At 74.2% G+C, this 57,671-nt stretch carries 49 protein-coding genes (1 of these 49 running past the window's edge); 25 read left to right on the top strand and 24 right to left on the bottom strand.

What is annotated here, in order from left to right:
- Positions 1 to 1,317, bottom strand: the 5' portion of a protein-coding gene (locus HS045_RS28210) for a cytochrome ubiquinol oxidase subunit I (protein WP_196454559.1). Its footprint begins 129 nt before the window's first position; 1,317 of the gene's 1,446 nt are visible here — the first part of the coding sequence; its start codon is at positions 1,315 to 1,317; its stop codon lies off the left edge, out of view.
- A 319-nt stretch (positions 1,318 to 1,636) separates the two neighbouring features.
- Here HS045_RS28210 and HS045_RS28205 point away from each other — a divergent pair, with 319 nt between their 5' ends.
- The 5 genes from HS045_RS28205 (at position 1,637) to HS045_RS28185 (ending at position 6,454) form a co-directional block, all read left to right on the top strand.
- Positions 1,637 to 2,149 carry a hypothetical protein gene (locus tag HS045_RS28205; RefSeq protein WP_196454558.1) on the top strand — a complete coding sequence of 171 codons (513 nt, stop codon included), beginning with the start codon at positions 1,637 to 1,639 and terminating at the stop codon, positions 2,147 to 2,149.
- Positions 2,150 to 2,353: 204 nt separating this feature from the next.
- The gene (locus HS045_RS28200; RefSeq protein ID WP_196454557.1) at positions 2,354 to 3,166 is read left to right on the top strand and encodes a hypothetical protein; all 813 of its coding nucleotides are present in this window, start codon (positions 2,354 to 2,356) and stop codon (positions 3,164 to 3,166) included.
- A gap of 387 nt (positions 3,167 to 3,553) precedes the next feature.
- On the top strand, positions 3,554 to 4,642 hold the full coding sequence (locus tag HS045_RS28195; protein ID WP_196454556.1) for an acyl-CoA desaturase: 1,089 nt from the start codon (positions 3,554 to 3,556) through the stop codon (positions 4,640 to 4,642).
- 122 nt (positions 4,643 to 4,764) lie between these two features.
- A complete protein-coding gene (locus HS045_RS28190; protein ID WP_196454555.1) occupies positions 4,765 to 5,508 on the top strand; it encodes a carbon monoxide dehydrogenase subunit G in 744 nt (247 codons plus the stop codon).
- A gap of 43 nt (positions 5,509 to 5,551) precedes the next feature.
- The gene (locus HS045_RS28185) at positions 5,552 to 6,454 is read left to right on the top strand and encodes a hypothetical protein (protein ID WP_196454554.1); all 903 of its coding nucleotides are present in this window, start codon (positions 5,552 to 5,554) and stop codon (positions 6,452 to 6,454) included.
- An 86-nt stretch (positions 6,455 to 6,540) separates the two neighbouring features.
- Here the strand turns inward: HS045_RS28185 and HS045_RS28180 are convergent, their stop codons facing one another.
- Entirely contained in the window at positions 6,541 to 7,302 is a 762-nt protein-coding gene (locus HS045_RS28180; RefSeq protein WP_196454553.1) for a TetR/AcrR family transcriptional regulator, read from the bottom strand.
- A gap of 156 nt (positions 7,303 to 7,458) precedes the next feature.
- Positions 7,459 to 8,088 carry a thymidine kinase gene (locus tag HS045_RS28175; RefSeq protein ID WP_196454552.1) on the bottom strand — a complete coding sequence of 210 codons (630 nt, stop codon included), beginning with the start codon at positions 8,086 to 8,088 and terminating at the stop codon, positions 7,459 to 7,461.
- A 152-nt stretch (positions 8,089 to 8,240) separates the two neighbouring features.
- Between HS045_RS28175 and HS045_RS28170 the strand changes: the two genes are divergently transcribed.
- Positions 8,241 to 8,690, top strand: a complete 450-nt coding sequence (locus tag HS045_RS28170) for a hypothetical protein (protein WP_196454551.1) — start codon at positions 8,241 to 8,243, stop codon at positions 8,688 to 8,690.
- A 115-nt stretch (positions 8,691 to 8,805) separates the two neighbouring features.
- Here the strand turns inward: HS045_RS28170 and HS045_RS28165 are convergent, their stop codons facing one another.
- Complete coding sequence (locus tag HS045_RS28165) at positions 8,806 to 9,471, bottom strand: AIM24 family protein (protein WP_196454550.1); 666 nt, start codon at positions 9,469 to 9,471, stop codon at positions 8,806 to 8,808.
- Between the two features lie 224 nt (positions 9,472 to 9,695).
- Here HS045_RS28165 and HS045_RS28160 point away from each other — a divergent pair, with 224 nt between their 5' ends.
- A complete protein-coding gene (locus HS045_RS28160) occupies positions 9,696 to 11,771 on the top strand; it encodes a hydantoinase/oxoprolinase family protein (RefSeq protein WP_196454549.1) in 2,076 nt (691 codons plus the stop codon).
- A complete protein-coding gene (locus HS045_RS28155) occupies positions 11,768 to 13,603 on the top strand; it encodes a hydantoinase B/oxoprolinase family protein (RefSeq protein ID WP_196454548.1) in 1,836 nt (611 codons plus the stop codon). The genes HS045_RS28160 and HS045_RS28155 overlap by 4 nt, the downstream gene beginning before the upstream one ends.
- Before the next feature lie 122 nt (positions 13,604 to 13,725).
- Here the strand turns inward: HS045_RS28155 and HS045_RS28150 are convergent, their stop codons facing one another.
- From HS045_RS28150 to HS045_RS28125, 6 genes are all read right to left on the bottom strand, one after another.
- A complete protein-coding gene (locus HS045_RS28150; RefSeq protein ID WP_196454547.1) occupies positions 13,726 to 13,992 on the bottom strand; it encodes a helix-turn-helix transcriptional regulator in 267 nt (88 codons plus the stop codon).
- Positions 13,992 to 14,489 (bottom strand): DUF2975 domain-containing protein, encoded by a 498-nt coding sequence (locus HS045_RS28145; RefSeq protein ID WP_196454546.1) that lies wholly within the window; start codon positions 14,487 to 14,489, stop codon positions 13,992 to 13,994. Before HS045_RS28145 ends, HS045_RS28150 begins: the two co-directional genes overlap by 1 nt.
- A gap of 127 nt (positions 14,490 to 14,616) precedes the next feature.
- Positions 14,617 to 15,573, bottom strand: a complete 957-nt coding sequence (locus HS045_RS28140) for a hypothetical protein (protein ID WP_196454545.1) — start codon at positions 15,571 to 15,573, stop codon at positions 14,617 to 14,619.
- On the bottom strand, positions 15,570 to 16,424 hold the full coding sequence (locus HS045_RS28135) for an ABC transporter ATP-binding protein (RefSeq protein WP_196454544.1): 855 nt from the start codon (positions 16,422 to 16,424) through the stop codon (positions 15,570 to 15,572). Before HS045_RS28135 ends, HS045_RS28140 begins: the two co-directional genes overlap by 4 nt.
- On the bottom strand, positions 16,421 to 16,828 hold the full coding sequence (locus tag HS045_RS28130; RefSeq protein ID WP_196454543.1) for a GntR family transcriptional regulator: 408 nt from the start codon (positions 16,826 to 16,828) through the stop codon (positions 16,421 to 16,423). Before HS045_RS28130 ends, HS045_RS28135 begins: the two co-directional genes overlap by 4 nt.
- A gap of 166 nt (positions 16,829 to 16,994) precedes the next feature.
- Entirely contained in the window at positions 16,995 to 17,840 is an 846-nt protein-coding gene (locus HS045_RS28125; RefSeq protein WP_196454542.1) for a helix-turn-helix domain-containing protein, read from the bottom strand.
- 102 nt (positions 17,841 to 17,942) lie between these two features.
- Here HS045_RS28125 and HS045_RS28120 point away from each other — a divergent pair, with 102 nt between their 5' ends.
- Entirely contained in the window at positions 17,943 to 18,656 is a 714-nt protein-coding gene (locus HS045_RS28120; RefSeq protein ID WP_196454541.1) for an SDR family oxidoreductase, read from the top strand.
- A gap of 154 nt (positions 18,657 to 18,810) precedes the next feature.
- On the opposite strand, the gene HS045_RS28115 is transcribed toward HS045_RS28120, so the two are convergent.
- Positions 18,811 to 19,185 (bottom strand): hypothetical protein, encoded by a 375-nt coding sequence (locus HS045_RS28115; protein WP_230885012.1) that lies wholly within the window; start codon positions 19,183 to 19,185, stop codon positions 18,811 to 18,813.
- A gap of 49 nt (positions 19,186 to 19,234) precedes the next feature.
- Between HS045_RS28115 and HS045_RS28110 the strand changes: the two genes are divergently transcribed.
- A complete protein-coding gene (locus tag HS045_RS28110; RefSeq protein WP_196454539.1) occupies positions 19,235 to 19,984 on the top strand; it encodes a DeoR/GlpR family DNA-binding transcription regulator in 750 nt (249 codons plus the stop codon).
- Positions 19,985 to 20,026: 42 nt separating this feature from the next.
- Here HS045_RS28110 and HS045_RS28105 read toward each other — a convergent pair whose 3' ends face one another.
- The 3 genes from HS045_RS28105 to HS045_RS28095 form a co-directional block, all read right to left on the bottom strand.
- Entirely contained in the window at positions 20,027 to 20,602 is a 576-nt protein-coding gene (locus tag HS045_RS28105) for a uridine kinase (RefSeq protein ID WP_230885011.1), read from the bottom strand.
- Positions 20,603 to 20,666: 64 nt separating this feature from the next.
- A complete protein-coding gene (locus HS045_RS28100; protein ID WP_196454537.1) occupies positions 20,667 to 21,161 on the bottom strand; it encodes a hypothetical protein in 495 nt (164 codons plus the stop codon).
- 118 nt (positions 21,162 to 21,279) lie between these two features.
- Positions 21,280 to 21,990, bottom strand: coding sequence for a hypothetical protein (locus tag HS045_RS28095; RefSeq protein WP_196454536.1), 711 nt, complete (start codon positions 21,988 to 21,990; stop codon positions 21,280 to 21,282).
- Positions 21,991 to 22,729: 739 nt separating this feature from the next.
- On the opposite strand from HS045_RS28095, the gene HS045_RS28090 reads away from it, so the two are divergent.
- A complete protein-coding gene (locus HS045_RS28090) occupies positions 22,730 to 23,887 on the top strand; it encodes a CaiB/BaiF CoA-transferase family protein (RefSeq protein WP_196454535.1) in 1,158 nt (385 codons plus the stop codon).
- A gap of 109 nt (positions 23,888 to 23,996) precedes the next feature.
- Positions 23,997 to 25,490, top strand: a complete 1,494-nt coding sequence (locus HS045_RS28085) for a carboxyl transferase domain-containing protein (protein WP_196454534.1) — start codon at positions 23,997 to 23,999, stop codon at positions 25,488 to 25,490.
- Between the two features lie 113 nt (positions 25,491 to 25,603).
- Here the strand turns inward: HS045_RS28085 and HS045_RS28080 are convergent, their stop codons facing one another.
- Positions 25,604 to 26,035, bottom strand: coding sequence for a hypothetical protein (locus HS045_RS28080; RefSeq protein ID WP_196454533.1), 432 nt, complete (start codon positions 26,033 to 26,035; stop codon positions 25,604 to 25,606).
- A complete protein-coding gene (locus tag HS045_RS28075) occupies positions 26,032 to 26,496 on the bottom strand; it encodes a hypothetical protein (protein ID WP_307827764.1) in 465 nt (154 codons plus the stop codon). The genes HS045_RS28080 and HS045_RS28075 overlap by 4 nt, the downstream gene beginning before the upstream one ends.
- A gap of 509 nt (positions 26,497 to 27,005) precedes the next feature.
- Here HS045_RS28075 and HS045_RS28070 point away from each other — a divergent pair.
- Entirely contained in the window at positions 27,006 to 28,319 is a 1,314-nt protein-coding gene (locus HS045_RS28070) for a transposase (protein WP_230885010.1), read from the top strand.
- 41 nt (positions 28,320 to 28,360) lie between these two features.
- On the opposite strand, the gene HS045_RS28065 is transcribed toward HS045_RS28070, so the two are convergent.
- Positions 28,361 to 29,212, bottom strand: coding sequence for a carbon-nitrogen hydrolase family protein (locus HS045_RS28065; RefSeq protein ID WP_196454532.1), 852 nt, complete (start codon positions 29,210 to 29,212; stop codon positions 28,361 to 28,363).
- Between the two features lie 10 nt (positions 29,213 to 29,222).
- Positions 29,223 to 30,206 (bottom strand): DUF418 domain-containing protein, encoded by a 984-nt coding sequence (locus HS045_RS28060; RefSeq protein WP_307827762.1) that lies wholly within the window; start codon positions 30,204 to 30,206, stop codon positions 29,223 to 29,225.
- A gap of 96 nt (positions 30,207 to 30,302) precedes the next feature.
- Between HS045_RS28060 and HS045_RS28055 the strand changes: the two genes are divergently transcribed.
- Both HS045_RS28055 and HS045_RS28050 read left to right on the top strand, forming a co-directional pair.
- The gene (locus HS045_RS28055; protein ID WP_196454531.1) at positions 30,303 to 30,674 is read left to right on the top strand and encodes a type II toxin-antitoxin system RelE/ParE family toxin; all 372 of its coding nucleotides are present in this window, start codon (positions 30,303 to 30,305) and stop codon (positions 30,672 to 30,674) included.
- A complete protein-coding gene (locus HS045_RS28050; RefSeq protein ID WP_196454530.1) occupies positions 30,671 to 31,003 on the top strand; it encodes a helix-turn-helix transcriptional regulator in 333 nt (110 codons plus the stop codon). The genes HS045_RS28055 and HS045_RS28050 overlap by 4 nt, the downstream gene beginning before the upstream one ends.
- 113 nt (positions 31,004 to 31,116) lie before the next feature.
- Here the strand turns inward: HS045_RS28050 and lepB are convergent, their stop codons facing one another.
- A complete protein-coding gene (gene lepB / locus HS045_RS28045; protein WP_196454529.1) occupies positions 31,117 to 31,719 on the bottom strand; it encodes a signal peptidase I in 603 nt (200 codons plus the stop codon).
- A gap of 51 nt (positions 31,720 to 31,770) precedes the next feature.
- Positions 31,771 to 32,772 (bottom strand): LacI family DNA-binding transcriptional regulator, encoded by a 1,002-nt coding sequence (locus HS045_RS28040; RefSeq protein ID WP_196454528.1) that lies wholly within the window; start codon positions 32,770 to 32,772, stop codon positions 31,771 to 31,773.
- A 345-nt stretch (positions 32,773 to 33,117) separates the two neighbouring features.
- Here HS045_RS28040 and HS045_RS28035 point away from each other — a divergent pair, with 345 nt between their 5' ends.
- Positions 33,118 to 34,494: a GH1 family beta-glucosidase gene (locus tag HS045_RS28035; protein WP_196454527.1), complete on the top strand. Its 1,377-nt coding sequence runs from the start codon at positions 33,118 to 33,120 to the stop codon at positions 34,492 to 34,494.
- 77 nt (positions 34,495 to 34,571) lie between these two features.
- Here the strand turns inward: HS045_RS28035 and HS045_RS28030 are convergent, their stop codons facing one another.
- A complete protein-coding gene (locus tag HS045_RS28030) occupies positions 34,572 to 35,405 on the bottom strand; it encodes an SWIM zinc finger family protein (protein ID WP_196454526.1) in 834 nt (277 codons plus the stop codon).
- The gene (locus tag HS045_RS28025; RefSeq protein ID WP_196454525.1) at positions 35,402 to 38,581 is read right to left on the bottom strand and encodes a DEAD/DEAH box helicase; all 3,180 of its coding nucleotides are present in this window, start codon (positions 38,579 to 38,581) and stop codon (positions 35,402 to 35,404) included. Before HS045_RS28025 ends, HS045_RS28030 begins: the two co-directional genes overlap by 4 nt.
- A gap of 251 nt (positions 38,582 to 38,832) precedes the next feature.
- Here HS045_RS28025 and HS045_RS28020 point away from each other — a divergent pair, with 251 nt between their 5' ends.
- The 4 genes from HS045_RS28020 (at position 38,833) to HS045_RS28005 (ending at position 41,421) form a co-directional block, all read left to right on the top strand.
- Positions 38,833 to 39,996 (top strand): pyridoxal phosphate-dependent aminotransferase, encoded by a 1,164-nt coding sequence (locus HS045_RS28020; RefSeq protein WP_196454524.1) that lies wholly within the window; start codon positions 38,833 to 38,835, stop codon positions 39,994 to 39,996.
- Between the two features lie 219 nt (positions 39,997 to 40,215).
- Positions 40,216 to 40,419, top strand: a complete 204-nt coding sequence (locus HS045_RS28015; protein ID WP_230885009.1) for a CopG family transcriptional regulator — start codon at positions 40,216 to 40,218, stop codon at positions 40,417 to 40,419.
- Positions 40,416 to 40,793 (top strand): type II toxin-antitoxin system death-on-curing family toxin, encoded by a 378-nt coding sequence (locus HS045_RS28010; RefSeq protein WP_196454523.1) that lies wholly within the window; start codon positions 40,416 to 40,418, stop codon positions 40,791 to 40,793. The genes HS045_RS28015 and HS045_RS28010 overlap by 4 nt, the downstream gene beginning before the upstream one ends.
- 373 nt (positions 40,794 to 41,166) lie before the next feature.
- The gene (locus tag HS045_RS28005) at positions 41,167 to 41,421 is read left to right on the top strand and encodes a WGxxGxxG family protein (protein ID WP_196454522.1); all 255 of its coding nucleotides are present in this window, start codon (positions 41,167 to 41,169) and stop codon (positions 41,419 to 41,421) included.
- A 165-nt stretch (positions 41,422 to 41,586) separates the two neighbouring features.
- Here the strand turns inward: HS045_RS28005 and HS045_RS28000 are convergent, their stop codons facing one another.
- Positions 41,587 to 43,146, bottom strand: a complete 1,560-nt coding sequence (locus tag HS045_RS28000) for an MDR family MFS transporter (protein ID WP_196454521.1) — start codon at positions 43,144 to 43,146, stop codon at positions 41,587 to 41,589.
- A gap of 82 nt (positions 43,147 to 43,228) precedes the next feature.
- On the opposite strand from HS045_RS28000, the gene HS045_RS27995 reads away from it, so the two are divergent.
- Entirely contained in the window at positions 43,229 to 43,789 is a 561-nt protein-coding gene (locus HS045_RS27995) for a TetR family transcriptional regulator (RefSeq protein WP_196454520.1), read from the top strand.
- Positions 43,790 to 43,836: 47 nt separating this feature from the next.
- On the opposite strand, the gene HS045_RS27990 is transcribed toward HS045_RS27995, so the two are convergent.
- The gene (locus HS045_RS27990; RefSeq protein ID WP_196454519.1) at positions 43,837 to 44,739 is read right to left on the bottom strand and encodes a cation diffusion facilitator family transporter; all 903 of its coding nucleotides are present in this window, start codon (positions 44,737 to 44,739) and stop codon (positions 43,837 to 43,839) included.
- 246 nt (positions 44,740 to 44,985) lie between these two features.
- Here HS045_RS27990 and HS045_RS27985 point away from each other — a divergent pair, with 246 nt between their 5' ends.
- From HS045_RS27985 to HS045_RS27970, 4 genes are all read left to right on the top strand, one after another.
- Positions 44,986 to 46,899, top strand: a complete 1,914-nt coding sequence (locus tag HS045_RS27985) for a fatty acyl-AMP ligase (RefSeq protein WP_196454518.1) — start codon at positions 44,986 to 44,988, stop codon at positions 46,897 to 46,899.
- Complete coding sequence (locus HS045_RS27980) at positions 46,896 to 47,171, top strand: acyl carrier protein (RefSeq protein WP_196454517.1); 276 nt, start codon at positions 46,896 to 46,898, stop codon at positions 47,169 to 47,171. The genes HS045_RS27985 and HS045_RS27980 overlap by 4 nt, the downstream gene beginning before the upstream one ends.
- Positions 47,171 to 49,681 carry an MMPL family transporter gene (locus HS045_RS27975; RefSeq protein WP_196454516.1) on the top strand — a complete coding sequence of 837 codons (2,511 nt, stop codon included), beginning with the start codon at positions 47,171 to 47,173 and terminating at the stop codon, positions 49,679 to 49,681. The genes HS045_RS27980 and HS045_RS27975 overlap by 1 nt, the downstream gene beginning before the upstream one ends.
- Before the next feature lie 154 nt (positions 49,682 to 49,835).
- On the top strand, positions 49,836 to 57,671 hold a 7,836-nt coding region (locus HS045_RS27970; RefSeq protein ID WP_196454515.1), incomplete at its 3' end, for a non-ribosomal peptide synthetase.

Below are 57,671 nucleotides of genomic sequence, written 5' to 3'. Positions count from 1 at the left end.
CGCGGCGAGCAGGCCGTACAGGAGGGTGAAGACCGCCAGGGAGACGGCCACCTCGGTCAGGCCGACACCGGGGGAGACGCTCGCCGCGGTGAGCAGCTCGCCCTGGACGGTCCAGGGCTGGCGGCCGATCTCGCTCAGCAGCCAGCCGGCGGTCATCGCCAGGAACGGCAGCGGGAGCGCCAGCACGAAGGCCCGGGCGAGCCAGGACGGCAGCTCGCGCTCCGGCCCCGGGACGCGGCGGCGCCGGCGGGTGAGCCAGAGGCCCAGGACGGACAGGGCGACCACGGTCAGCCCGAAGACGATCATCACGCGGAAGGACAGGTAGACCACGGGGACGTTCGGCCGGTAGTCGCCGGGGCCGAACCGCCGGGCGAACTCCTCCTGCAGGTCCTCGGTGCCCCGGACGACGGCCTGCGGGTCGTTCGCGGCCAGCAGGCTGAGCAGCGCCGGCACCTCCAGGCCGGGCACGGGGGAGAAGGCCGCCCCGGCGGTGTCGCGCTCCAGCCCTTCGGCGGCGGCCAGCTTCATGGGCTGCTGCTCGTGCAGGAGCTTGCCGGAGGCGTCACCGGTCCCGGCGACGACCGCGCCCGCGAGCGCCGTCATGACCAGCGCGGCCCGCACCGGGGTCCGCCACATCGCGGTCGCGCCCCCGGCGCCGCGCCGCATCGGGACGGTGCGGTCCGGGTCGGCCCTGCGCTCGGCGAGGATCCGGTGGCCGCAGACCGCCAGCACGAACCCGCCCGCCACCACGAACGCCCCGGCCACCACGTGCGGGACCTGCGCCAGCGCGGTGGAGTTGGTGAGCACGGCCCACAGATCCGTCATCCGCGCCCTGCCGCCTGCCACCTCGTACCCCACCGGGTGCTTCATCCAGGCGTTGGCGGCCAGGATGAAGTAGGCCGACAGGTTGGAGCCGATGACCGCGGCCCAGATCGCGGCCAGGTGCACCCGCTTGGGCAGCCGGTCCCAGCCGAAGATCCACAGCCCGAGGAAGGTCGACTCCAGGAAGAAGGCGAGCAGCGCCTCCAGCGCGAGCGGGGCACCGAAGACGTCGCCGACGAAGACCGAGTACGCGCTCCAGTTCATCCCGAACTGGAACTCCTGCACGATGCCGGTGACCACGCCCATCGCGAAGTTGATCAGGAAGAGCTTCCCGAAGAACTTCGTCAGCCGCAGGTAGTGCTCCTGGCCGGTGCGGTGCCAGGCGGTCTGCAGGCCGGCGACGAAGACGCCCAGCCCGATCGTCAGCGGTACGAACAGAAAGTGGTAGACGGTGGTGATCCCGAACTGCCACCGCGCCAGGTCCAGTGCTTCCATGCCTCTCCCCCTGCGGGACTTCAGCTCTACAGGCTGTAGTTCTACATTTAGTAGTACTACAGCCTGTAGAGCAACGGGAGGGGGAGGCGCCGCGAGCCGCTGCGATCCTCGTCACACGGCCCGGCGGGGCCGCCCTTCCCCGCCGGGCCGGATGGTCGTTCCCGGGGCGCGGGGGGCCGCGGTCGTGCCCGCCGCAAGCGCCCGTAAGAGGGGTGTAAGCGGCGGTACGGGGGTCTGCAAGCGCCCGGCCGTACCAATGACCCGAGAGCCCAGGGGGGACCGGTACGGAGCCGGGCCGAGAGGGTGACAGGGAGAGATCATGATGAAGCGACTGACCACCGGCCTGCTGGCCACCGCCGCCGCCACCGCCGCCTTCGCGCTCGCCGTCCCGGCCGCCGCGCAGGCCGCCACCCCCGCCGCCGCGCCCGTCGCCGCGTCGGGCTACGACTACGAGGACTTCTGGGGCTCCTACTACTCCGGCAACCACAAGGCCAAGGCCAACGGGTGGATCGGCGTCGACTGGAACCACCACCAGACCTCCAACGAGGTGCACCTGCGCGGCAAGGTCTACGACCTCGACCACCGCACCTACCGCCAGGGCGGCAAGTGCGCCCTCATCAGGGTCCAGGCGCACCGGTTCGACGACCACCACGGCCACTGGGCCGAGAAGGAGACCTACCGGCACTGCGGTGCGGGCGGCTACAAGAGGTTCCACTTCGCCGCCGACGACGTCGACGCCGTCCGCGTGCAGGTCTGCCAGGTCGGCCCGCGCAGCTCCTACGCGACCCGCTGCGGTGACTGGGAGTATCTGTACACCGCCGAGTCCGAGTGATCGTATCTGCCGGGAAAGCGCCCGCCCTCCGTGTGGAGGCGGGCGTTTTTCCTGTTCAGCCGGTTCGGTGTAAATATCAACCCGGATGGCTATAAGTAGGGACACGGGAGGGCTGCAACTACATTCCGTTACCAGCGACCTCCGTCCTCGGGGAGCCGGAGACGTCATCCGGCGCCAGGGACGGGGGCCGAAGGGGAGATGATGATGAAGCGACTGACCACCGGTCTACTGGCCGTGGCCGCCACCGCCGGAACGCTCGCGTTCACCGTGCCGACCGCCGTCCAGGCGTCCGCGCCGGCCGCGGCACCCGCCGCGTCCGCGGCGGACCGCGCCGACTCGTGGGGTCCGTACTACTCCAGCAACCGCAGGGCGTACGCCCGGGGCACGGTCGACTACGAGGGCGGCGGCGCCTACCTCGTGTCGGGCGGCGGCATCCGGGTGAGGGGCTATCTGTACGACCGCGACTACCGCACCGGCGGCCAGGGCGGCATGTGCGCCTACGCGCAGATCCAGGGATACCGCTCCAGCGGCTACGGCTACGGCGGCTCCACCGGCTGGGAGCGCGGCCGGACCTACCGGCACTGCGGCACGAACAACTACCGCACGATGGACTACTCCAGTGAGTACGCCACCCAGGCCCGGATCCGGATCTGCCAGGTCCGCCAGTACGGCGGCCGGCCGACCTACTGCGGCGCGTGGCGCTACTTCCGTGACTCGGACTACGGCGGTTACGGCGGCTACGACCGTTCCGGCGACCAGCCCGGCTACGACCGGTCCGATGACAGGCCCGCCTCCTCCGGCTACCTGCCCGGCGTCTCCGGGCAGACGCCGGGTTACCTGCCGAGCAGCCTCAGCCAGCCGAACAGCATCGAGCTGGAGGACGACGCCGAGCAGAACCTCGACCGGTCCTCGGACCGCGACCACGGCTACGCGCCGGAGCACGCCCTCGACCGGGTGCCCGGCCAGGCCCAGGGCTACACGCCCGGCCTGAACGCCGTCGAGCGGCCCGCCAACTGATCGCGGTTCCCGGACAAGGACGGCCCGTTCCCGCTGGGGGCGGGCCGTTCCGCGTCCGCGGCTCCCCCGTGCCCGGCGGGCCGCCCGCCGGTTCCCGCCGCCGGTTCCCGCCCGTCCCCGGTGCCCGCCGCCGGCGCCTCCCCCTCCCCGGCGGCGCCGGCCGGCATCCGGGGCGGGTGCGTGGATCTTGGCTAGGGCCTTCCCATGGTGGATCATCGCTGTGGTGATCCACCGTCGCGCCCACAGCGGAGCCGGGAGGACGGGGCCGTAGGGGAGGTGGGGCCAGCCCGACCATCATTCGGGGTGCGGGCAGGGGTTCATGATCCGGGCTGCCCGGAAATCCTGGGGAGTGGACCCGTCCAGCATGCGCAGAGCCGAAGGAGAGCCATGACCGATGTCACGACCGCCGATGCCGGAGACCGGACCAGGGGAAGCGACTACGCCGCACTGTCGCGCAGGATCGCCCAGGAGGGCCTGCTGGAGCGGCGCCCCGGTCACTACGCCGTACGGCTCGGCCTGGTCGCCGCCCTCTTCGCCGGGGGCTGGACCGCCTTCTTCCTGATCGGCGACTCCTGGTACCAGATCCCGGTCGCGCTCCTCCTCGCCGTGGTCTTCGCCCAGGTCGCCCTCCTCGCCCACGACCTGGCCCACCGGCAGGTCTTCCGCTCCCGGCGCTCCAGCGAGATCGCCGGACTGGTGGTGGGCAACCTCGTGATCGGCATGAGCTACGGCTGGTGGATGGACAAGCACACCCGCCACCACGCCAACCCCAACCACGAGGACCACGACCCCGACGTCTCCCCCGAGATCCTGATCTGGTCGGAGCGGCAGGCGCGGGCCAGCCGGGGGATCGCCCGGTTCATCGGCCGCTGGGAGGCGTTCCTGTTCTTCCCGCTGCTGACCCTGGAGGGGCTCAACCTGCACGTGTCGAGCTTCCGGGCGCTGCGCCGCCCGTCGCTGCGGAACCGCGCGGTCGAGGGACTGCTGCTGGTGGTGCACGTCGCGGCCTACCTCGGTGCGGTGTTCGCGGTGCTCCCGGTGGGCAAGGCCCTGGTCTTCCTCGCGCTGCACCAGGCGGTCTTCGGCGTCTACCTCGGCTGCACGTTCGCGCCCAACCACAAGGGCATGCCGATGCTGACCGGCGAGGACGAGCTCGACTTCCTCCGCCGCCAGGTCCTGACCTCCCGGAACGTGCGCGGCGGATGGCTGGTCGACAACGCCCTGGGCGGCCTCAACTACCAGATCGAGCACCACCTGTTCCCCAGCATGCCGACCCCCAACCTGCGCCGGGCCCAGCCGATCGTCCGGGCCTACTGCGAGGAACTGGGCGTGGCGTACCTCGAGACGGGCCTGCTGCGCTCGTACGCGCAGGCGCTGCGGCACATGCACGCGGTGGGCGCGCCGCTGCGCGCGGGGCGCCGCGTCACCCCGCCGGAGGCGATGGCGGGGGCGGGGGCGGGCACCCCGGCGGACTGACGGCGCCCGGGCGCTCCGACCGACGACGCCCGGGTGCGCCGGCGGACTGACAACGCGCGGGCGCGCCGCCGGGCAGATGTTGCTGTTACCCTCGCGGCCGGGCGCTGCCTAGGGTGCTGAACGTGAAGGTCGCAGGCAGCGCCGTGCTCGGCGCCGACAGAGATCGCGTGTGGACCGCGCTCCAGGACCCGGCCGTGCTGGTGCGCACGATCCCGGGGTGCGAGCGCCTGGAGGAGACGGGGCCGGACACCTACCGGATGACGGTCACGGCCGGAGTGGCCTCGATCAGGGGCCTCTACCAGGGCGAGGTCGCCCTGCGCGACCCCGACGCCCCCGGGCGCTTCGTGCTGCGCGCCCGGGGCCAGGGCGCGCCCGGCACGGTGGAGGCCACCGTGGAGGTACGGCTCAGCGAGACCGACGGCGGCACCCGGGTCGACTACGACGCCGAGGCCGTGGTCGGGGGCATGATCGGCGGGGTCGGCCAGCGCGTGCTCGGCACGGTGGCCAGGCGGACCGCGGCCGAGTTCTTCGCCGCGGTGGAGCGCCACCTGGCCTCCGGCGGAGCGGCCCCGCCCTCCGCCGTGTCCCCTGCCGTGTCCCCTGCAGCGGCCCCCGCCGTGGTCCGAGCCCCGGATGCGGCGGCCGTCCCCGGCGCGGGGGACTCCGGGCCCGCCGTACCGGAGGGCGCGCGGCCGGTCCGGGTCTTCCAGCGGACCGCCGCGCCGCAGGGACCGCCGCAGGGACCGCCGCAGGGACAGGGCGTTCCCGTGTGGACGGTCGTCACCGCGTTCGGCATGGGCGCCGGCGTGGCGCTCGGCAGCGCCGTGATCGGCTGGCTGCTCGGCCGCGCCGGCCGCAGGGGCTGACCGGCCCCTCGCGGCGGGAGATCTTCCGGCGTAACGTGGCGGTATGCGCGAGGCACGTGCGGAGGACGCCCGGACCGAGGCCAGACGACTGATCCGCGATCTCCTGGGAGAGGAGCGGCTCTCCGCCGCCGCCCTGGTGCGCGAGGCGGAGACCGCGCTGGGCGCCGAGCGCGTCGCCCGCTGCGTGGAACTCGCCCGCGGGGCGCCGTTGACCCGCCGGTCCGCCGAGCTGGCCTCGCTGGCCGGGCTGCTGGTCGGGACGCGCGAGCTGGGAGCGCGGTGGTGGGAGCGGGCCCGGGGCGGAAAGCCGCTCACCCCCGACGAGGTGCTCGGTTCCGCGACCGCCGTGGAGCCCTGGACCGACCTGACCGTGCTGGAGATGCTCACCGCCTGGATCGCCGACGACGCCGCCGACCGCAGGTGGGGAGCGCCCGCCGCGGCCGTGGACCTGAACTCCTGGCAGGCGGAGGACCGCGTCGTGCTGTCCGGCGGGGCCGCCCCCGGCGGCAGGGTGGTGCTCTCCTTCGACGCGGGCGGGCGCCTGGACGCCCTGGTGGTCCGCCGCCCGGACGGCGGCCTCGGCTCCACCCTCGACTTCGACTCGCTGCGCTACTCCCGTCCGGCCGAGGCCCAGTGGAGCTGGGGTGTGGCGGCCGGTCTCGGCCCGCACCCCCTGCCGGAGGAGGACCCGAGCCCGTACGGCACGCCCGTGGACGCCGGGGCCGCCGGGACGCTGCGCGCCTGGGCGCTGCGCCACGGCGCCACGGCGGCGCAGGCCGGTCCGGAGTGGCGGGTCAGGGGCGACGTCGTCGCCGCGATCGAGCGGGTGGACTGGATGTGGCGCAGCGGAGAGTGGTTCGCCTGGTGGCGGGCGGTCTCCGCGCTCGTCGACGGCGACCCCGTGCAGCTGGACGCCCGCCTGGCGGAGATCGCCGCGGGCTCCTGATCCGGCCCGTCCCCGGTTCCCGCAGGCGGGCCGTGGCGGGGTCCGGCCGTCGGCGGTGACGGCGGGGGGCGGCGGGGTCCGGTCCGTCACCTGCCCGCGATCAGCGCCGCCACCCCGTCGAGGATGCGCGCCAGGCCGAAGGCCAGGGCGTGCGCCGGGTCGGCCGCCCCCTGGTGCTCCCGGCCCGCCGCCTCGCCGACCCGGGAGGCCACGGGGAACCGGGAGGCGTCCATCACCTTGTCGAGCAGCGGGGCGTTGACCGTCCACCACTCGGTCTCGCTCATCCCGCTGTCCCGCTGGGCCCGCGCCATGCCGGCCCCGAGCCGGGCGGTGCCCTCGACGTGGGTCAGGACCAGGGCCAGGACGGAGTCCATCTCGACGTCGGACAGGCCGACGCCGTCCAGGGGACGCAGCTCGGCCTCGTACTTCAGCGAGGCGTTCGGGCCCAGGGCGGGCCGGCCGCCGGGGACCTGCAGCATCCAGGGGTGGCGCCGGTAGAGGTCCCGGTTGCGCGCGGCGACGAACTCCATCCCGCCGCGCCAGCCGCCGGGCTGCGCCGACGGCGCGTCCACGTCGTCGTAGAGCCGCCCGTAGGCGGTGTCGACCATCAGGTCGGTCAGCTCCGCCTTGCCGGGGACGTGCGTGTAGAGCGACATGGTCCCGACCCCCAGCCGCTCGGCGACCCGGCGCATGGAGACGGCGTCGAGCCCGTCGGCGTCGGCGATCCCGATGGCGGCCTCGACGATCGCGCGCACGGTCAGCCCCGACCGCCCCGGTCTGCTGTGCGAACCCCACAGCAGGGCCAGGCTGCGGGCCGGATCCGCCTCGGAGGCCCTCTTTCCGCTCACGGAACGAACTCCCCATCCTCGTCGTCGGCTCCATCGTAGCCTTTTCGTACTACGTACGGTACGACGTACTGAACATGTGCGCCGCCGGGGCGGACGGCCGCCGGGCGGAACCCGGAGGAGCCGAGGCTCCGGCGACACCGGCGCCGACCCGGTCGCTCAGCTCACGCCGAGGTCGCCGGAGCGGTAGTGGCGGCGGCAGAGCACCTGGTAGCGGACCGGGTCGGCGCCGGTGTCGCCGATGACGACCTGCTCGCCGGTGCGGACCAGCGCGCCGTCCACCACGCGGGCGTTCAGCAGGCCGGGACGGCCGCACCAGCACAGCACCTCGACCTGCAGCCGGCTGATCTCGTCGGCGAGCTCGAACAGGCGCTGGGCGGCGGGGAACATCCGCGACCGGAAGTCGGAGGCCAGGCCGAAGGCGTAGACGTCGATGCCGAAGTCGTCGGTCAGGTCGGCGAGCTGCTCGATCTGGGCGACGGTGTAGAAGCAGGCCTCGTCGCAGATCACGTAGTCGATCGGCGTGCGGTCGGTGACCAGGGCGACCAGGTCCAGTTCGTCGTCGACCTCGACCGCGTCGCTGCCCAGGCCGATCCGGCTGGTGATCCGCGGCCCGCCGGAGCGGTCGTGCTTGGTCAGGACCATCCCGCGCCTGCCCTGGCGGCCGTGGTTGTAGTTCATCTGCAGGGCCAGTGTGGACTTTCCGCAGTCCATGGGGCCGAAGTAGAAGCGCAGGACCCCGTCCCGGTTCGCGATGGGGACGGGGGAGAGCGCAGACGATTCGGTCACGACGGGCCAGCTTAGCGGGTTTGCCCCTAGTGTTTGAGCAGGGATACAACTGGTAGGAATGCCAGGTCCCGCGTAGGTCGAGCCCGATTCGGCTTGCCTTTCGACAAAGCGTGGGAGATTCCTCCGGCCGACAGCAACATGGGAGCAAACCTGTGACGACCGCCAAGACCCCGCCCCTGCCGCCGCCGGCGGCGGCGCCCACGGCGCCGGTGACCAAGATCCCCACGGCGCCGGACCACGGTGAGATGCCGCCCGCGCTCGCGGCGATGATGACCGAGGACGAGGCCGTCGCGGCCAAGGCCGAGGCGGCCCGCTGGCGGTACGGGTTCTACGTGGTCCTGACGGGCCTGATCGTCATCCTGGTCGGGTTCGTCGTCGTCGCCATGCGCGACGGCGGCGGCGGTGCGCCGTTCGCCGGCCTCGTCGGGGTGTCCGGGGCGATCATCGGAGCCTACTTCGGCGTCCAGGTCGGGCAGTCCGGCAAGGACCGGGTCGAGGCCGAGCTGCGCCGCACGAACGAGATGGCGATCCGGCTGGCCGCCAAGGTGCACGCGCACGACGCCGACGCGGTGATCGGCTCCATCATGGGCCGCCGCCGCTGATCCGCCGCGCCGTGTCGGGCCGCCGGCCGGATCCGCGTCCGCGGACCGGTCCGGCGGCGCGCCGGCCCGGCCCCGCGTCTGCGGGACCGGCCCGGCCCCGCGCCTGGGCGACCGGTCAGCCCCGCGCCTGCGCGACGACCGGGCCCTCGCTGGCCTGGACCAGGACGAAGCCCTGCCCCTGGAAGGCGAGCTGCACGGCCTCGCCGCTGCCGCGCCCGATGAGCGCCCCGGCCTTGAACGTGCGGTTGATGCCCACCTTCAGCCCGGCGCTCCAGCAGACCGCCGACTGGCCGTCGGCGAAGGTCGGGCCCCAGGAGGTGTCGAGCAGCGCCGGTGAGCCGTGCGCGGTGACCGCCACCCAGCCGGTGCCGGAGACCGTGGTGTTGAACAGGCCCCCGCTGGCCATGCCCGCGCCCTGCACCCGGTTGATGTCCCAGGCCAGCTGCGGATCGAAGGCCAGCAGGTTCGTCCCGTTGACGGTGATCGCCTCGTTCTCCAGATAGAACAGGTGCACGTCCTGGGCGTTGTCGGCGAGGAGGAGCGCGCCCTGCCCGCGGACCCGCATCAGTGGCGCGCCCTCGCCGGTGACCATCTTCTTCAGGAACTTGCCGACCCCGCCGCCCTCGTAGTCGAAGTCCATCTGCCCCTGGAACGCGACCATCGAGCCCTGCCGCGCCAGCACCTCCCCGTTCAGCTGCACGCGCAGCATCTTGGGGTTCTGCAGGGTGAAGTGGCCGGGGACCTGGCCCTGGTCCAGGTTGCCGAAGAACGAACTGCGCACGGGGGAGCCTCTTTTTGCGGTCGTACGGGACGGTCATCTGTTCAGCGGTCGGGGCGGCCGGGGAGTTCCCCGGTACGGGCCCCACCGTACGCCGCCGTGCGCCGCCGTACGGCACCGGCCCGGGGACCGTGCGGGGAGCGGGGGCGAGTTGCCCAAGGACCGCGGCGGGTTTCGGCAGGGTGCGCCGGTTCGCGGGCTCGGCGCGACTGGGTAGACACGGGGGCATGCGCAGCGTCCGTATCGGCGTCGACACCGGGGGCACGTTCACCGACGTGGTCATGGTGGACGAGCAGACCGGCCAGATCACCGCCACCAAGACCCCCTCCACCCCGGCCGACCCGGCGGAGGGCTTCATGGCGGGCATCCGCAAGGTGCTCGGCCCGGCCGGAGACGGGGTGACCGTCTCGGCGGTGGTGCACGGCACCACGGTCGCCACCAACCAGCTCCTGGAGGACCGCGTCGCCGACCTCGGCTTCGTCACCACCGAGGGCTTCGAGTCCGTCCTGGAGATCGCCCGGCAGAGCGTCCCGGACGGCTACGGCAACTCCTACTTCTGGGTGAAGCCGCCCCGGATCGTCCCGGCGCACCGGGTCAGGACCGTCGGCGGGCGGCTGGACCCCACCGGCGCCGAGGTCCGGCCGTTCGACGCCGAGGGGGCCGTCGCCGCCGCCCGCTGGTTCCGGGAGCGGGGGATCACCGCGATCGGCGTGTGCCTCCTGCACTCCTACGCCGACCCGGCGCACGAGCTGCGCATGCGCGAGGTGCTGGAGCGCGAGCACCCCGAGGCGGTCGTCTCGATCTCCAGCGACGTGCTGCGCGAGTACCGCGAGTACGAGCGGTCGGTCACCACGCTCGTGGACGCCGCCGTCAAACCGACCATGCGCCGCTACCTGGCCCGCCTGTCGGAGCGCCTCGGCATGCCGTTCTCGGTGATGAAGAGCAACGGCGGCGTGCTCTCGGCGGCCGAGGTCGTGCACCAGCCGATCACCACCGTGCTGTCCGGGCCGGCCGCGGGCGCGCTCGGCGCCGCGCTGGTCGCCTCCGCCGCCGGGCACCGGTCGGTGATCACGCTGGACGGCGGCGGCACCTCCACCGACGTCGCCGTCGTGCTCGACGGGGAGCCGTCGCTCACCACCGAGGGCGGCGTCGGCCGCTACCCCTGCACGATCCCGATGATCGACATCGTGACCGTGGGCGCGGGCGGCGGGTCGGTCGCCCGGATCTCGCCCGAGGGCACGCTCAAGGTCGGCCCGGCCTCCGCCGGAGCCGACCCGGGGCCCGTCTGCTACGGCCGGGGCGGCGCCGAGGCCACCGTCACCGACGCGCACGTCGTCCTCGGCCGGATCCCCGCGCACCTGCTCGGCGGGGAGGTCCCGCTCGACGCCGCGGCGGCGCGGCGGGCCGTGGCGGCGCTGGCGGCGAGACTCGGGCTGACCTGCGAGCGCACGGCGACCGGCATCCTGGAGATCAGCGCCTTCAACCAGGCGAACGCCGTCCGCCGGATCACCGTCGGACGCGGTCTGGACGTGCGCGACTTCCCGATGGTGGCCTTCGGCGGCTCCGGGCCGCTGCTGGTCTGCCGCCTGATCGACGTCCTCGGCCTGCCGTCGGTGATCATCCCGCCCGACCCCGGCAACGTCTCGGCCTTCGGCCTGCTCACCGTGGACGTCAAGAACGACTACGTGCGCACCTTCGTCACCCGCGACCTGACCGAGGAGGCCGCCGCGCGGATCCTCGGCGAGCTGGAGGATCGGGCGGCCGGGGCGCTGGCGCGCGAGGGCTTCACCGACCCCGTCCTCGCGCGCAGCGCCGACCTGCGCTACGACGGCCAGGCCTACGAGGTCCGGGTGCCGGTTCCGGCCGGGCCGCCGGACGCGGCCTGGCGCGCCGAGGCGGTGGACCGCTTCCACGAGGCGCACCGCGCGCTCTACGGGTACGGCTACCGCGACGACCCCCGGCACGGCGTCGAGTGGGTCAACCTCCGCGTCTGCGGGATCGGCCCCATCGCCCGCCCGGTGATCGCCGAACACCCGCCGCGCGGCCCGCACGACCCGCCCCCGGCCCCGGCCGGCAGCCGCCCCGTGCACTTCGACGAGGACCGGGCCCCCGGGGAGGACGGCCGCAGGGACACCCCGGTCTTCCGCCGCGGCGACCTGCGCCCCGGCGACGTGGTCCGCGGCCCCGCGGTGGTCGAGGAGTACGGTTCCACGCTCCCGGTGCACCCGGGCTTCACCGCCGAGGCCGACCGCCGCGGCAACCTCGTGGTCCGCCGCGAGGCCGGGCGGGGAGGACACCGGTGACGGCCGCCGACCCGGTGCTGACGGAGATCGTCGAGGGCACGCTCGCCTCGGTGGAGCGGGAGGTCGAGACCGCCATCGCGCGCACCGCCCGCTCGCCGATGATCCGCGACGCGCACGACTTCCGCGCGGGCATCCACGACGTGCGGCTGCGCAAGCTGACCGGCCGGTCCTACTCGGCGCTGGTCCAGCCGGTCGTCCGCGACTTCCCGGTGGCGGAGATGAACCCGGGAGACGTGTTCTTCCACAATGACGTCTACCTGTCGGAGGGCGGCATCGGCCACCTGCCGGACCTGTGCGTGACCGTCCCGGTCTTCCACGGCGGCGAGGTCGTCGCGTTCGTGCAGGCGTTCGGGCACCACGACGACATCGGGGGCTCCTGCCCGGGGTCGATGCCGTCGGGGGCGCGCAGCGTGTTCGAGGAGGGGCTGATGGTCCCGCCGATCAAACTCTGGGACCGGGGCGTGCCCAACCGGGCCGCCCTGACCATCATGACGCGCAACTCCCGGACGCCCGACGCGCTCGCCGGCGACCTGGACGCCGAGTGCTCGGCCTGCCTGATGGGCGCGCGGCGGCTGGCGGAGCTGTTCGACCGCTACGGGCGCGCGGCGGTCGAGGCGTGCTTCGAGGCGATCCTGACCACGACCACCGAGACGTTCCGCCGGGAGCTGCTGGCGAAGATCCCCGAGGGCGTCCACGTGTGGGAGGACTACGCCGAGCACGACGGCGTGGACGCGCCCCGGCTGCACGCCCAGCGCATCACCCTCACCGTCGACCACGCCGCCGAGCGCCCCCTCGTCATCGACTTCACCGGGACCTCCCCGCAGGCCAAGGGGCCGATCAACCACGCGGGCGACTACGCCGACGGGGTGTTCCTGAAGAAGTGGCTCGCCCCGATCCTGCGCAACCTCGCCGACACCCCCGAGCGGATGGCCGAGCTCGACGTCAACGAGGGCGTCGTCCCGCTGATCGAGATGCGCTTCCCGGCCAAGGGCACGCTGCTCACCCCGGTCTTCCCCGCGCCGACCAACGCCCGCACGTTCGTGATCCTGCGGCTGCTGGGCGTGCTGGCCGGGGCGCTGGCCAAGGCCACCGGCGGGCGCATGCCCGCCGACCAGGAGACCATCCGCTACACCGGCGTGCACGGCACCGGCGCCGACGGCGCGCCGTACCTGATGCGGGAGGTCCTGGGCGGCGGCTCCGGCGGGCGCTGGTACGCCGACGGGGAGGACGTGATCCACGTCGTGCCCGACTCGCGCACCATCCCGGTGGAGTTCGCCGAGTCGCGCTGGCCGCTGCGGGTCGAGCGCCTGGGCCTGGCCGTCGACTCCGGCGGCCCGGGGCTGCACCGGGGCGGCCTCGGCTACGACAAGCACATCCGGATGCTCCGTGACGCGTCGTTCATGTCCATCGCCGACCGCTCGATCCTGTCCTGCTGGGGCGTGAACGGCGGCCGGGCCGGGCGGCCGTTCACCGTGGAGATCGAGGGGCGGCCGATGGAGGGGCTGGTCGACGACGCGCCGGTCCGCGCGGGCGAGGTGATCCGGATCCGCACCACCGGGGGAGGGGGCTGGGGCTGCCCGCTGGACCGTCCGGCCGAGGCGGTGGCGGCCGACGTCCGCGACGGCAAGGTCTCGGTGCAGGGCGCCCGCGACGACTACGGCGTGGTGCTGTGCGGCCCGCCCGGCGACCCGCGCGTGGACGCCGAGGCCACCGCGCTCCGCCGCGCCGGGCTGCGCGCCCTGCTCCCCGGGCGGGCCCCGTTCTTCGACCGCGGGCCGGGCTTCCCCGCGCTGTCGGGCGGCCTGCCGTACGCGGAGGTGGACCTCCTGTGACCCCTGTCCGGCGGGCGGCCCGGGGCAGAATAATGATCTACAATGTAAAGGGGTGAGTCGGGTGATCGCGTGAAACGCGAGGCGGCCGCCGGGCGAGGGGCTCCGGCCGGCGGCCGCGCTCCTCAGGAGCGGTCGCCGACGGCCGCCTCCGCCTCGGGTGCGGAGTCCTCCTGGGGCGCGGCGTCCCCGGCCTCCCAGCGCAGCAGGTCTCCCGGCTGGCAGTCGAGCGCCTCGCAGAGCGCGGCGAGCGTCGTGAAGCGCACCGCCTTGGCGCGGCCGTTCTTGAGCACCGCCAGGTTGGCGGGCGTGATCCCGACGCGGTCCGCCAGCTCGCCCACGGACATCTTCCGCCTGGCCAGCATCACGTCGATGTCGACGGTGATCGGCATCAGATCACCTCTTCGAGCTCGGCCTGCATCCGGGCCGCCTCGACGTCGCGCGCGACGGCCTGGGCGAGCAGCATCCGCAGCACGAGCACGACGAGCGCGACCCCCAGGACCGCCAGGCCGACCCCGCCGATCAGCAGGACGACGCCCGGGGGGACGGGGTCGCCCGGCGCCAGGACGACCCCGAGCGCGAACACCAGCAGGGCGGCGGCCACGAAGGCGCCGATCACGATGTCCACGTACCGGAAGGCGGCGGGCGAGAACACCGTCCCGCGGCGCACCATCGCCACCAGCCGCCACACGCAGACCAGGACGACCTGGGCCGCCACGACGCCCAGGAAGACGATCACGAGGAGCGGGGGGCGCAGGTGGGCGAACTCCGGGCGCAGTCCTTCCAGGTCGGAGGCGAGCAGCGGCACCATCACCGCCTGCACGAACACCGAGCCGGCGAGCAGTGCCGCGAGCACGGCGCGCAGCGCGTGCACGGTCAGCTTTCCCATCGTCTCTCCTTCGATCGGATAACGATGGAAATCTATCGATAATCGATAGAGATGGCAAGTGTCCCGTCGCGCCGGTCCCGTACGGCCGGCGGGGGCGCGGGATCGGCGCGGCGGAGCCGGGCGAGGTCTACACCCTGCGCCGGAGCGTGCGGTGGACGGTCAGGCCGGCGAACGCCAGGGAGGCGGCGGTCAGCAGGGCGGCCTCGGTCCACTGGAAGCGCCAGAACCGCGTGGGCGGGTGGAAGGAGACGGCGTAGCGGTAGCCCGCGCCGAACAGGCACCGCTCGTACGCCTCCTGGTTCCGGTTGCTCCGCCCCGCGTCCGGCCGGCGGGGGCAGAGCCCGGCGGGCGGTTCCGTGAGCTCCCTTCCCGCGGGGTCGATCCAGGTCCCGCTCACCAGCCGGGCGTCGGGATCGGCGAGGAAGGTGGCGTCCGACAGCACGGTCCGCGCCGGTTCGGCGTAGTGCTCGCTCAGACCGAACAGGGTGAACGTCGTCACCGTGATCCCCGCGACGACCAGCGCCATCGCCGGAAGGGTGCGGCGCAGCAGCGCTCCGGCCGCGGCGCCCAGCATGAAGGCGTACAGCCACCACGCCGCCGGGGCCACCCCGACCATGTTGAAGACGCCGATGTTGCCGAACAGGTCGTTCCGCTGGAAGACCGGCCGCCACAGACTGACCATCACCGACAGCGCCAGCCCCGCGGTGGCCGCCAGGGCGCCGAGCACGGCGAGTTTGACGGCCAGCCAGCGGCGGACGGGCACCGACTGGGTCCAGGCCAGCCGGTGCGTGCCGCGCTCGTACTCGCGGCCCAGCAGCGGCGCGCCCCAGAACGCGCCGATCAGCGCGGGGGCGACGATCGGCATCCAGCCGAAGACGGTGTAGACGGCGTCGTACCGGTCGGCGAGCGCCATCGCCAGGTCCCAGCAGGCAGGGGCGGGACCCGGGCAGCCGGGTGGCGCGTGACCGGAGACGTAGAGCTTCGCCTCCACCGCCGAGCCGAGCAGGAGCAGGCCGAGCGCGGCCAGCAGGGCGGCGGTGACGAGGATCTGCGCCCGGTGCTGGCGCCAGGTCAGCCAGATCACGCTCTCACCGCCGCGGGGGCGGGCAGCGCGGCCGTTTCCGGGCTGCGCAGGTAGGCCATCACCAGCTCCTCCAGGCCGGCCGGGCGGGCGCTCCAGCGCGGGTCGGGCGCCGGCGCGCCGCGTACCAGCAGCCGGGCCTGCCTGCCGGTACGGCTCGCCTCCACCACCCGCGCCCGGCCGGTCGAGCCGTCGGCGAGATCGGTCGGGCCGGTCAGCACCAGGTGCTCGGCGAGCAGGTCGTCGATGTCACCGCTGACCTGCACCCGGCCGCCGTTGAGCACGACCAGCCAGTCGCAGCCGTCCCGCAGGTCGGCGATGACGTGCGAGGAGATCAGCACCGTCAGCGGGCGGTCGGCGACCTCGACCATGAGTGAGCGCATGACGTCGTGCCGGGCCAGCGGGTCGAGATTGGCGAGCGGCTCGTCCAGCACCAGCAGGTCGGGGCGCCTGGCCAGCGCGACGGTGAGCGCGACCTGGGCCTGCTGGCCGCCGGAGAGCCCGGAGACCCTGCGGTCCTGCGGGATGCGGAGCCCGGCCAGCCGGGCGGCGGCGTAGGCGTCGTCCCAGCCGGGGTTCAGCCGCCGCCCGAAGGTGAGCGTCTCGGCGACCGTGAAGGAGTCGTACAGCGGCTTGTCCTGGGCCATGAAGGCGGCCCGGCCCGCGACGTCGACCGTTCCGGTGGTCGGGGAGAGCAGTCCGACGGCCGCGTGCATCAGGGTGGTCTTGCCCGCGCCGTTGGGGCCCACCAGGGCGGCGACCCGGCCGGGCGGCACGGCCAGCGAGCAGTCGCGCAGCACCCAGGTGCGCCGGAGGCGGACACCGAGGCCGGTCGTCCGGAGTGCGGGGATCACGCCGTGTCCTCCCGGGCCGTGTCCTCCCGGAGGGATTCGGCGACCGCCGCGGCGAGGAGGGTCTCCATGTCGTCCCGGTCGAGACCGGCGGCGCGTGCCCGGCGCACCCACTCGTCCAGGCTCCGGCGCAGGACGGTGTGATCGGCCAGGCGGGCGCCGCCGATCGAGCGCCGGACGAAGGTGCCCAGTCCGGGCCTGCCCTCCACGAGACCCTCGCGCTCCAGCTCCCTGTAGGCCTTGAGCACGGTGTTCGGATTGACGGCCAGGGCCTCCACCACCTCCCGGGCGGTGGGCAGCCGGTCGCCCGGCCGCAGCGTCCCCAGGCGGAGGGCCTGTCTGACCTGGTTGGCGAGCTGGAGGTAGGTCGCCAGCCCCGGCCCCCGGTCGAGGTGGAACTCGATCACCGCAATCCACCCTTTCACTAATTGGTTAGTGAAAGGGTGGATCGGGCCGCCCGGGGAAGTCAAGTCCTGATCGGGGAGCGGTTCCCCGAGGAGGCCGAGGCTCTGCGGAGGGAGGCCCTCCCGAGGGCCGCTCCGGAGCCCACGGGGCCGCGGGCGTCCCACCGGATCAGCGGCGTCCGTGCGCCTCCGTGTCCCCGACGGCCATGGACAGCAGGATCAGGGCGTCGTGCTCGGCGGTGCCGGGCGCCGCCTGGTAGACCAGCACCCGCTGGTCGCCGCCGGCGGCGGCCAGCACCTCGTTGGACAAGGTGAGCGAGCCGATCACCGGGTGCCGGAACGCGGTCTCGCCGCCGCGCTTGACCGCGACCTCGTGCCGGCGCCACAGCTCGGCGAACTCGCCGCTGGCCGAGGAGAGCTCGGTGGCCAGCGCGGCGGCCGGCTCCGGGGCGGTCAGCTCGGCCGTGCGCAGATGCGCGACGCCGTTGCGGGCCACCCGGTCCCAGTCGGCGAAGACCGTCTTCGCGGCCGGGTGCAGGAAGGTGTACCGGATCGCGTTGCGCCGTCCGGGCGGCCAGTCGCCGAGCCCGGACATCAGCGCCAGGCCCTCCGGGTTGACGGCCAGCACGTCGTTGACCTCGTTGAGCACGTACGCCGGGCTGGGCCGGACCGACTCCAGCAGCAGCCGCAGGCCGGGCCGGGCCGGCTGCGGGTCGGCGGCGCGACGGCGCGGCGTCCGCCCGGCGGCGCGGTCGGCGAGGGCGAGCAGGTGGGCGTGCTCGTCGTCGGTGAGCCGAAGGACCCTGGCCAGCGCGTCCAGCACCGAGTCGCTGGGCGCGGTCTCGCGGCCCTGCTCGATCCGGGTGTAGTAGTCCACGCTCACCCCGGCCAGCGCGGCCAGCTCCTCGCGGCGCAGTCCGGGGGTGCGGCGGGCGCGCGGCCCCGCGGGCAGCCCGACGTCGGCCGGGCCGATCCGCCCGCGCCTGATCCGGAGGAACTCCGCCATCGCGTTCATGCCTCCGAGTGTGCCACCGGGCGGTCCGCTCCCGGGTGGCCGTGCCGCACCCAGGTACGGCGCGGCCTTCCCGGTCGCCGGGGAGCGGCGGAGACTCGGACCATGACCAACGTGATGATCATCGGCGGCGGTTCCGGGATGGGCCTGGCCCTGGCCCGGACCGTGCTCGCCGACGGTATGGATGTGACGATCGTCGGCCGGTCCGCGGACCGGCTCGCGGCGGCCCGGGCGGAGCTGGAACGGACCGGGCGGGGGAGGGTGAGCACGGTGCCGGCGGACATCTGCCGGGAGGAGGACGTGGCCGGGCTGTTCGCCACGGTGGAGCAGGTGGAGCACGTGGCCGTCACCGCGGCGGACGCGACCGGGGTGTACGGCCGGACCGCCGGCGTGGCCACGGCGGCCGCCAGGTCCATCGTGGACGCCAAGCTGCTGGGCGCCTGGCTGGTCGGCAAGCACGGGACCGGGCGGGTCACCGGGTCGATCACGTACACCTCCGGCATCAACGCCTACCGGCCGAACGGGACGAACACGATCGTGGCCGCGGTCAACGGGGCGCTCGCCTCGCTGGCGTACGGGCTGGCGGTCGAGCTGGCGCCGGTGCGGGTGAACGTCGTCTCCCCGGGCTGGGTGGACACCCCCATCTGGGACCAGCTCGGCATGGACAAGCAGGCGGCGTTCGCCGAGCTGGCCGGGCGGCTCCCCGTCCGGCGCATCGGCACTCCCGACGACATCGCGCAGGCGTTCGTGTCGGTGATGCGCAACGGGTTCATCACCGGGACGGTGCTGCACGTGGACGGCGGCCATCGCCTCACCTGATACGGGTACGAAGGCCGGAGGCGGGCCGCGGCACCATCACCGCCTGCACGAACGGTGTCCGGCCGGACGGTCCCGCGGTCCCGCCCTCCTGCGGCGGGCGGCGGTCCCGCCGCCCGCCGGCCGGGGCGGTCAGGCGTCTTCCCGGGCGGGCCGGTCAGGCGTCTTCCCGGGCGGGCCGGTAGCCGGGGACGTCCTCGAGCCGGTGGTAGACGGGCAGGCCGCGCTCGCGGGCGATCCGCACGTCCTGGTCGGCTCCGGCGGACTCCCCGGGCAGCCGCAGCACCGCGTCGCAGTGCCGCAGCAGGCGCTCGGCGGTGGGGTACATGATCTGCTCGGCCACCGGGTCGGCCGGTCCGGTGCCGCCGGCGCCGCGCAGCACGGGGAGGGCGACCCACTCGCCGATCATGGGAACGTGACCGCTGCGGAAGATCGGCCACGCCGCCTCCTCCAGCCGGGCCAGGTTGCGTGCCATCAGTTCGGGGTCGTCGTCGGTGCCCGAGCGGTAGGGGCCTGCGATCAGAATGAGCATGGAGCCGAACATATCGTGCAATAATCGGAAAAAACAAGGAGAAACGTGCATGCTTGCCGCTCAACGCCGTGACCTGCTGCTCGACCGCCTGCGCACGGACGGCCGCATCGTCGCCAAGGACCTCGCCGCCGAACTCGGCATGTCCGAGGACAGCATCCGCCGCGACCTGCGCGACCTCGCCGCGGCGGGCCTGTGCCAGCGGGTGTACGGCGGCGCGCTGCCCGCGTCGCCCGCGACGGCCGACTACGCCGCACGCCAGGACGTCCAGGTGCCCGGCAAGCAGCGGGTGGCGGCCGCCGCGGCCGCGCTGGTCGAGCCGGGCAGTACGGTGATCCTCGACGGCGGCACCACCGCCCTGGCCGTCGTGCACGCGCTCCCCCCCGACCTCGGGGCCACCGTCGTGACGCACAGCCCGACCGTGGCGAGCGCGCTGGCCGGCCACCGGGACGTGGAGGTCTACCTGATCGGCGGGCGGCTGTTCAAGCACTCGATGGTCGCCTGCGGCGCCGCCGCGATGGAGGCCGCGCGGGGGCTGAACGCCGACCTCTTCCTGCTCGGCGTGACCGGCGTCCACCCCGAGGCGGGGCTGACCACCGGTGACGCCGACGAGGCCGCGATGAAACGCGCCCTGGCGCGCCGGGCCGCCGACACCTACGTGCTGGCGAGCTCGGAGAAGATCGGCGCGGCGTCCCGGTTCGCCGTGCTGCCCCTGGCGGAGACCGCCGGAGTGGTCACCGACGCGAGCGCGGACGATCCGACGGTGCGGGCGCTGGACGTGCCGGTCCTCCACGCCCCGTAGCGCGGCCCGCTCCGGGACGCCCCCGCGCGGTCACCGCGGAGCTCAGCCGGGGGAGGCGGCCAGGGCGAACTCGCCCGGGACCGCCGCGCCGTCGACCAGCAGGTCGGCGCGCTCGCGGGTGCCGTCGGCGGCGAACCACTCGTCCTCGGCGCGCATCCAGGTCCGCCACTGCGGCTCCAGATGCGCGCCGTCCCGGGCCAGGGCGCGGGCCAGCCGCAGCTCCCGCGGGGCCTCCACCCACACCGCGCAGGCGACCGGGGCCGCGCGGCGGGCCGTGCTCACCCCCTCCAGCACCAGGACCGGAGCGACCGGCACGTCCACCCGCTCGGCGAACACGCCCCGCGCCCAGTCGTAGCGCCGGTAACCGCCGGCCCGGCCCGCCGCCAGCGGCCTGAGCACCTGCTCCTCGACGTGCCCGAACCAGGCGTCCGGCGACTCGTCCCACGGCACCGGGAAGTCGTCGCTGTGGACCACCTGGGCGCCCAGGGCGCGGGCCAGCCGCCCGGCGAAGGTCGTCTTGCCCGAGCCGCCGGGCCCGTCCACCGCGACGACCCGCACCGGTCCGCACGACGGCGGCAGCGCCCGGACCGTCGCCGCCAGGTCGGGAAAGGAGATCATGACCGCCATCCTCCCAGGATGGCATCCGCTCTCCGGCCCGCCGGCAGGCTCCCGGACGCGCTCGTCAGCCGATCTCCGCCCAGGGCGGGGTCCCGTCGAGGACGGCGAGCTTCCACGCGGCGTGGCTTCCGGCCCGGATCTCGACGCGCTGCGGTCCGCCGTCGTGAATGATGATCCCGTGGGTCTGGGTGCCGTCGCATCGCGCCGGGTTGTCCTTGCCGACGGGTCTGGCCCTGAGGGAAGCCGCTCCGCCTCCGGTGCACGCGAAATAGATCGTGTACACGTCGCCGACCGGCTGGAAGGCCGGCACCTCCGACGGCCCCCTCCCTTCCGACACGGGAACGATCGTCTGCCGGTCGGCCGGGAGTTCGAGGGTGGGGGTCTCCTCGGCGGAGGGCGGTTCGGGGGGCCGTTCGGGGGGTGCGGCGGAGCCGGAGGGAGGGGGCGGGGCGGATGCGCCCGCGGGCGGCGGGGCGCCGCGGCCGGAGCATCCGGCGAGCAGGGAGACGGCGAGGGAGAGGATGATCGCCGGGGCGGCGGCCGTGGTGGTGTTCGCCATGCGTGTCCTCACTCGAATGCGCGTGCGCCCGCGAGACGGCGCGGAACCGCCCGCGGGTGCGCGGACCAGGCGCCCGACCGGGGATGCGGGCGCCGTCGCCCTGGGAACGGCCGTCGCCCTAGGAATAGTAGATCTTCCAACCGGTCTTGTAGGGCGCGCCGGCCGTCGCGGATGCGCTGCCGCCGAGCGGTCCGCAGTTGGAGGAGCGCCAGCCCTGCCGCTGGACGTAGATGCCGTGATCACCGTTGATGGTGGAGCGCGCCTTCACCGTGCCGCTCGTTCTGACGCCGTAACTCGTCGACATGCTCTTCTCGATTCCGGCGTTGACCTCAGCCGAGATCTTGGCGAAGACCCCCGCGGAGATCTCGCCGCTGACCTTGGCGCCGACCGAATAGGTCTCCGTCCCCGTCTTCGTGGCGGTGAAGGAGAACTTCTGCTTCTGCCCGGTGTTGTTCTCCACGAACGTGGCGAACTTCTTGCGGAAGATCCTGCTGCTGATCAGGGGCGGCCTGACGGAGATGGAGCATTTCTTGGCCTGCGCCGCCGCGAGGCCGTTCTCCTCGCCGGGGATGTCGCCGGGCTCCTCTTCGCCCGGGATGTCGCCGGGCTCTTCCTCCCCGGGGTCGGTGCCTTCGCCCGGTATCTCGCCGGGCTCGGGTGAGAACGCGTAGGCGTCCGCCTCGGACAGCCAGATGGGAGTGCCGTCGTCGGCGTAGTCGACGGGCTCCACCTGGCCCGGGTCGTCGGTGGGATCGGCGTACGCGGGTGAGCCCGCGAGGACCGCGAAGGCGGCGCAGACCGCTATGGCCGTAGTCGTTTTCCTGGACATGGGGATGTGAACTCCTCTGGCGTGGGAATGCACTCCGTGGCGGAATCCGCCGGAGGGCACCGGGGAACTCGACTCCGACCGGATGATCGGCGCGAGGGAGCCGATCACAAATTACGTACCGCGCCGCGCCCGTGCAAAGCCCGCCGTCCGGGAAGCCGGTACGCCATGACCTGCGGTAATCTCCGACCGGAGAATCGGCGAATATGTCCGGCGGCAGCTCGGAGGCGATTTCCGTCATTTCATGTGATATGTGTCACCGTATTCTGCGGGCGCAGGAAGGACATCGCCGGTGCAGAAGGGCCGTGACCGCCATCGGGGCATCCGGTCCGCCCGGAATCGCAGGATCGAGTATCACGCCTCATGGCCCATCGAAAGAGGAGAGAGGGAAAGAAGGAAAGGGCGAAGGATGGAAATCCACGCCTCTTTCGTTGCGGCGGCCGAATCACTTCCCGAGGGGATCGCGACCCGCGGAGGGGCGCCGGTCCCTCCCTGCCCGGAGGCGCTGCCCGGCGGCGGGACGCCCGGGGAGGCGGGGTGCCCGGAGGGGCACCCGGGGGGGAGGGGGAGGCGAGGCGGGGCCCTGGTGAGACACGGGGTCCTGCACGGCGGTGCTGCGCGGCGAGCGGATCGATCCTCGGTATCGTCTCCGGCGGGAGCCCCGGCGCGCCCGCCGTAGCGCCCCCGTGCCTTTCGGGGCCCCGTTCGGCTAGGATCGGCGACTCTCACCCGGAGGTCGATCTTGCAGGGAGCCTTTGGCGACATCGTCGTCCTGGACCTGTCCCGCGCGCTGGCCGGGCCGCACGCCGCGCAGATGCTCGGCGACCTGGGCGCCAGAGTGATCAAGGTGGAGCACCCCGACGGGGGCGACGAGTCGCGGGGCTGGGGCCCGCCCTTCGCCGGACCCGAGGGCGACATCTCCACCTACTTCCTGGCCGCCAACCGCAACAAGCTCTCGATCGCGCTCGACCTGAAGTCCGCCGAGGGCCGGGACCTGGTCGAGCGCCTGGTGCGGCAGAGCGACGTACTGGTCGAGAACTTCCGGACCGGCGTCCTGGACCGGCTCGGCTTCCCCGTCGAGCGGCTGCACGAGCTCAACCCCCGCCTGGTCGTCCTGTCGATCACCGGGTTCGGCCACGACGGCCCCGAGGGCGGCCGGCCCGGCTACGACCAGATCGCCCAGGGCGAGGCCGGGCTGATGAGCCTCACCGGCCCGTCGTCCGCCGAGCCGTACCGGGTGGGCGCCTCGATCGCCGACCTGCTCGCCGGCATCCACGGCGCCTACGGCGTGGCCGCCGCCCTGTACGAGCGGGCGCGGACCGGCCGGGGGAAGGTCGTGCGGACCTCGCTGCTGGCCGCGGTGACCGGCGTGCACTCCTACCACGGCACCGCCTGGACGGTCGGCGGCCAGGTGCCCCAGGCGGGCGGCAACCACCACGCCTCGATCGCCCCCTACGGCGCGTTCCGCTGCGCCGACGGCCTGATCCAGATCGCGGTGGCCACCGAGGGGCAGTGGCGCAAGGCCGCCGCGCTGCTGGGCATCGATCCGGCGGACCCGCGGTACGCCGCGAACCGGGATCGGTTCACGCACCGCGACGAGCTGATCGCCGACATGGAGAAGGCGCTCGCCGCCCACGGCCGCGACCACTGGCTGGCCGCGCTCGGCGCGCTCGGCGTGCCCGCCGGGGCGATCCGCTCCCTCGACGAGGTCTACGCCGCCGAGCAGACCCGCTCCCAGGGGCTCGTCGTGACGGTGGACCACCCCGTGCTCGGCCCGGTCGAGCTGCCCGGCCCGCCGCTCCGCTTCGACGGCGAGCCGCCCCGCGCGCACACCGCCCCGCCCGCCCTCGGCCAGCACGGCGACGAGGTGCTCGCCTGGCTCGAGGAGCGGGAGCGATGAAGCGTACGGCGTGCGGCCGGATGCGGGCGGCGGAGGACGTGCGTACGGCGTGCGGCCTGGCGCGGGAGGCGGGCGCCCGCGGCGCGGGGCACGAGAGGGGGGCGCCGCGGTGAGGCCGGACCGGCCGGACGCGCGGACCCTGATCGCGGCCGTCCTCGACCCCGGGACGTGGCGGTCGTGGGACTCCCCGCCCGCCGACCCCGCCGAGCCGGGGTCCGACTACGCCCGCGAGCTGGCGGCGGCGCGGGCCCGCTCCGGCTACGACGAGTCGGTCGTCTCCGGGGAGGGCCTGCTCGGCGGGCGCAGGGTCGCGGTCGTCGCGTGCGAGTTCTCCTTCCTGGCCGGGTCGATCGGGCTGGCCGCCGCCGAGCGGCTCACCGCCGCGGTCGAGCGCGCCACCGCCGAGCGGCTCCCGCTGCTGGCCGCCCCGGCCTCCGGCGGGACCCGGATGCAGGAGGGCGCACTCGCCTTCGCGCAGATGGTGAAGATCACCGCCGCGGTGGCCGCGCACCGCGCCGCAGGCCTGCCGTACGTCGTCTACCTGCGCCACCCCACCACCGGCGGGGTGTTCGCCTCCTGGGGCTCGCTCGGGCACGTCACCGCGGCCGAGCCGGGCGCGCTGATCGGCTTCCTGGGGCCGCGGGTCTTCGCGTCGCTGCACGGCTACCCCTTCCCGTCAGGGGTCCAGGTCGCCGAGAACCTCTTCGCGCACGGCCTGGTCGACGCGGTCGTCTCCGCCGGGGACGCCCGCGAGGTCGCGATGCGGGCGCTGTCGGTGCTCTGCGCCCCGCGCGGGGGACTGGACCCCGGGCCCGAGCCGGACGGGAGCGTCCCGGCGTTCGGGGCGTGGGAGGCCGTCACCCGCTCCCGGCGGGACGACCGGCCCGGCGTGCGGGAGCTGCTGCGGTCCGGAGCCCGCGACGTCACCCCGCTCAACGGCACCGGCGAGGGCGAGAACGACCCCGGCCTGCTGCTGGCCCTGGCCCGGTTCGGCACGGCCCCCGCGGTCGTGCTCGGCCAGGACCGGCACCGCCAGCGGTCCGTCGCGCCGCTCGGCCCGGCCGGGCTCCGGGTGGCGCGGCGCGGCATGCGCCTGGCCTCGGAGCTGGGCCTGCCGCTGGTCACCGTGATCGACACGGCCGGCGCCGCGCTGTCGAAGGCGGCCGAGGAGGGCGGCCTGGCCGCCGAGATCGCCCGCTGCCTGGCCGACCTGGTGATGCTGGAGGCCCCGACGGTCTGCCTGCTGCTCGGCGAGGGCGCGGGCGGCGCCGCCCTCGCGCTGCTGCCGGCCGACCGGGTGCTGGCCGCCCAGCACGCCTGGCTCTCCCCGCTGCCGCCGGAGGGGGCCTCGGCGATCCTCTACCGGAGCGTGGACTTCGCCCCGGAGATCGCCGCCGCCCAGGGCGTGCGATCCACCGACCTGCGCCGGGACGGCATCGTGGACCGGATCGTCCCGGAGTCGCCCGACGCCGCCTACGAGCCGGAGGCGTTCTGCCGCCGCGTGGGCGCCGCGCTGCAGTACGAGATCGCCCGCCTGCTGGGCGAGGACCCGGCGGACCGGCTCGCCGCCCGGCTCGCCCGCTATCGCGGGCTCGGGCTGTAGCGGGGCGCGGGGTCGCGAGGTGAGACGCCTGCCGACGGCCCCCTCTCCGTGCCCCCGGCCCGCGTGCTCACCGCCGCCGACTCGGGCTGTAGCGGGCCGTGGGGGGACGGGGACTACGGTTCGGACTTCGCCGGGCTGAGCGGGACCGGGACGCGCTCGATCCGGACGGAGACGACCTCGTCGCGGGGGACCACCACCTCGTAGGCGCCGTGGTCGACCATCCAGTAGCCCAGCGCCTCGGCCTTCAGCCCGCTGTGCCCGGTGTAGGCGATGTGCAGGCTCTCCTCGCCGTTGTCCTCCGTGGCGTCCAGGACCAGGCACGGCTCGCCGCCGAACGCGCCGACCGTGCGGACCAGCACCAGCCATTCGAGGTCCTGGCGGGCGACCGCGGCCCGCCAGTAGCCCCGCGCGGCCTCGAAGCCGTCGGCGGCCTCCTCGCTGAACAGCACGACCTCGCCCGCGTCCGGGCCCAGGGCCGCCGCGTAGGTGCGCTCCCGGTAGCGGGCGACGAAACCCGACGCCACCGGCTCGATCTCCGCGCTCATGGGGCCGGCCGCCAGGTGAGGCCGTCGTAGAGGGCGAAGGGGCGCTCCTCCCGGTCGATGGTCACGTGGATGATCTCTGCCCCCGGGGGGATCGGCATCGGCATGGTGTGGAACTGCGGCACGACGTGCTCGCGCGAGGTGGTGAAGCCGTTCCCGGCGAACGGCGGTGAATCGTTCCAGTCGCCGCCCATGTGCGGGCCGTACGGCACGACGTAGGTGTCCACGTCCCGGGCGGACCAGCGCAGCAGGTAGAGCTCGGGCACGGTGACGGCCAACTCCGAGCCGTCGAACCCCAGGTCGAGGCCCATGAAGAGCTGGGCGGGGGTGGTCAGCCGGACGCAGTCCTGCACCCGGTAGACGTACCCCGAGATCACGGTCCGCTGACCGGCCAGGTAGGGCACGAGCAACCGGGGCGGGATGACCTTCTGCATCTGCGTTCTGCGTCCAGGGGGCTCACTCACGGATGGCACTTTACCGAAGATCTGCAGAAGGCCTCGACCTTCAGGATTCGGTCGCCCAATTGCATGAATCATGTGGTGAGTTCCCACGGCAGGCCATCTTGATGTGTGACATCACCCGCTCCCGTAAAGCCATGCCGGATTAGGCGACGAGCTCCTTCAGTCCGGGGATGAACGCGGTCCCCGTCAGGGGACGGCCCGCTGCCAGGCGGGCCGTCCCGAGCGCGAAGCGCGGGATTCGTAATGGTCGCCTTCACGATCGAACGCGCGCAGCCTGCCCCCGGAGTCGCCGCCCACCCCGATCGTGATCTCTTCCCGGCGGCGGTGCGGCCTCGCGTCATCGGCGGCGCCCCGCCGCTCTGCGGTCACCACGACCTGCTGGGGCGGGCGGCGCGGACACCCGGTGCCCGCCGTACCGGTATTCACTCTCCTCGATCATGAAGTAGCCGCTAACGTGTTCGAGTCCGCACGCGACAGGCGGGCCATCAGCAGCGCAGAGGGAGGTGTTTCGCATGCTGACCGGTCGCAGGTACCGGCTGGAGTTCGACGCCGGACAGAAGCTGACCGCCGAGCGGATCGCCGCCGTGTGCCGGTCGGTGTGGAACACCGCCCTGGAGCAGCGCCGCGTCTACCGCCGCCGGGGCGCGTTCATCGGCTACGCCGAGCAGTGCAGGCAGCTCGCCGAGGCCAAAAAGGACTTTCCCTGGCTGGCCACCGCTCCCGCGCAGGCTTTGCAGCAGACGCTCAAGGACCTGGATACGGCGTGTCGGCGGCACGGAACGTGGAAGGTCCGCTGGAAGGCCCGGGCCCGGTGGCGGCCGTCGTTCCGGTTCCCGACCCCCAAGCAGATCCCGGTCCAGACGGTCAACCGCCGGTGGGCGCGGGTGTTCCTGCCGAAATTCGGCTGGGTGCGCTTCCGGCTGTCGCGGCCGCTGGGCGGGGCGGTGCGCTCGGCGACCGTCTCGCGTGACGGCGCCTGCTGGTTCATCTCCTTCCTCATCGAGGACGGGCAGTCCACCCCGCAGGTCCATGCCCGCCCCGAGGCGACGGTCGGGGTGGACCGGGGCGTGGTGAGCGCCGCGGTCACCTCCGAGGGGGAGTTCTTCGACCGCCGCCACGCCACCGCCACCGGCGTGTCCGCACTGGTGCCGCCGACGGCGGGGAAAGCCGAGCGGGCGGCCGAGCAGGGCTACCTGTCACCCGGTGAGGCCGAGCGGTATCTGCGGTTGCAGCGGCGACTGGCGCGGGCGGAGAAGGGCTCGGGTCGGCGCAGGCGGGTGGTGCGCGCCCTGGGGGTGATCATGGGGCGGGTGCGGCGGCGGCGCGCGGATTTCACCGCCCAGGCCGCGCACCGGTTGACCCGCGATTACGCGCACGTCGTGCTGGAGGACCTGAAGGTGCGCGGGATGACCGCGTCGGCGTCCGGCACGATTGCGGCGCCGGGTGCGCGGGTGGCGCAGAAGTCGGGGCTGAACAAGGCGATCTTGGACAAGGGCTGGTACGGGCTGGAGGTCGCGGTCCGCTCGGCGGCCCGTTACACCGGCAGCGTCGTCAGTACGGTTCCGGCCGCGTACACGTCCCAGACGTGCTCGGTGCCGGCCTGCGGGCGGGTGGATGCGAAGAGCCGCGAGAGCCAAGCGGTCTTCCGCTGCACCGCCTGTGGGCATGTCGATCACGCCGATGTGAACGCGGCGAAATGCATCAAGGCCAGAGGGCAGGCGGCCGGGCCGGTCGTCTCAGGGCGTGGAGACTCAGGGGTTGCCCGGGTCGGCGAAGCGTCAAGCACCCGTTCCACAGCGCGCGGCGCGCCGCGCGTTGCCGCGTGAGCGGCACGGGAATCCCCGTCCCTTTCAGGATGGGGAGCAGGTCAAGATCTCCCGAGGGGGAGCCGTCGGTGTTCGAGGCACGGGAGGGCATTGCGGGTGGCAATCGTGACCTGAGGGTCCAGGACGCACGTCTGCACCGCGGAGGCCGGGCCCAGGTCGGCGCGGACCACGCCCATCGGATCGACCAGCAGGCTGCGGCCGATGCCGAAGCCGTCGGCGGCCCCCGGGTTCGGCGCCTGGCCCACGGCCGCGGTCCAGGTGGTGTTCTCGATCGCCCGGGCCCGGACCAGGGTCGTCCAGTGCTCCTCCTTCATCGGCCCCGACCCCCACGCGGCGATCACCGCGAACAGGTCGGCCCCCAGGTCCGCCAGCGCCCGGGTCAGCTCGGGGAAGCGCAGGTCGTAGCAGGTGACCAGGCCGACCCGGAGCCCGGCCAGCTCCACGACCACCGGCTCGTCGCCCGGCTCGACCAGTTCGGACTCGCGCGACCCGAAGGAGTCGAACAGGTGGATCTTGCGGTAGGCGGCCTTGAGTTCCCCGTCGGGGCCGAGGGCCACCGCGGTGTTGCGCACCCGGGGCGCGCGACCGCCGCCCGGCCCCGCGCCCGGTACCGTGCCTGTCTCTGTGTCTGTCTCCGTGCCCGGCTCGAACACCCCGGCGATCACGGACAGGCCGTGGGCGCGGGCGGCCTCGGCCAGCCCGGTGACGAACGGCCCGTCCAGCGGCTCGGCCAGCTCGGTGATGCGCCGGCCGTACCGGGTGAGCGCGGCCTCGGGGAGGATCGCCAGCTCCGCGCCGTCGGCGGCGGCCCGCCCGAGGCAGCGGCGGACCTGGTCGAGGTTGGCGGAGGGGTCGGCGGAGACCGGGATCTGGCACAGGGCGATGCGGGTCACGGCTCCGATCCTATGCCGGTCCCGTCTCCGGCCCCGTCCGGCGGTTCGGCACCCGTTCCATCCACGTCAGGCACCGCCACACCCACTCCAGCGGGCCGTACCGGAACCGGGCCAGCCACCAGCGGCTGAAGCCGGCCTGGAGGGCGAGGACGGCCGCCGCCAGCGCCACCCCCGACAGCCGGGTCGGGTCGGCGGTCAGCAGCGGCAGCGACAGCAGGATGACCGGGGTGCTCACCAGGTAGTTCGTCAGCGCCATCCGGCCGAGCGGGTTGAGGACGGCCGTGAGGGGGCCGCGCAGCCGGGTGCGCAGGAGGAGCAGCAGCCCGGTGCAGTAGGCCGTCGCGCAGGCCAGCCCGGCGGCGGTGTAGAGGCCCGGCAGGTAGGTGCCGTTCCCCAGCCAGGGCGCGGCGTTCCACAGCCAGACGAGCCCGCCGCCCGCCGCCGCGCTCATCAGGAAGGCGGGCGGCAGCAGGCGCCCGGACGGGCGGTACTCCATCAGGGCCGCCCCGATCAGGAACAGTCCCGGGATGAGGACCACCACGAACACCCCGCCGGTGACGAACCCGCCGCCGAGGGCGGTCGCCCACGCCGTCACGGCGATCCCCGCCAGCAGCACCGCCCAGCGCGGCAGGAACGAGGCGGGCGGCAGCACCAGCATGCCGAAGAGCGCGTAGGGCAGCAGCACCTCGCCGGGGTCGACCGCCCAGTGCACGGCGCCGAAGCAGGCCAGGACGGCCAGGCGGCGCAGCAGTGCCAGGCGGGGGTGCGGGGTCCGCTCGGCGGCGGAGCGGAGGAACAATACGAAGCTCAGGCCGAACAGGAACGAGAAGACCGGGTAGAACCGGCCCTGCAGCAGGTTCTCCACCGCCCAGTCGAGAGGGGTCCGCCCCGGGTCCCGCAGGTGGCCGCGGGTGTGCTGCCAGGTGTTGACCACCATGATCCCGCAGAGGGCGAAACCGCGGAGCGCGTCCAGCTCGTGAAGCCTGCGTGTCACCGGGCCACCCTATTGGCCACCCCGATCCCGTGGACCCGATGGAAGCCTTGTGGCCACGCCGACCCCTCAATATGAGCGATCGGTTATAGTGGGGCGATGAGCTGGGAGATCAGTCTGCATCCCGAGGTGGAAGAGTGGTACCTGGCGATCTGCGTGAGCGATCCCGAGACGGCCGATCTGGTCAAGGACGCCATCGATCAACTCGCCGAGGAGGGGCCGACGGCGCGCCGGCCACTGGTCGACCGGTTGCAGGGAAGTCGCTTTCACAACATGAAGGAACTGCGGCCGCCCTCGTCGGGCAGCAGTGAAATCCGGATCATCTTTGCGTTCGACCCGGCGCGCGAAGCCATCTTCCTGGTGGCCGGCGACAAGGCGGGCAACTGGGAAGGCTGGTATCGCCAGGCGATCCCGCTGGCCGATGAACGGTTCGAAGAGCACCTGGTCGCGTTGAAGGAGGAGGAGCGATGAGCGGCGGATACGCCAAGTGGACCGATGTCAAGGCGAAGGCGCGGGCGCTCGACCCGCGTTCGGACGCCGAGCGGGCGGCTGGACAGGAAGCCGCCCGTCAGCGGCGGGAAGCGTACGTGCGCGGCCACCAGCTCGCCGAGATGCGCAAGGCCGCCGGTGTCACCCAGGTGGAGCTCGCCGTGGCTCTCGGCGTGACGCAGGCGCGAATCTCCAAGATCGAGAACGGCGAGGTGTCCGGCATCGATGTCGTGCGCGCCTATGTCGCGGCGCTCGGAGGAACGGTCGATCTCGTCGCGACCCTGGGTGATCGCACGTGGAAGGTCGCCTGACAGGGACCGGTACCGCTGAGCCACGGTGACGGTGACGCGAGGTCAAGAGGTCGACGGCGACCTCCTCCCCGGGTCGTGCGGGGGTGGCCGCCACCCCGGGCGAACAGGTTCACCTATTCGTCTCCGGTGAACGTCCGGGCGAACGTGTCCGGTGTCGAGAGGACGGCCGCCCGGGAGAGGGGCCAGAAGACGGCCACGGCCCGGCCGGTCACCTCGTCCTCCGCGATCGTTCCCTCGCCTCCGCGCTCCTCGTGGTCGCGGGAGTCCTGGGAGGCCGAGCGGCGGTCGCCCATGACCCACAGGCGGCCCTCGGGAACGGCCTTCTCGAACTCCTCCTTGGAGGGGAAGTCGTCGGGGTGAAGGTAGTCCTTCTCATCGAGCGGGACCCCGTTGACGGTGATCCGCCGCTGGGCGTCGCAGCACTTGACCGTGTCACCGCCGATCGCGATGACCCGTTTGATGGTGTCCGTACCGTCCCATCCCGTGAAGACCACCACGTCGCCGCGCTCGACCGCGCCGTGCAGCTTGTTGACGACCACGCCGTCGCCCACATGCAGAGTGTTCTCCATCGACTCCGATGGGATCCAGAACAGCGGGAAGACGAAGGACTGCAGCAGCACCGCCGCCACGGCGCCGCAGCCCGCCAGGAGCAGGCTCTCGCGCACGCCTCCCTTGCGGGACGGCGCGGCCTGCTCGTTCTCGGACCCGGCGGTCATGGGATGCCTCCAGTGGTTTCGGGCTTCCATTGTCCTGCCGCGGCCGGACGCCTACGTCGTGCCGCGGACGACCAGTGCGGTGGGCAGGACGCTGGGCGGGGGCGGCACGGCGGCGGTGCCGTCGATCATGGCGACGAGGGCGGCGGCGGCGGCCGTGCCGAAGCCGGCCTTGTCCTGGGCGACGGTGGTCAGGGCCGGCTGCACCAGCGCGGCGAGCTCGATGTCGTCGAAGCCGACCACCGCGATGTCCTCGGGGACCCTCAGCCCCGCCTCGGTGATCGCGCGGATCGCGCCGATCGCCATCTCGTCGCCGGCCGCGAAGACGGCGTCGGGGCGCTCGTCGAGGTCCAGCAGGCGGCGCATCGCGGCATGGCCCCCGGACAGGTAGAAGTCGCCCTCGACCACGAGGTCGCCGCGCGCGGGCAGGCCGAGCTCCGCGAGGGCGGCGCGGTAGCCGGCCAGCCGCTCGGCGCCCGGCACCGTACGGCCCGGCCCGGCGATCGTGGCGATCGCCCGTCTGCCCCGTCCGTGCAGGTGGTGCACGGCGGTGCGGGCGCCGCCGGCGTTGTCGGAGATGACGTGGGTCGCCCGGGTCCCCGTGACCGGGCGGTCCAGTGAGACGCAGGGCACGCCGCTCTCCGCGAGCCGGAGCAGGGCGGGATCCTGCGTGCCGTCGTCGATGACGACCACGCCGTCGAGATCGTGCCTTCTCACGGCACGGTCATGACTTCCCTCGCCGTCGCCCGCGGCGAGCAGGAGAAGGTGGTATCCCCGTTCGCTCAGCGCCGTTTTCAGGCCGATGAGGATTTCCTGGAGAAAAGGGTGCCGCCATCCGGGGCGCCGGTGGTGCGTGTCCCAGGCGAGGCCGATCAGGTGGGACTTCTTCGTGGCGAGGGTCCGGGCGGACTCGTTCGGCAGGTAGCCGAGGCGCGCCGCGGCGCTGAGGACGTTCCGGCGGGTGTCGGGGCTCACCACCTCGGGGTTGTTGAAGACCCGGGAGACCGTCGCCACCGACACGCCGCACTGACGTGCCAGTTCTCTTATCGTTGCCACGACCGCACACTAGCGCGTCTCTCCGTGTAACCGGTTTCATGTAACCGGTTACACAGGACCGTATCCCGGCCGTCTCTTTTTCGTCAACCTCGGCTCGGCGGTCCGCCGGGAACGCCCCGCCGTCCTCGTCGCGGACCCCGGGGGAATCGTTCGGGAAACCCCTTCGGAAACCCCGGGAAAAGCGTCGCGCATTCACCGCTTGACACGGCCGGGCCTTTACCGGTGGAATCACGTCCACCGCCTGTTGCCCGCGGCCGCGCATCCGCACCGTCTCTCCGGACGTCCCCGTTCCCGCCGAACCGGCGGGCGGATCACCGGAGGAACCATGTCTGGAGCGATCACAGGATGACGGCCGTCGACGAGCGATCCGGGCCGACCCGGCCCTTCCCTCCGGGGTTCGTGTGGGGGGTCGCCACCTCCTCGTACCAGATCGAGGGAGCGGTCGACGCCGACGGGCGCGGCCCGTCGATCTGGGACGCCTTCTCCCGGGTGCCGGGCGCGGTCGCGGCGGGGGAGTCCGGCGACCCCGCCTGCGACCACTACCGCCGCTGGCCGCAGGACGTGGAGCTGATGGCCGGCCTCGGCGTCGACGCCTACCGGTTCTCGGTGGCCTGGCCGCGCGTCTTCCCCGACGGGGGCGGCCGGGCCGACCGGCGGGGGCTGGACTTCTACCGCCGCCTGGTCGACGCCCTGAACGAGCGCGGCATCACCCCGTTCGTCACCCTCTACCACTGGGACCTGCCGCAGGCGCTGGAGGAGCGCGGCGGCTGGCGGGTCCGCGAGACCGCCGAGCGCTTCGCCGAGTACGCCGCGACCGTGCACGGGGCGCTCGACGGCGTGCCGTACTGGATCACGCTGAACGAGCCCTACTGCTCCTCCATCACCGGGTACGCCGAGGGCCGCCACGCGCCCGGCGCCCGCGAGGGGCACGGCGCGCTGGCCGCCGCGCACCACCTGCTGGTCGGGCACGGCCTGGCGGTCGCCCGGATGCGGGCGACCGCCCGCCCCGGCGAGCGGATCGGCGTGACCCTCAACATGTCCCCGGCGGTGCCCGCGAGCCCGTCGGCGGAGGACGCCGCCGCCGCGCGCCGGATGGACCTGATGGTCAACCGGCAGTTCACCGACCCGCTGCTGGGCGGGGCCTACCCCGGTGACATGGCGGAGGTCTACGGGGAGATCAGCGACTTCTCGTTCCGCCGCGACGGCGACCTGGCGCTCGTCTCGGCGCCGCTGGACTTCCTCGGGGTGAACTACTACTACCCGATCCACGCCGCCGCCGCGCCGTACGGGCAGCCCGACCCGGCGCTGCGCTCGGCCTTCGACATCGGCGTGCGCACGGTGGCGCCGGACGGGCCGCCGGTCAGCGGGCTGGGCTGGCGGATCGAGCCGCGCGGCCTGCACGACACCCTCACCGGCCTGGCCGGCCGCTACCCCGGCCTGCCGCCGGTCTTCATCACCGAGAACGGCTACGGCGACGCCGGCGAGCTCGACGACACCGGCCGCATCGCCTACCTGCGCGACCACCTGGCCGCCGCCGCGGAGGCCATCGGCGCGGGGGTGGACGTGCGCGGCTACTTCTGCTGGTCGCTGCTGGACAACTTCGAGTGGGCCCGGGGCTACGCCGCCCGCTTCGGCCTCGTCCACGTCGACTACGCGACCCAGGCGCGCACGCCCAAGGCCAGCTACCACTGGTACCGCGAGACCATCGCCGGGCAGCGGTGAGGCCCCGCCCCCCGCGCTGTCCCCGCGCCCGGAGCGGCGCGGGGGGACGGTGCGGGGGACAGGACGGGGACGGGGCCTCAGGCCTCGTCGTCTCCGGCGAACCCGCGGTAGGCGGGCCGCAGGAGGTCCAGGATCGGGATGTGCCGCGCCTTGACCGGGGGCGCGTCGAGGATGCGCAGCAGCAGGTCGGGCGGGGTATCGGGCAGCTCGGCGCGCTCCCGCAGACGGGCCGGCGAGACGCCCGGCTGGTAGAAGTCCGCCAGCCGCTCGGCGAACGGCGCGTCGGCCACGTCGAACAGCCCCGGCAGGGCGCCGGGGTTCCCGCCGCCCGCCTCGCGCAGGGACCCCAGCAGGGCCTCCCGATCCATCCCCCGCCAGGCCAGCACCAGGAACGGGTCGTCGTCGAACGCCTCGGCCAGCACGTACAGCACGGCCGACAGGTGCTTGCAGGGGAAGCCCCAGTCGGGGCAGGAGCACTCCAGCTCCAGGTCGTGCTCGCCGGGGAAGAGCGGCAGGCCGCACGTGCCGAAGACGTCCTCGATCTCCGGCGGCATCTCCCCGGCGAGCAGCTTCGCCCGGTAGATCGCCTGCGCGGCGAGCGCGGCGGTGAGCCTCCGCCACTCCTGCGCGGTGTGGGCCGTGATCCGGATCCCGACCCGGTAGGGCGTGCGCCGGGAGCCCTGCACCCGGGCCGTGACCAGTCCGGGGGTGAGCTCCAGGTCGAGGACCTTGCCGGCCCGCGCGTACGTACGCCCCCGGCTGAGCCTGCCGCGGTCGCAGATCCGCTCCAGGACGTCGACGAACCGGCGCGACCACCACTGCTCGCCGATCGACCCCCGCCGGTTGCGCGCCCGCAGGCCGCCCTCGATCCGGACCGGCCGGGCGGGCCCGGACGGTCTGCGCCCCCTCACGCGACGGCCTCGGGGCCGAGCCGGAACAGCTCGCGCAGCCGGTCGGTGGACAGGCCGGTGATCCAGTCCTCGCCGGTGCCGACGACGCTCTCGGCGAGGGACTTCTTCCGCTCGATCATCTCGTCGATCCGCTCCTCCAGAGTGCCCACGCAGATGAACTTCCTGACCTGGACGTTGCGGGTCTGGCCGATCCGGAAGGCCCGGTCGGTCGCCTGGTCCTCCACGGCGGGGTTCCACCACCGGTCCACGTGGACCACGTGGCCGGCGGCGGTCAGGTTGAGCCCGGTGCCCGCGGCCTTGAGCGAGAGCAGGAACAGCATCGGCTCGTCGTCGTTCTGGAACCGCTCGACCAGCGCGTCGCGCCGCTTCTTCGGCAGGCCGCCGTGCAGCCAGAGCACCGGCCGGTCCAGGTGCGCGGCGAGGTACGGCTGGAGCAGCGCGCCGAACTCGGTGTACTGGGTGAACACCAGCGCCTTGTCCCCCTCGCTGACGATCTCCTCGGCCAGCTCCTCCAGCCGGGCCAGCTTCCCCGACCGGCCGGGCAGCCGCGACCCGTCCTTGAGCAGGTGGGCGGGGTGGTTGCAGACCTGCTTGAGCTTCGTCATGGCGGCGAGCACGTTGCCGCGCCGCTCGATGCCCTCGCTGTCGGCGATCCTGCCCATCATGTCCTCGACCACGGCCTGGTAGAGGGTCGCCTGCTCGGGGGTGAGGTTGCACCAGATCTTCATCTCCATCTTGTCCGGCAGGTCGGAGATGATCGTCTTGTCGGTCTTGAGGCGCCGCAGCACGAACGGCCCGGTGGCGCGCCGGAGCGCGGCCGCCGCCTGCTCGTCGCCGTGCCGCTCGATCGGTTCCTGGTAGCGCTCCCGGAACGCCTTGGCCGAGCCGAGCAGGCCGGGGTTGCAGAACTCCATGATCGACCAGAGCTCCGCCAGGTGGTTCTCGACCGGGGTGCCGGTCAGCGCGAGCCTGCTCCGCGCCGGGAGGGACCGTACGGCCTGCGCCTGCCGGGCGGCGCTGTTCTTGATGGCCTGGGCCTCGTCGCAGACGACCCGCGCCCAGGCCGGACCCGCCAGGGCCGCCCGGTCCCGCAGGGCGGTGCCGTAGGTGGTGAGCACGAGGTCGGCCCGCGCCACCCGGTCGGTCAGCTCGTCGCCGCGCAGCCGGGCGGGGCCGTGGTGGGTGTAGACGTCGAGCGAGGGGGCGAACCGGGCCGCCTCCTTCTGCCAGTTGCCGAGCAGCGACATCGGGCACACCAGCAGGGTCGGCTCCGGCCGGGCGCCGCCGGCGCGCTCGTCCAGGAGCAGGGCCAGGGTCTGCGCGGTCTTGCCCAGGCCCATGTCGTCGGCGAGGACGGCGCCGAGCCCGAGGCCCGACATGAAGCCGAGCCAGGACAGCCCGCGCTCCTGGTACGGCCGGAGCGCGCCGTGGAAGGCGGCCGGGGTGGCGATCGGCTCCAGGCGGCGGTCCGCCTCGCCGGAGAGCAGGTCCCCCAGCAGGCCGTCGGCGTCCACCTCGACCAGCGGCAGCCCGTCGTCGCCGCCCCGGACGACCTCCCGGACCACCTCGGCGACCGTCATCACGCCCGCCCGGCGGTTCTCGACGGCCTTCAGCGCGGCGGCGAGCTGCCGGTCGTCCAGCTCGACCCAGCGGCCCCGCACCCGGACCAGCGGCACCTTGAGCCTGGCCAGCTCGGCCAGGTCCTCCTCGTCGACCGTCTCGTCGCCGATGGCCAGGTCCATGCGGAAGTCCACCAGCTGATCCAGTCCGAACCCCTGCCCGGAGGCCGCCGTCGGACCGGTCTCCGGGGAGCGGGCGGTGAGCTTGAGCCCCAGCCGCGTCCGGCCCGCCCAGGCGGGCAGCTGCACGCCGAATCCGGCGGACGCCAGGAGGGGGGCGGTGCGGCGGAGGAACAGGAACGCGCCCGCGGTGTCCAGGACGAGCTCGGTGGGCGCGGGGGTGCGCAGCGCCTCCTCCAGCTCGGGGTAGAGCCGCGCCGCCCGGCCCAGTCCGGCGAGCAGCGCCTCGTCGGGCCGGGTGGGGAGGCCGGGGGCGGTCTCACCCGCCCAGACGAGCCGGGCCGGCAGGTAGAGGCTCGGATCCTGCGACGACTGGACGGCGAACTCCACCCGCCAGGACGCGCCGTCCGGCGGAGGCGCGGACCTGCCGCGGGGCCTGCCGGACCCGCCGGATCCGCCGTACTCCGCGACGAGGTCGGCGCGCAGGGCGGACCCGGGCGCGGAGCCGGGTTCGGGTTCGGGTTCGGGTTCGGTCAGGCGGAAGCAGACCCGGACCGCCGTGTCGAGCCGGTGCGCCGATCGGAACCACTCCTGCAGCGGCAGGGCCAGACTGTCGGCCTCGGCCCGGGTCAGCACGCCGAGCACGGCGTCGTCCCCGGTGAGCGCCACCGTCCAGCGGTCGGCGACCGGGCTGCGGCGCCCCGGCCGGTGGCCGCCGAGCAGCCGGTCGGGGAGCGCCCGCCGTACCGCCGCGTCGGTGAGCCCGGCCAGGGCCTCCACCAGCACGTGGGTCGAGGGCCGCTCCTCCTCGACGGCCCGGCAGACGGGGGGCATCGCGGCGGCGAGCTCGCGGAACCGGACGGCGTAGGGGCCGGTCAGCACCGGCCGCCACCGTGCCGCGTGGCCCTCCTCCTCGACGACGAGCTGGGGCAGCACCTGGCCGCGGCGGATCAGCTCGCGCGCGTACTCCACGACGACGGGGAGATACCGCAGGGACGCCCCCGGAACCGGCTCAGGCGGGTCGGCCGCGCCGTCCGGGGACCCGTCGGGCTCGCGCTCCTGCGCGGGGAGCCGGATCGTCTCGTCGAGGCGGTCGAGCAGGTCCAGCGCCGCGCCGGGCTCGATGAACAGGGCGGGCACCCGCCAGGAGGCGATCCGCGGCTGCCGGGCGGCGGCCTCCAACCCGGACTCGGGGGAGGGCAGCGGACCCCGGGCCGAGCTCGGCAGGAGCAGGACGAGCTCGTCCGCGACGGCCGTGCCGGCGGCCACCGCCGCGACCTCCCCCCAGTGCCGCAGGCCGGCGGCGATCTCCGCCGCCGGAGCCGCGAACGGATGCGGGCGGACCTTCGCGCGGGAGGCGCCCGAAGCGGGGCGGGACGGATCCTCCGCCCAGAGCGCCAGCCGGTCGCCGGTCCAGGCCCCGTGGATCACCAACACCGTCGAATCCTCCCTGTGTCTCGGGAAACCGTACAGTTTCCGGGGACGCCGTGACGCGGTGACGCCGTGACGCGGTGACGCCGTGACGCGGTGACGCGGTGACGCCGTGACGCGGTGACGCGGTGACGCCGTGACGCGGTGACGCCGGGCACGGCGGAGGTGTGACGCCGGGCGGCCCCGCCCGGCCCCGCCGTACCCGCCCGGCTCCGTTCGGCCGGGGCCGCCCGCGGTCCGCCCGTTACGCTGGCTCCGTGAGTGATCCCCTGGTGGCGCGGATGCGCGAGTTCGGCACGACGATCTTCGCCGAGATGACGGCGCTCGCCCTGCGGACGGGTGCGGTCAACCTGGGACAGGGCTTCCCCGACACCGACGGGCCGCCCGCGATGCTGGAGCGGGCGGTCGAGGCGGTCCGCGACGGCCTCAACCAGTATCCGCCCGGCCCCGGCGTCCCGGAGCTGCGCCAGGCCGTGTCCGAGCACCGCGAGGACCACTACGGCCTGGCCTACGACCCCGACGGGGAGGTGCTCGTCACCGTCGGGGCGACCGAGGCGATCGCGGCGGCGGTCCTGGCGCTCTGCGAGGCCGGGGACGAGGTGATCGTCTTCGAGCCCTACTACGACTCCTACGCCGCCTCCGTCGCGCTGGCCGGGGCCGTGCTCCGCCCGGTGACGCTCCGTCCCGCCGGGGGCCGCTTCACCTTCGACCCGGCCGAGCTGCGGGCGGCGGCCGGGCCCCGGACCCGGGCGATCCTGGTCAACTCCCCGCACAACCCGACCGGGACCGTGTTCACCCGGGCGGAGCTGGAGGCCATCGCCGGGCTCTGCGCCGAGCACGACCTGATCGCCGTCACCGACGAGGTCTACGAGCACCTGACCTTCGACGGCGTCCCGCACCTCCCGCTCGCCACCCTCCCCGGCATGCGCGAGCGCACCGTGATGATCTCCTCGGCGGGCAAGACCTTCTCGGTGACCGGCTGGAAGACCGGCTGGATCTGCGCGCCCGCGCCGTTCGTGCGGGCCGTGCAGACCGTCAAGCAGTTCCTCACCTTCACCGCCTCCGCCCCCTGGCAGCTCGCCGTGGCCTACGCCCTGCGCCACGAGCTCGACTGGGTGGCCGACCTGCGCGCCGGCCTGCAGGCCAAGCGGGACCGCCTCGCCGAAGGGCTGTCGGCCGCGGGCTTCGACGTCTACCGCCCCGACGGGACCTACTTCGTGCAGGCCGACATCCGTCCCCTGGGCTTCACCGACGGTCTGGCCCTGGCCCGCGAGCTCCCGTCCCTGGCCGGGGTGGTCGCCGTCCCCACCCAGGTCTTCTACGCCCACCCCGACCGCGGCCGGCACTTCGTCCGCTTCGCCTTCTGCAAACGCGACGAGGTCATCGACGAGGCCGTGACCAGGCTCCGGAAGCTCGCCTGAGGCGTGTTGGCCCGCACGGGCGGCCCAGGGCGATCTGATCGGATCTCGGCGGTGAGGCTCGCACGCCGTCTGCGTCCTGCCGCCGCCGAACGGACCGTTGGTCTACAGGAGCATGGGCGGATCCCACCCCGGTGAAGAGATCGTCAACTGAAGGTGATGTAACGTAAGCTCCCTGTAGTGGTATCTCGCTGATACCAGAGTCGATCTACTATAGAGACCATGGCCATGACATTGCGTCTCTCCGAGTCCCAGACCGAAGCCCTGCGGAGGCGTGCCGAGGCGGAGGGCCGGAGCATGCAGCAGGTCGCCTTGCGTGCGATCGAGGAGTACCTGACGCGGGCGGCCGATGACGACCTCACCGACGAACTCGCCGAGCGGGGTGCCGAGCGCTTCGCCGACCTGTTGCGGAGGCTGGGCGAGTGACCCGGTTCATCACTCTGGAGCAGGGTCTGCGAATTGCCAGAGTGGCGACCGGGGGGCCGGTTCAGGTCCGTGATCTGGGCCTTCTGGAAGCGGCGCTGCTCCGCCCGCGGACGTCCATGTTCGGCCGGGACGCCTATCCGGACGTGTTCTCCAAGGCGGCGGCGTTGCTGCACTCGATCGTCTCCAATCATCCGTTCGTCGACGGCAACAAGCGTGCGGCCTGGCTCACGATGTACGTCTTCTGCGCGAAGAACGGTGTCGAGATCGAGCCGGCGGACGAGAACGAGGCCTACGACTTCGTCATCGCCGTCGCGTCGGGCAAGCTCACCGAGGTCGACGAGATCGCCGAGGTGCTGCGGGGTTTCAGGGCGTGATCGGGGCGGGGATCGGGGTGGAGCCGACCGGCGGCTTCCATGTCGGCTCGTACTTCGAGATCTCCGGACGGCGCTGGAAACCGGAGCGGTGGTCGCGGGAGGCTGAGGGCCTGCTGTCCACCGCCGGGCCGGTGTCGCTGGTCCCGCTCTGGCCTGGACGGTCGCCGTGCGTGGTTCAGGACGGCTTCTGGGACTCATGGAGACTCATGGTGAAATCTGGATGTTTCTCATGTTTTGGTGCCATGTGCGGCGGTAGCTACACGGGGACGGAAATTCCGTAGTCCGTCCTGCGGGAAGGGCCGTGCCGGTCCGTCCGGGGCGGGCGAAGGCGGCTCCATGTTGTCGCGGAGTCGGTCCAGATCGGGGGATCACCATGAGAAAGGCCATCGCAGGAACAGGACTCGCCGTGCTCCTCGCGTTCGCCCCGGCGAGCGCGTCCGCCGACGCGTTCGCGACGGCGGCCACCCCGCAGCCCCAGCAGCAGCAGGACGACGGTGGAAACGCCGGCCTGTGGGGTCTGCTCGGACTGGCGGGTCTGCTCGGGCTGGCGGGCATGCGCAAGCAGCAGCACCACCGTACGGACGCCCATGCGCGCAGCGGGGGATCGACCCGGGGCGACGTCATCTGAGACTCGCCCGCACCGCGCGGGAACCGTACGCACGAAGGGCCCGGACCCGATGAGAGGTCCGGGCCCTTCCGCCGCGGAGACGCGGGCGGGTGGGAGGCGGGATCGGTCTGCCGGGTGGAGCCGGCGTCGGGCGGGATCAGTCGGCCGGGATCGGGATGAGCGGGATCAGTCGGCCGGGGCAGGTGCGGGCTTGGGGGCCTGGGCGGAGCGCAGCGGGATCTCCTTCAGCAGCAGCGCGGCCGCCGCGCCCAGGACGGCGATCGGGACGCCGACCAGGAAGACGGTCTGCAGGGCCCGGGTGAAGGCCTCCAGGATGACCTCCAGGACGGGGGCGGGCAGGTGCCGGATGGCCTCCGGGGAGCCCAGGGTGGAGGAGGCGCCGCCGTCCAGCGGCAGATGCGCGGCCTTGGCCAGGGCGGCCAGTTCCGAGCCGAGCCGGTTGGACAGGATCGCGCCGAAGGCCGCCACGCCGACCGCGCCGCCCAGGGAGCGGAAGAAGCCCACGCCCGAGGTGGCGACGGCCAGATCGCCCCGGGGCACCGCGTTCTGCGCGGCCAGGATCAGGATCTGCATGGAGGCGCCGAGGCCGATGCCGATCACCGCGTTGTCCACGCCGACGGCCAGCAGCGAGCTGTCGACGTGCAGCCGGGAGAGCAGGAACAGGCCGAGCGCGACGAGCAGCATGCCGCCGATGGGGTAGACCTTCCAGCGGCCGGTCCGGCTGACCAGGCGGCCGATCACGATCGAGGAGACGAGCAGGCCGAAGACCATGGGCAGGGTCATCAGGCCGGAGCCGGTCGGGCTCATGCCCTTGACGATCTGCAGGTACTGCGGCAGGAACATCATCGCGCCGAACATCGAGGCGCCGACGAGCAGGGAGGCGAGGCTGGAGAGCACGAAGGTGCGGTCGCCGAACAGGCGCGGCGGCAGGATCGGGTCGGCGGCCCGGCGCTCGGCGAGGACGGCCAGGCCGAACATCACCAGGCTGAGGGCGCCCAGGCCGTAGCTCCAGCCGGAGTTCCAGTCGAACTCCTGGCCGCCCAGGGAGAGCAGCAGCATCAGCGCGGTGGTGCCGCCGGTGATGAAGGTCGCGCCCCACCAGTCGACCCGGGCGTCGCGGCGGACGAGCGGCAGCGTGAGGACCTTCTGGATGACGGTGAACGCGATCACGGCCAGCGGCACGCAGATCCAGAACGTCCAGCGCCAGGACATGTTGTCGACGATGAAGCCGCCGAGCAGCGGCCCGGCCACGGTGGAGACGCCGAAGACCGCGCCCATGTAGCCGGAGTAGCGGCCGCGCTCGCGGGGCTCGACCACGTCGCCGAGGATGATCTGGGGGAGCGCGGCGAGACCGCCGGCGCCGATGCCCTGCACGGCCCGCGCGACGATGAGCTGCGCCATGTCCTGGGAGAAGCCCGCGGCGACCGAGGAGACCGCGAAGATCACCAGTGAGGTCTGGAACATCAGCTTGCGGCCGTAGAGGTCGGAGAGCTTGCCCCACAGCGGGGTGGAGGCGGTCATGGTGAGCAGGGTGGCGCTGGCCACCCAGGCGAGCTGGTCCTGACCGCCGAGGGTGCCGACGATCGTCGGCAGCGCGGTGCCCACCACGGACGTCGAGATCATCGACGTCAGCATGGCGAGCATGAGCCCGGCCAGGATCTCCAGCACCTGCCGGTGCGTGAAGTGCGGCCTCTCCGCGGCCTGGACCTGTTGTTCGGTCAGCATGGAACATCCCCCGTTACATGTACGATGCATATGAAGTTAGTAGACGCGTGTTTACTCCGTCAAATCTGGAAGGATCGGGCGTGTGGACGAGGGACGGCGCCGCTGCCGGGAGGACACCCGGCAGCGCATTCTGGAGGCCGCGCGGCGCCTGTTCGCCGAACTCGGCTACGACCATGTGACGATGCGCCTGATCGCGGCCGAGGCGGAGGCCAACATCGCGCTGATCAACCGCTACTTCGGCAGCAAACGGGAGCTGTTCGCCGAGGTGCTCGCCCTGCAGGGGCGCTTCCCCGGCGTGCTGGACGGTCCCGAGGAGGAACTGCCCCGCCGACTGGCGGAGTACGTCGCCGAGCGGCTCCGCTCCGACCGGGGCAGCCAGGTGCTGGAGACGCTCGTCCGCTCCTCGGCGAGCCCGGAGATCCACGGCATCATGCGGGACCGGGTCAACGCGGCCATCATGGAGCCGCTCACCGCCCGGCTGTCCGGCCGGGACGCCCGGCTGCGGGCGGCCGTCGCCACCGCCCTCATCACCGGGTCGGGCACGCTCCGCCAGCTCTACGGCCCCGAGGCCATCGAGGTGCCGGACCACGAGGCCGTGGTCGAGCGGCTGACGAGGATGTTCCGGGTCTGCCTGGAGGCCTGACGCCGCGGGGCCCGCCCGAGGGGCGGGCCGCCGGGGCGGCCGGGAGGTCAGCCGGTGGCGATCCGGCAGGACCTGCCGGGGACGTGGTCGACCTGCAGGGTGCTGTGGTCGATGTGGAAGCGCTCGTGCAGCAGGTCGGCCAGTTCGCGGCGGATCCGGTGGCAGTCGCCGTCCGGCCGCACGATCACGTGCGCGGACAGCGCGGGGAAGCCGCTGGTGACGGTCCACACGTGCAGGTCCTCGACGGCGGTGACGTCGGCGTGGGCGGTGAGCGCGGACCCCACCTCGACCGGGTCCACCCCGGCGGGGGCCGCCTCGAACAGCACCCGGCCGGCGTCGCGCAGCAGCAGGTAGCCCGACCTGGCCATCAGCGCCGCGACGACGAGGGCGGCGATCGCGTCGGCCCGGCCCCAGCCGGTGAGCCAGACGACCGCGCCGGCGACGGCGGTGGCGATGAAGGCGTACATGTCGTTGAGGATGTGCTGGAAGGCCCCCTCGACGTTGAGGCTGCTCCGGTCGGCCCGGGCGATCAGCCAGGCGGCGCCCGCGTTGACCGCGATCCCGGCGAGGGCCGTGCCGAGGACCAGCGCGCCCTCCACCTCGGGCGGGTCGATCAGCCGGCGCACGCCCTCGTAGACGAAGTAGGCGACCAGGAGCACGAAGGTCAGGCCGTTGACCGCGGCCGAGAGGATCTCGGCCCGCTTGAAGCCGAAGGTGTAGGCGCCCCGGGCCGGTCGGGCGGCCATGCTCATCGCGAGGAGCGCGAGCACGATGGAGGCCGCGTCGGTGAGCATGTGCCCCGCGTCGGAGATCAGCGCGATGGAGTTGGCGATGACGCCGACGACCACCTCGGCCGCCATGAAGACGACCAGCAGGGCGAGCGCCCAGGAGAGGTGGCGCCGGTCGGCGCTCGCACCGTGGCCGTGTCCGTGGCCGTGACCGTGACCCATCACAAGATCCATCCTGTGAACACTTGAACAACTGCTCAGATGTTTAGCAAGGACAGCCTAACATCGCATGACGCGGGCGATCACCCCGGGACCGGATCGCGCGGCGCGGGCGATCACCCCGGGACGGAAGGGCGACGCTACTAACTTTCGGCGTAAAACCGGTCCGCGGCTTGTGCGGGCCGCGCCTGTGACCGCCCGGCGGATCCTCCTAGGTTGGGGTGTCTCGCCGTCGCAGGAGATGACCAGATGTCCTTTGTGCAGCGGGTACGCGCGCAGGCCGAACGACACGGGCACGAGCGGTCCTACACCTTCGTGCGGGACCGGGCCGGACGGCTCTCCGAGAGCCGGCTGACCTTCGCCGGGCTCGACGCGCGGGCCGGATCGCTGGGGGCGTGGCTGGCCCGGCGGCGGATGGAGGACCGGACGGCGCTGCTGCTGTACCCCGCGGGGCTGGAGTTCCTGGCCGCCTTCCTCGGCTGCCTGTACTCCCGGGTGGTCGCGGTGCCCTCGCCGCTCCCGCAGACCGACCCCCGCGCGCTGGAACGGGCCGCCGGGATCATCAAGGACGCCGACGTCCGGCTGGTGCTGACCGACGCCGCCCACCACGGCCCGCTGGCGGCCTGGCTGCGCGAGGCCGGGCTCGACGGCGCGGTGGAGTGCGTCGCCACCGACGCCCTCGCCCTGCCCGGTCCGGACGAGTGGACCGAACCGGAGATCGGCCCGGACACCCTGGCCTACCTGCAGTACACCTCCGGCTCCACCAGCGAGCCGCGCGGCGTCATGCTCACCCACGCCAACCTGCTGCACAACGAGAACGAGATCTGGCGGGCCATCGGCTCGCCCACCGAGGGCGTCGGGGTCGGCTGGCTGCCGCACTACCACGACATGGGGCTCATCGGCATGCTGCTCCAGCCGATCCACGCCGGCGGCGACCTGTACTTCGCCTCACCGGTCGACTTCGTCATGCGCCCCGCCCTCTGGCTGGAGATGATCAGCCGCTACCGGGCGGAGTACACCGTCGCGCCGAACTTCGCCTACGAGTGGTGCGCGGCCCGGGTCACCGACGCCCAGGCGGCGGGTCTGGACCTGTCCAGCCTGAAGTTCGCGCTCAACGGCGCCGAACCGGTCCGCACCGGCACGCTGCGCACCATGGTCCGCCGCTTCGGCCCGATCGGCTTCGGCGAGCGGGTCTGGGCCCCGGCGTACGGCATGGCGGAGGCGACCCTGGTGATCACCGCCACCCCGGTGGGGCGGGGACCGACGATCCGCCGGTTCGACGCGGCGGCGCTGGAGCGGCACGAGGCGGTCCCCGGGGAGACGGGCGTCGAGCTGGTCGGCTGCGGGCGGCCGGTCACCATGACCGTGGAGGTCGTCGACCCCGAGACCCGGGAGGACCTCGGCGAGGGACGGGTCGGGGAGATCTGGGTGCGCGGCGGGAGCGTCGCCCGGGGGTACTGGCAGCGCGACGAGGCCACCGGCGCCGCCTTCGCGGGCCGTACGGCCGCCGGGCGGGGGCCGTACCTGCGGACCGGGGACCTCGGCTTCCTGCTGGACGGCGAGCTCTACGTCACCGGCCGGATCAAGGACGTGATCATCGTCAAGGGGCGCAACCTCTACCCGCAGGACCTGGAGGAGGCGGCCCGCGGGGTGCACCCGGCGCTGGGCGTGGCCGCGGCCTTCGGGGTCGAGCCGCAGGACGGTCCCGCGGGCGAGCACGTGGTGGTGGTGCAGGAGGTCCGGCGGGAGCGCCTCGGCGCGGACGGCGTTGGAGACGGCGAGGCCGCGGTGGCCCGCCGGGTCCAGGGCGAGCTGGCCCGCGCGTTCGGCGTCGCCTCGCTGAGCGTCGTGCTGGTCGAGCGCGGCGGGGTGGGCCGGACCACCAGCGGCAAGATCCAGCGCTCCCGGACCCGCGAGCTGCTGCTGACCGGGCTGCTCCCCGTCGTGCACGCCGAGCTCGCCGGGGCCGCACGCGACGTCCTGGCCGAGCTCGGGGGAGCGGACGGAGCGGCCGAGCCCGGGGGAGCGGACGGAGCGGCCGAGCCCGGGGGAGCGGACGGAGCGGCCGAGCCCGGGGGAGCGGACGGAGCGGTCGCGGGCGGGGCGCGGCAGGCCGTACGGCAGGCCGCACCGGGGACCGCGCAGGAGGGAGAGGGAGAATGAGCACGTCCGCCGAGGCCGGGACCGCCGTCGACCTGGAGGACATCCGGGACTGGCTGCGGGCCCGGGTGGCCGCCTACGTCGTCCGGCCGCCGCAGGAGATCGACCCGCTGGTCCCGATCGCCCAGTACGGCATGGACTCGGTCTACTCGCTGGGCCTGTGCGGCGACATCGAGGCGGAGTACGGTCTCGCGGTCGAGCCGACCCTCGCCTGGGAACACCCGACCGTCGCGGCCATGGCCGACCACCTGCGGGGCATGCTGAGCGCCCGCTGATGGCCACTCGGACGGACGCCGGGGCGGGCGGGCGACCGGCCGCGCGCCCGCCCGCCCCGGTGTCCGTCCGCCGGCCCGCCCGTCCGCCCCGGCGGTCGCCGGACCGGTCGCCGGGCGCACTGCTCGGCCTGCTGCCCGGCCTGCTGTGCGGGCGGCGCGGCAAGTGGGTGGTGCTGGCCGTCTGGCTGGGCGTCATCGTCGTGGCCGGGTCCTCCGCGGGGCGGCTGGAATCGGTGCAGAAGGACGACATCGCCGCCTACCTGCCCGGCAGCGCCGACTCCGCGCGGGCGGTCGAGCGCATCCTCGGCATGCAGGGGGAGAGCCTGGCCCCGGCCACGGTCGTCTACGAGCGGCGCGGCGGCGTGACCGAGGCCGACGAGGCCGCGATCGCCCGCGACCTGGAGGAGCTCGCCCGGGTCGAGGGGGTCGTCGCCGAGCTGCCCGCGCCGACCGGCGGCCGGAGCTTCGACCGCCGGGACCTGGACCGGGAGCTGAAGCCGTACCGGGACGCGAAGGGGCGGCTGCCGGCAGGGCTGCGGGCGGTCGAGGAGAAGCTCCGGATCCCGAAGGTGACCAAGACGATCGACCTGCTCGCCGCGGAGCGGTCCCGCGACGGCGAGGCGGTCCAGGTCGTGGTCGTCGTGCGCGACCACGGCGGGCGGGAGACGGCGCAGGTCGTCGAGCGGGTGCGGCGGGTCGTCGACGCCGGGCGGCCCGCCGGGCTGGCCGCGCACATCACCGGGCTGGTCGGCTTCCAGGCCGACGCGCTGGCGGTCTTCTCCACCGTCGACACCGACCTGCTGCTGGCCGCCATGGGCGTGGCGGTCGTCGTGCTGCTGGTCACCTACCGCAGCGCCGTGCTCTGGCTGCTGCCGCTCGGCACCGTGCTGGTCGGGCTGGTCGTCGCGATGGGGGTGAACCGGGCGCTGGCCGAGGCGGAGGTGATCACGGTCAGCAGCGTCGCGGTCTCGCTGCTGATGGTCCTGGTCATCGGGGCGGGAACCGACTACGCGCTGCTGATCGTCGCCCGCTACCGGGAGGAGCTGCGCCGGCACGCCGACCGGCACGAGGCGATGGCGGTCGCGCTGCGCCGGGCCGGGCCCGCCGTCGTCGCCAGCGCCGCGACCGTGGTGGCGGGCCTGCTCTGCCTGGTGGCGGCCGAGCTCAACTCCACCAAGGGGCTGGGGCCGGTCTCGGCGGTCGGGGTGCTGAGCGCGATGCTCGCGATGATGACGCTGCTCCCCGCCGTCATGGTGATCTGCGGCCGCTGGGTGTTCTGGCCGGTGGTCCCGCACCACGACCCGCACGGCGGGGACCGGCCGACCGGGGGCGCGTTCTGGGGGGAGCTGGGCCGCAGGATCGCGCGCCACCCCCGGCGGGTGTGGCTGGCCACCCTCGCCGTGCTGGCGCTCTGCTCGGCCGGGCTGACCGCCTACCGGGAGGGCGGGCTGGGCAACGCCGACGTCTTCCTCGGCCGGCCGGACTCCGTCGTCGGGCAGGAGGCCGCCGCCCGGCACTTCCCGGCGGGGGGAGCCGACCCGGTCCAGGTGGTCACCGGCGAGCGGTACGTCAGGGACGTGATCCTGGACACCGCGCAGCGCCCCGAGGTCACCGCGATCACCCTGGGCGCGGCCGGCAACGGCGACGTCCTGCTCAACGTGACCGTGCGCCCGTCCGGCGGCCGGGACGCCGAGCGGCGCGAGGTGCTCGCCCTGCGCGACCGGCTGCGCGCCGTGGCCGCCCCCGACGTGAACGTGGGCGGGAACGCGGCGCTCGTCGCCGACCTGGAGCGGGGCGCGGAACGCGACCGCCGGGTGATCATCCCGCTGGTGCTGCTGGTGGTCTTCGCGGTGCTGGCGCTGCTGCTGCGCTCGCTCGTCGCGCCGCTGCTGCTGCTCGCCACCGTCGTGGTGTCGTTCCTGGCCACGCTGGGCATCAGCGCGCTGGCCTTCACCCACCTGTTCGGCTTCGCCGGGGTGGACCAGGGGTTCGTGCTGCTGGTCTTCGTGTTCCTGGTCGCGCTCGGCGTCGACTACAACATCTTCCTGATGCACCGGGTGCGCGAGGAGGCGCACCGGTACGGCACGGCGCGCGGCGCGCTGCTCGGCCTGGAGGCCACCGGCGGGGTGATCACCTCGGCCGGGGTGGTGCTCGCGGGCACCTTCGCCGTGCTCGTCGTGCTGCCGCTCTCCCAGACCGTGCAGATCGCCTTCGCGGTGGCGGTGGGCGTGCTGCTGGACACGATGGTGGTCCGCTCGGTGCTGGTCACCGCGCTCACCCTGGACGCCGGCGACGCCGTCTGGTGGCCGGGCCGCCTGTCGCGCGGCCTGCCCCGGCGGAGCGGCGCCCGGCCGCCGGGGGTCCCCGGCGGGCCGCCGCGCCCCCCGCGGATCCGGCCCCAGGTCGTGCTCAGGACCCGGCGGCCGGTCCGGCCGCGCGTCATTCTCCGGCCGGCCGCGACGGTCGTCGGGAAACGCGAAAAAAGGGAGGGAGGTTTTAGCGGCATGTGACAATTCGAATTATTGCTCGACGGTTCGCGCGTGTGGTTCACTGCCAGGTAACAAATGCGGGCGGGTGGCCGGGTGAAATGCGTTCCCGCCTTTCCGAAGTGCTCGTACGCGCCTGAAATGCATTGTCCCGGCGACGACGGAAAGCGTGGCGACGGTGTTCGACTCGGATTCCCTCCTGCCATTGTCCGCGGCCCAGGAAGGGATGTGGCGCGCCCAGCTGGTCTCCCCCGGCGCGCCCATCTGCATCGCCCAGTACATCGAGATCGCCGGCCCGGTGGACCCGGCGCTCTTCGCCGCGGCGGTCCGGCTGGCGGCCCGCGAGGTGGAGGCCGTGCACCTGCGGGTCACCGGCGCGGGGCAGCAGGTGCGGATCCGCGCGCTGGAGTGCCCGTTCCTGGACCCGGGGGACGAGCGCGCCGCGCTGGAGTGGATGCGGGCGGACCTGGCGGCGCCCTTCCCGGGGGACGCGCTCGTGGCCACCGCGCTGCTCCGGGTCGCCGACGACCGCTACTTCTGGTACCTGCGCTGCCACCACGTGGTCATGGACGGCTACAGCGGGCCGATGGTCGCCCGGCGGCTGGCCGAGGTGTACACGGCGCTGGCCGAGGGCCGCGACCCCGGGCCGGGGGAGGCGGGCTCCCTGGCGGAGCTGCTGGCCGAGGAGGCCGCGTACCGCTCCTCGGCCCGGCACGAGGCCGACCGCCGCCACTGGCGGGAGCGGCTCGCCGGGCTGCCCGCCGTACCGTCGCTCTCGGCGGCGGGCCGGGCGGGGGATCCGGCGGGTCCGGCGGGGGATCCCGCGGCGGGTCCGGCGGCCCCGCTCACCTGCCGGTTCCGGCGGCGGAGCGCGACGCTGGGGCGTGCGGAGGCCGACGCGCTGGAGCGGGCGGCGGCCGTGCACGGGACCTCCGTCTCCGGGCTGGTGATCGCGGCCGTCGCCGCCTACGTCGCCCGCATGACCGGGGCCCGTGAGGCCGTGCTCGGCCTGGCCGTGACCGCCCGGACCACCCCGCTGTCCCGCCGCACCCCCGGCATGCTCTCCAACGTGCTCCCGCTGCGGCTGACCGCGGGCCCGGAGACGACCGTCGGCGACCTGGCCGGGCAGGTCAACCGGGAGGTGGGGCGGCTCCTGGTGCACCAGCGGCACCGGTACGAGGACCTCCGGCGCGAGCTGGGTGGGCGGCTGTTCGGGCCGGTGGTCAACATCATGCGCTTCGACTACGACCTGAGCTTCGCCGGGCACCCCGCCACCGCCCACCCGCTGGCCACCGGCCCGGTCGAGGACCTGTCGGTCAACCTCTACGGCGGCCCCGGAGGCTCCGGCGGCCCCGGCGTCCGCATCGACTTCGACGGCCACCCGGACCTGTACGGCGAGGCCGAGCTGGCCGGGCACCACGGGCGGTTCCTGCGCCTGCTGACCGGGATCGCCGAGGCGGACCCCGGCCGCCGGCTCGGCGGGCTCGACCTGCTCGGCGAGCGGGAGCGGGAACTGCCGGCCGACTGGGGCTCCGTACCGGGCGAGGTCCCCGGCGGCACCGCCGTGGACCTGTTCGCCGAGCACGTCCGGCGCGATCCCGGTGCCGTCGCGCTGGTCGCCGGGGGGACGGAGCTCACCTACGCGGAGCTGAACGCCCGCGCCAACCGGCTGGCGCACCACCTGATCGCCCTCGGCGCGGGCCCGGAGCGCCACGTCGGGCTGTCGGTCCCGCGCTCGGCCGACATGGTCGTCGCGTTCCTGGCCATCCTGAAGTCCGGCGCCGCGTACCTGCCGCTCGACCCCGGCCACCCGGCCGAGCGCCTGGCGGTCATGCTCGCCGACGCGGCCCCGCCGATCGTGGTCACCGGGGGCGGGACCGCCGGGCTGTTCACCGCCGGAGCGGATGCGGGCGGGCCGGGTGGGGGCGGGGCGGGTGGGGACGGGGCGGCCGTCGCCGGGCTGTCCACCGCCGGGACGATAACGGGCGGGCCGGATACGGGCGGGACGATAACGGGCGGGCCGGATACGGGCGGGGCGCCCGGGGCGGCGGGCCCGTCCGGGGGACCCGCCCCCGTGGTCGTCGACCTGGACGTCTGGGACGGCGCGGGCCTGCCCGCGACCGATCCGGAGACACCGGTCCTGCCGGGCCATCCCGCCTACGTCGTCTACACCTCCGGTTCCACCGGCCGCCCGAAGGGCGTCGTCGTCACCCACGCGGGACTGCCCGCGTGCGCGCGCACCGGGACCGGCCGGTACGCCGTCACCCCCGGCAGCCGCGTCCTGCAGTTCGCCTCGATCGGCTTCGACGGGGCGGTGCTGGAGTGGCTGACGGCGTTCTCCGCGGGCGCGGCGCTCGTCCTGGCGCCCGCGGACGTGTACGGCGGAGAGCCGCTGGGGCGGTTCCTGGCCGAGGCGCGGATCACGCACGCGTTCGTCACCCCCGCGGCGCTGGCGACGGTTCCCGAGACGCCGCTGCCGGACCTGCGGACTCTGCTGGTCGGCGGCGAGGCCTGCCGTCCGGAGCTGGTCCGCCGCTGGGCCCCCGGCCGCCGGATGGTCAACGTCTACGGGCCGACGGAGACCACCGTCGTGGTCACCAGCAGCGACCCGCTGACCTCCCCGGACGACACCCCGATCGGCCGCCCCGTCCTCGGCGCCCGGCTGTACGTCCTCGACGCCGCCCTGCGCCCGGTCCCGCCCGGCGTCGCCGGGGAGCTCCACGTCTCCGGTCCGGCGGTGGCCCGCGGCTATCTCGGCCGGCCCGGTCTGACCGCCGAACGGTTCGTCGCGGACCCGTTCACGCCCGGCGGACGCATGTACCGCACCGGCGACCTGGTCCGGTGGCGCGCCGACGGCAACCTGGAGTACCTGGGCCGGGCCGACCAGCAGGTGAAGATCCGGGGCTTCCGCATCGAGCCGGGAGAGATCGAGGCGGTGCTCGCGGCGCACCCCCTGGTCCGGCAGGCGGTGGTACTGGCCCGCGCCGACGGGCCGGGAGAGCGGCGGCTGGTCGCCTACGTCGTCGGTGCGGCGGGTGCGGCGGGCGCGGGCGGTACGGCGGGCGGGGTGGACGCGGGGGGCGGCGGGGACGCGGCGGGACCGCTGGACCCGGACGCGGTGCGCGCGTTCGCCCGGCGGTCGCTGCCCGACTACATGGTGCCCCGCGCCGTCGTCGTCCTCGACGAACTGCCGCTCACCGCCAACGGCAAGCTGGACCGGACCGCGCTGCCCGCCCCGGCGTGGGAGAGCGGCGGCAGGGAACCGGCCGACGACCGCGAACGGCTGCTGTGCGGGCTGTTCGCCGAGGTGCTCGGGCTGTCCCGGGTCTGCGCCGACGACGGCTTCTTCGACCTGGGCGGGGACAGCATCCTGGCGATCGGGCTCGTCGCCCGGGCCCGTGAGGCGGGCCTGTCGGTCACACCGGCGCAGGTGTTCCGCCACCAGAGCCCCGAGGCCCTGGCGCTCGTCGCGGAGGAGACCGGACCGGAGGCGGCCGAGGACCTCGATGGGACCGGTCCGGTGGAGCCGACTCCGATCATGCGGTGGCTGGCCGAGGGCGGGGGGCCGATCGGCGGGTTCAGCCAGACGGTGGTGCTGCGGGTGCCGCCGGATCTGGGGGTGGGGGCGCTGACCGCCGCGTTGCAGGCGGTACTGGACCGGCATGACGCGCTGCGGCTGGTCTGCTCGGGGGTGGAGGCGTTGCGCGGGGGCGGTGCGGGGCGCCTGGAGGTGCTGGAGCGGGGGGCGGTGCAGGCGGGAGGGTGCGTGCGCCGGGTGGAGGTCGCCGGTGTCCCGGCCGGATCCGGGGCTCCGTCCGGCTCGGGCTCTGGTTCGGGCTCTGGTTCGGGCTCGGGCTCTGGTTCGGGCTCCGGGTCCGGCTCCGGCTCCGGCTCCGGCTCCGGGTCCGGCTCCGGGTCCGATGCTCCGGCGGATGAAGGGGCCGGGGCCGGTGAGAAGGCCTGGGCGGGGCCGGTGGCCGAGGCGGTGGCGTGGTCGCGGGCGGAGTTGGACCCCGCCTCGGGGCGGATGGTGCGGGTGGTGTGGCTGGACGCGGGCCCGCAGGCGTCGGGACGGCTGGTGGTGACGGTGCACCATCTGTCGGTGGACGGGGTGTCGTGGCGGATCCTGCTGCCGGACCTGTTCGCGGCCTGGGAGGCGGCACGCAGGGGGGAGATCCCGGAGTCGCCTCCGGTGACGACGTCGTTCCGCACGTGGGCGCGGATGCTCCACGCCGAAGCGCGGGCCGCGGCGGGCGAACCGGACGCCTGGGTCCGCGTGCTCGCTCCCCCGGCGGGGGACCCGGCCCGCGGTGTCGCCCCTGGACCGGACGTCGTCGCGGCCCGCGGTGTCGCCCCTGGACCGGACGCCGTCGCGGTCCGAGGCTCCGTCCCCGCGCCGGACGCCGTCGCGGCCCGAGGCGCCGCCCCCGCGCCGGGGGAGGCCGGGTCGCACGCCGGCGGGAGCGGCTCCGCCCCCGAGAACGCTCCCACCCCGCGGTGGGGGACGTGGGACTCGCGGCGCGAACGGGTCGTGGAGCTTCCCCGCGACGTCACCGAACGGCTGCTGGGCCGGCTCCCGGCGGCGTTCCACGGACGGGCCGACGACGTGCTGCTCGCCGGACTCGCCGCGGCGGTCGCCCGGTGGCGCGGGGAACGCTCCGTCCTGGTCGACGTCGAAGGGCACGGCCGTCACGACCTGACCGACGGACCCTCCGGCGGTCCGGACCTGTCCCGGACCGTCGGCTGGTTCACCTGTCTGCACCCGGTCAGGATCGACGCGGGCGAGGCCGGCACGACCGGCTGGGCCGAGCTCACCGCGGGCGGGCCCGCCGCCGGAGAGGCCGTCAAGCGGGTCAAGGAGCAGCTCCGGGCGCTGCCCGACCCGCTGGGCTACGGGCTGCTGCGCCACCTCGACCCCGACGCCGGCCGGGTCCTCGCCGCCCTGCCGCAGGCGGAGATCGCCTTCAACCACCTCGGCCGGATCACGGCCTCCGGGCGGGACTGGGAACCGACCGGCGACGGCCTGACCGGGGGCCGGGACGCCGAGGCCCCGCTCCGGCACGGCATCCAGATCGACGCCGTCGCCCTGGACGGCGTCCTCCGCCTCACCTGGACCTGGGCCGGGGCGCACTACGCCGAGGAGGAGATCACCGCTCTGGCCGAGGCGTACTCCCAGGCCCTCACCGGCCTGTCCCGGCACACCGGCGGCGGTCTCACCCCGTCGGACGTGCGGGTCCCGCTGACCCAGCGGGACCTCGACGAGCTCGGCCCGGACCTCCAGGACGCCTGGCCGCTCGCCCCCCTGCAGCACGGCCTGTTCTTCCACGCGCTGCTCGACACGGACGTCTACACCGCGCAGCTCACCCTCGACCTGGAGGGCCCGCTCGACGCGGACCGGCTGCGGCGGGCCGCCGACCGGCTGGTCCGCAGGCATCCCGTGCTGCGCGCCTCCTTCGAGTTCCGCGCCGGGGAGCCGGTCCAGCTGGTCCACCGCCGGGTCGAGGTGCCCTGGCGGGTGGTCGAGGGCGCCGATCCCGACGGGGTGGCGGCCGAGGAGCGGGGGCGGCGCTTCGACCTGGGCCAGCCGCCGCTGCTGCGGTTCGCGCTGGTACGGCTCGCGCCCGGCCGGCACCGGCTGGTCGTCACCAACCACCACATCCTGCTGGACGGCTGGTCGACGCCGCTGCTCGCGGCCGAGCTGCTGGCGCTGTACACCGGGGACGAGCCCGCGCCGGCGCCGCCGTACAAGGAGCATCTGGCGTGGCTGGCCCGGCAGGACCGCGACGCGGCGCGGGAGGCGTGGGAGCGGGCGCTCGACGGGGTGGACGGGCCCACGCTGGTCGCGCCCGCCCTCGCCGCGTCCGCCGCGCCCGTCCCGCCCGAGCGGGCCACCGCCGAGCTCGGCGCCGGGCCGAGCCGGGGCCTGGCCGCGCTGGCCCGCGCCTGCTCCACGACCCTGAACACGGTCGTGCAGGCCGCCTTCGGCCTGCTGCTGGCCCAGCTCACCGGCCGCGACGACGTCGTCTTCGGCGGCACCGTCTCCGGCCGCCCGGCCGAGCTGCCCGGCGTCGAGCGCATGGTCGGCCTGTTCGTCAACACGCTCCCCGTCCGGGTACGGCTCCGCCCCGACGAGCCGCTCGGAGACCTGCTGCGCAGGCTCCGCGACGAGCAGGCCGAGCTGCTGCCCCACCACCACCTGGGCCTGACCGAGATCCGGCGCGGGCCCCTCTTCGATGCGCTGCTGGTGATGGAGAACTACCCCGTCGACCCGCGCACGGCGATCGGCGACCTCCGGCTGACCTCCGCGGACGTGGCGGACGCGACCCACTATCCGCTCACGTTGCTGGTCATCCCGGGGGAGCGGATCCGTTTCCGCCTGCAGTACCGGCCGGACGCGTTCACCGAGGCGGAGGCCGTACGCCTGCTGGACCGGTTCCGGCACCTGCTCGGCGCGCTGGCCGCCGAGGCGGGGGCGGAGGACCCGGAAACCGGGCGGGACACGGAACGCGGGGGATCGGAGCGCACGGGAGCGGAGCCCGGAACACCGGGGGCGGCGGGTGCGGGGCGGGGGCCGCGGACGCCCGTCTCCCGCCTCGCCGCGCTCCCGGCCGACGAGCGGGATCTGGTCCTACGGGGATGGAACGCCTCCGCGGAGGACGCCGCGGGAGAGACCGTGACGGGCGCTGCGGGAGACGCGGGGGAGGAGGCGGAGGGGGACACCGCGGGGGACACCGCGGGGGGCACCGGGACGGGCGGCGCCGACGGCGTCCTCGGACGGGCGCCGGAGGGACCGCCGCCCGGCACGCTGGCCGAGCTGTTCGAGGCGCAGGCGGCCCGGACCCCGGACGCGCCGGCGCTGGTCTCGGAGGACGGGCGGCTGAGTTACGCCGAGCTGGACGCCCGCGCGGACCGGCTGGCCCGGGTGCTGGCCGCGCACGGCGTCGGGCCCGAGCGGGTGGTGGGGCTGCGGCTGCCCCGCTCCCTGGACCTGGTCGTCGCGATGTACGCGGTGGTCAAGGCGGGCGGCGCCTACCTGCCCATCGACCCCGGACTGCCGGAGGAGCGGGTCGCCGCGATGCTGGAGGACGCACGCCCGGTCCTGGTGATCGATCCGGGCTGGACGGCCGCCGCCGACCTGCCCGATGGCGCGCAGGAGTGTCCCGGCTCGCGGGCCGTACCGGAGAACCCCGCCTACGTGATCTACACCTCGGGCTCGACCGGCCGCCCCAAGGGCGTGGTCGTGACCCACGGCGCGATCGTCAACCGCCTGCGCTGGGCCCAGGCGCGGTACGGCCTGCGCCCCGGCGACCGGGTGCTGCAGAAGACCCCGGCGGGCTTCGACGTGTCGGTCTGGGAGTTCTTCTGGCCGCTCCAGGCAGGGGCGACCCTGGTCGTCGCCCGGCCCGACGGCCACCGGGACCCGGCCTACCTCGCCCGGGTCATTCGCGAGGAGCGGATCACGACCGTGCACTTCGTCCCGTCGATGCTCGCCGCGTTCCTCGACGCCGTCCCCGGACGGTCCGGCGGAGCTCCCGCGGCTCCGGCCCTCGGCGCGGGCGCGGACCCGGGCGCGGACCCGGGTGCGGACCTGGAGCCGTGGCCGCTGCGGCGGGTCCTCTGCAGCGGTGAGGCGCTCCCGCAGGACCTCGCCGACCGGGCCGCCGGGCGGCTGGGCGCGCCGGTGCACAACCTCTACGGCCCGACGGAGGCCGCGGTGGACGTCACCGCGTGGGAGCACCGCCCCGAGCCCGGCGCGACCGGCGTGCCGATCGGCCGTCCGGTGTGGAACACCCGGGTCTACGTGCTGGACGGGTGGCTGCGGCCGGTCCCGGTCGGGGTGCCGGGGGAGCTGTACCTGGCCGGGGTCCAGCTGGCCCGGGGATACGCCAACCGGGGTGCGTTGACGGCGGAGCGGTTCGTGGCGTGTCCGTTCGGTGGGGTGGGGGAGCGGATGTACCGGACGGGGGATGTGGTGCGGTGGCGTGCGGACGGGGTTCTGGAGTACGTGGGGCGG

The sequence above is a fragment of the Planomonospora sp. ID82291 genome, assembly GCF_015711645.1.
Taxonomy (GTDB): Bacteria; Actinomycetota; Actinomycetes; order Streptosporangiales; family Streptosporangiaceae; genus Planomonospora.
This window is presented reverse-complemented; position numbering and strand designations above follow the sequence as displayed.

Bases quoted from the DNA above. Each gene is read 5' to 3' on its own strand.
- HS045_RS28205 (WP_196454558.1), top strand. From the start codon at position 1,637: ATGATGAAGCGACTGACCACCGGCCTGCTGGCCACCGCCGCCGCCACC.
- HS045_RS28200 (WP_196454557.1), top strand. From the start codon at position 2,354: ATGAAGCGACTGACCACCGGTCTACTGGCCGTGGCCGCCACCGCCGGA.
- HS045_RS28195 (WP_196454556.1), top strand. From the start codon at position 3,554: ATGACCGATGTCACGACCGCCGATGCCGGAGACCGGACCAGGGGAAGC.
- HS045_RS28185 (WP_196454554.1), top strand. From the start codon at position 5,552: ATGCGCGAGGCACGTGCGGAGGACGCCCGGACCGAGGCCAGACGACTG.
- HS045_RS28160 (WP_196454549.1), top strand. From the start codon at position 9,696: ATGCGCAGCGTCCGTATCGGCGTCGACACCGGGGGCACGTTCACCGAC.
- HS045_RS28150 (WP_196454547.1), bottom strand. From the start codon at position 13,992: ATGCCGATCACCGTCGACATCGACGTGATGCTGGCCAGGCGGAAGATG.
- HS045_RS28145 (WP_196454546.1), bottom strand. From the start codon at position 14,489: ATGGGAAAGCTGACCGTGCACGCGCTGCGCGCCGTGCTCGCGGCACTG.
- HS045_RS28125 (WP_196454542.1), bottom strand. From the start codon at position 17,840: ATGAACGCGATGGCGGAGTTCCTCCGGATCAGGCGCGGGCGGATCGGC.
- HS045_RS28120 (WP_196454541.1), top strand. From the start codon at position 17,943: ATGACCAACGTGATGATCATCGGCGGCGGTTCCGGGATGGGCCTGGCC.
- HS045_RS28115 (WP_230885012.1), bottom strand. From the start codon at position 19,185: ATGCTCATTCTGATCGCAGGCCCCTACCGCTCGGGCACCGACGACGAC.
- HS045_RS28110 (WP_196454539.1), top strand. From the start codon at position 19,235: ATGCTTGCCGCTCAACGCCGTGACCTGCTGCTCGACCGCCTGCGCACG.
- HS045_RS28105 (WP_230885011.1), bottom strand. From the start codon at position 20,602: ATGATCTCCTTTCCCGACCTGGCGGCGACGGTCCGGGCGCTGCCGCCG.
- HS045_RS28100 (WP_196454537.1), bottom strand. From the start codon at position 21,161: ATGGCGAACACCACCACGGCCGCCGCCCCGGCGATCATCCTCTCCCTC.
- HS045_RS28095 (WP_196454536.1), bottom strand. From the start codon at position 21,990: ATGTCCAGGAAAACGACTACGGCCATAGCGGTCTGCGCCGCCTTCGCG.
- HS045_RS28080 (WP_196454533.1), bottom strand. From the start codon at position 26,035: ATGAGCGCGGAGATCGAGCCGGTGGCGTCGGGTTTCGTCGCCCGCTAC.
- HS045_RS28070 (WP_230885010.1), top strand. From the start codon at position 27,006: ATGCTGACCGGTCGCAGGTACCGGCTGGAGTTCGACGCCGGACAGAAG.
- HS045_RS28055 (WP_196454531.1), top strand. From the start codon at position 30,303: ATGAGCTGGGAGATCAGTCTGCATCCCGAGGTGGAAGAGTGGTACCTG.
- HS045_RS28050 (WP_196454530.1), top strand. From the start codon at position 30,671: ATGAGCGGCGGATACGCCAAGTGGACCGATGTCAAGGCGAAGGCGCGG.
- lepB (WP_196454529.1), bottom strand. From the start codon at position 31,719: ATGACCGCCGGGTCCGAGAACGAGCAGGCCGCGCCGTCCCGCAAGGGA.
- HS045_RS28035 (WP_196454527.1), top strand. From the start codon at position 33,118: ATGACGGCCGTCGACGAGCGATCCGGGCCGACCCGGCCCTTCCCTCCG.
- HS045_RS28015 (WP_230885009.1), top strand. From the start codon at position 40,216: ATGGCCATGACATTGCGTCTCTCCGAGTCCCAGACCGAAGCCCTGCGG.
- HS045_RS28005 (WP_196454522.1), top strand. From the start codon at position 41,167: ATGAGAAAGGCCATCGCAGGAACAGGACTCGCCGTGCTCCTCGCGTTC.
- HS045_RS28000 (WP_196454521.1), bottom strand. From the start codon at position 43,146: ATGCTGACCGAACAACAGGTCCAGGCCGCGGAGAGGCCGCACTTCACG.
- HS045_RS27990 (WP_196454519.1), bottom strand. From the start codon at position 44,739: ATGGGTCACGGTCACGGCCACGGACACGGCCACGGTGCGAGCGCCGAC.
- HS045_RS27985 (WP_196454518.1), top strand. From the start codon at position 44,986: ATGTCCTTTGTGCAGCGGGTACGCGCGCAGGCCGAACGACACGGGCAC.
- HS045_RS27980 (WP_196454517.1), top strand. From the start codon at position 46,896: ATGAGCACGTCCGCCGAGGCCGGGACCGCCGTCGACCTGGAGGACATC.
- HS045_RS27975 (WP_196454516.1), top strand. From the start codon at position 47,171: ATGGCCACTCGGACGGACGCCGGGGCGGGCGGGCGACCGGCCGCGCGC.